The 57,671-nt window shown below is 46.1% G+C and carries 42 protein-coding genes and 5 pseudogenes (1 of these 47 running past the window's edge); 41 read left to right on the top strand and 6 right to left on the bottom strand.

Features of this window, described 5'->3' with window-relative positions; translation table 11 throughout:
• The 3 genes and pseudogenes from ET33_RS32905 to ET33_RS32895 form a co-directional block, all read left to right on the top strand.
• Positions 1 to 780, top strand: the 3' portion of a protein-coding gene (locus ET33_RS32905; protein ID WP_036692414.1) for a CBM35 domain-containing protein. It extends 246 nt beyond the left edge of the window; only the last 780 of its 1,026 coding nucleotides appear in the window; its start codon lies beyond the left edge, outside the window; the stop codon is at positions 778 to 780.
• Positions 781 to 1,057: 277 nt separating this feature from the next.
• Positions 1,058 to 1,531 (top strand): MarR family transcriptional regulator, encoded by a 474-nt coding sequence (locus ET33_RS32900; RefSeq protein ID WP_036692410.1) that lies wholly within the window; start codon positions 1,058 to 1,060, stop codon positions 1,529 to 1,531.
• Between the two features lie 156 nt (positions 1,532 to 1,687).
• Positions 1,688 to 2,919: pseudogene (locus ET33_RS32895) on the top strand (MFS transporter).
• Positions 2,920 to 3,415: 496 nt separating this feature from the next.
• Here ET33_RS32895 and ET33_RS32890 read toward each other — a convergent pair.
• Positions 3,416 to 3,883, bottom strand: a complete 468-nt coding sequence (locus ET33_RS32890) for a MarR family winged helix-turn-helix transcriptional regulator (protein ID WP_036692406.1) — start codon at positions 3,881 to 3,883, stop codon at positions 3,416 to 3,418.
• 817 nt (positions 3,884 to 4,700) lie between these two features.
• On the opposite strand from ET33_RS32890, the gene ET33_RS32885 reads away from it, so the two are divergent.
• The 18 genes and pseudogenes from ET33_RS32885 to ET33_RS36850 all read left to right on the top strand — a co-directional run bounded on the left by ET33_RS32885 (position 4,701) and on the right by ET33_RS36850 (position 29,521).
• Positions 4,701 to 5,084: a DoxX family membrane protein gene (locus tag ET33_RS32885; protein ID WP_036692404.1), complete on the top strand. Its 384-nt coding sequence runs from the start codon at positions 4,701 to 4,703 to the stop codon at positions 5,082 to 5,084.
• Between the two features lie 634 nt (positions 5,085 to 5,718).
• Positions 5,719 to 6,972, top strand: coding sequence for a glycosyl hydrolase family 18 protein (locus tag ET33_RS32880; protein ID WP_036692401.1), 1,254 nt, complete (start codon positions 5,719 to 5,721; stop codon positions 6,970 to 6,972).
• A gap of 510 nt (positions 6,973 to 7,482) precedes the next feature.
• The gene (locus ET33_RS32875) at positions 7,483 to 7,914 is read left to right on the top strand and encodes a hypothetical protein (RefSeq protein ID WP_051775962.1); all 432 of its coding nucleotides are present in this window, start codon (positions 7,483 to 7,485) and stop codon (positions 7,912 to 7,914) included.
• A 128-nt stretch (positions 7,915 to 8,042) separates the two neighbouring features.
• A complete protein-coding gene (locus ET33_RS32870) occupies positions 8,043 to 8,405 on the top strand; it encodes a stalk domain-containing protein (RefSeq protein ID WP_036692399.1) in 363 nt (120 codons plus the stop codon).
• Positions 8,406 to 8,716: 311 nt separating this feature from the next.
• On the top strand, positions 8,717 to 9,877 hold the full coding sequence (locus ET33_RS32865) for an ABC transporter substrate-binding protein (RefSeq protein WP_088833792.1): 1,161 nt from the start codon (positions 8,717 to 8,719) through the stop codon (positions 9,875 to 9,877).
• Positions 9,878 to 9,970: 93 nt separating this feature from the next.
• Positions 9,971 to 10,846 carry a branched-chain amino acid ABC transporter permease gene (locus tag ET33_RS32860; protein ID WP_036692394.1) on the top strand — a complete coding sequence of 292 codons (876 nt, stop codon included), beginning with the start codon at positions 9,971 to 9,973 and terminating at the stop codon, positions 10,844 to 10,846.
• Positions 10,847 to 10,859: 13 nt separating this feature from the next.
• Positions 10,860 to 11,810: a branched-chain amino acid ABC transporter permease gene (locus ET33_RS32855; protein ID WP_036692391.1), complete on the top strand. Its 951-nt coding sequence runs from the start codon at positions 10,860 to 10,862 to the stop codon at positions 11,808 to 11,810.
• Positions 11,800 to 12,603, top strand: a complete 804-nt coding sequence (locus ET33_RS32850) for an ABC transporter ATP-binding protein (RefSeq protein ID WP_036692388.1) — start codon at positions 11,800 to 11,802, stop codon at positions 12,601 to 12,603. Before ET33_RS32855 ends, ET33_RS32850 begins: the two co-directional genes overlap by 11 nt.
• Positions 12,581 to 13,285: an ABC transporter ATP-binding protein gene (locus tag ET33_RS32845; protein WP_036692384.1), complete on the top strand. Its 705-nt coding sequence runs from the start codon at positions 12,581 to 12,583 to the stop codon at positions 13,283 to 13,285. Before ET33_RS32850 ends, ET33_RS32845 begins: the two co-directional genes overlap by 23 nt.
• Positions 13,286 to 13,815: 530 nt before the next feature.
• Complete coding sequence (locus tag ET33_RS32835) at positions 13,816 to 14,163, top strand: hypothetical protein (protein WP_036692378.1); 348 nt, start codon at positions 13,816 to 13,818, stop codon at positions 14,161 to 14,163.
• 267 nt (positions 14,164 to 14,430) lie between these two features.
• Positions 14,431 to 14,574: pseudogene (locus ET33_RS40755) on the top strand (ATP-binding cassette domain-containing protein); the annotation flags it as partial.
• 48 nt (positions 14,575 to 14,622) lie between these two features.
• Positions 14,623 to 14,784, top strand: a pseudogene (locus ET33_RS40750) (ATP-binding cassette domain-containing protein); the annotation flags it as partial.
• On the top strand, positions 14,738 to 15,043 hold the full coding sequence (locus ET33_RS40525) for an ATP-binding cassette domain-containing protein (RefSeq protein ID WP_327204078.1): 306 nt from the start codon (positions 14,738 to 14,740) through the stop codon (positions 15,041 to 15,043). The pseudogene ET33_RS40750 and the gene ET33_RS40525, both read left to right, overlap by 47 nt.
• A 1,053-nt stretch (positions 15,044 to 16,096) precedes the next feature.
• Positions 16,097 to 19,771, top strand: coding sequence for a non-ribosomal peptide synthetase (locus tag ET33_RS32825; protein ID WP_051775961.1), 3,675 nt, complete (start codon positions 16,097 to 16,099; stop codon positions 19,769 to 19,771).
• 30 nt (positions 19,772 to 19,801) lie between these two features.
• Positions 19,802 to 22,567: a type I polyketide synthase gene (locus ET33_RS32820; RefSeq protein ID WP_152570737.1), complete on the top strand. Its 2,766-nt coding sequence runs from the start codon at positions 19,802 to 19,804 to the stop codon at positions 22,565 to 22,567.
• The gene (locus ET33_RS32815) at positions 22,536 to 27,299 is read left to right on the top strand and encodes a non-ribosomal peptide synthetase (protein ID WP_036692372.1); all 4,764 of its coding nucleotides are present in this window, start codon (positions 22,536 to 22,538) and stop codon (positions 27,297 to 27,299) included. The genes ET33_RS32820 and ET33_RS32815 overlap by 32 nt, the downstream gene beginning before the upstream one ends.
• Positions 27,300 to 27,818: 519 nt before the next feature.
• Positions 27,819 to 29,165, top strand: a pseudogene (locus ET33_RS32810) (AMP-binding protein); the annotation flags it as partial.
• On the top strand, positions 29,153 to 29,521 hold the full coding sequence (locus ET33_RS36850) for a hypothetical protein (protein ID WP_051775956.1): 369 nt from the start codon (positions 29,153 to 29,155) through the stop codon (positions 29,519 to 29,521). The pseudogene ET33_RS32810 and the gene ET33_RS36850, both read left to right, overlap by 13 nt.
• 47 nt (positions 29,522 to 29,568) lie before the next feature.
• On the opposite strand, the gene ET33_RS39415 is transcribed toward ET33_RS36850, so the two are convergent.
• Together ET33_RS39415 and ET33_RS32800 are read right to left on the bottom strand one after the other, a co-directional pair.
• Complete coding sequence (locus ET33_RS39415; RefSeq protein ID WP_036692369.1) at positions 29,569 to 29,853, bottom strand: hypothetical protein; 285 nt, start codon at positions 29,851 to 29,853, stop codon at positions 29,569 to 29,571.
• A gap of 186 nt (positions 29,854 to 30,039) precedes the next feature.
• Complete coding sequence (locus ET33_RS32800) at positions 30,040 to 30,657, bottom strand: TVP38/TMEM64 family protein (protein WP_036692366.1); 618 nt, start codon at positions 30,655 to 30,657, stop codon at positions 30,040 to 30,042.
• A gap of 574 nt (positions 30,658 to 31,231) precedes the next feature.
• On the opposite strand from ET33_RS32800, the gene ET33_RS32795 reads away from it, so the two are divergent.
• On the top strand, positions 31,232 to 31,936 hold the full coding sequence (locus ET33_RS32795) for a CPBP family intramembrane glutamic endopeptidase (protein WP_161783585.1): 705 nt from the start codon (positions 31,232 to 31,234) through the stop codon (positions 31,934 to 31,936).
• Between the two features lie 103 nt (positions 31,937 to 32,039).
• On the opposite strand, the pseudogene ET33_RS38120 reads toward ET33_RS32795, so the two are convergent.
• Positions 32,040 to 32,240, bottom strand: a pseudogene (locus ET33_RS38120) (transposase); the annotation flags it as partial.
• Between the two features lie 194 nt (positions 32,241 to 32,434).
• On the opposite strand from ET33_RS38120, the gene ET33_RS32790 reads away from it, so the two are divergent.
• Together ET33_RS32790 and ET33_RS32785 are read left to right on the top strand one after the other, a co-directional pair.
• Positions 32,435 to 32,881 (top strand): MarR family winged helix-turn-helix transcriptional regulator, encoded by a 447-nt coding sequence (locus ET33_RS32790; RefSeq protein ID WP_036692363.1) that lies wholly within the window; start codon positions 32,435 to 32,437, stop codon positions 32,879 to 32,881.
• 97 nt (positions 32,882 to 32,978) lie between these two features.
• Positions 32,979 to 34,205: an epoxide hydrolase family protein gene (locus ET33_RS32785; RefSeq protein ID WP_036692361.1), complete on the top strand. Its 1,227-nt coding sequence runs from the start codon at positions 32,979 to 32,981 to the stop codon at positions 34,203 to 34,205.
• 699 nt (positions 34,206 to 34,904) lie between these two features.
• On the opposite strand, the gene ET33_RS32780 is transcribed toward ET33_RS32785, so the two are convergent.
• The gene (locus ET33_RS32780) at positions 34,905 to 35,465 is read right to left on the bottom strand and encodes a hypothetical protein (RefSeq protein ID WP_051775952.1); all 561 of its coding nucleotides are present in this window, start codon (positions 35,463 to 35,465) and stop codon (positions 34,905 to 34,907) included.
• 233 nt (positions 35,466 to 35,698) lie between these two features.
• Between ET33_RS32780 and ET33_RS32775 the strand changes: the two genes are divergently transcribed.
• The 8 genes from ET33_RS32775 (at position 35,699) to ET33_RS32740 (ending at position 47,313) form a co-directional block, all read left to right on the top strand.
• A complete protein-coding gene (locus tag ET33_RS32775; RefSeq protein WP_036692358.1) occupies positions 35,699 to 36,781 on the top strand; it encodes a peptidylprolyl isomerase in 1,083 nt (360 codons plus the stop codon).
• 89 nt (positions 36,782 to 36,870) lie between these two features.
• Positions 36,871 to 38,991: a right-handed parallel beta-helix repeat-containing protein gene (locus ET33_RS32770; protein ID WP_200879267.1), complete on the top strand. Its 2,121-nt coding sequence runs from the start codon at positions 36,871 to 36,873 to the stop codon at positions 38,989 to 38,991.
• A 204-nt stretch (positions 38,992 to 39,195) separates the two neighbouring features.
• The gene (locus tag ET33_RS32765; protein WP_036692356.1) at positions 39,196 to 40,935 is read left to right on the top strand and encodes a histidine kinase; all 1,740 of its coding nucleotides are present in this window, start codon (positions 39,196 to 39,198) and stop codon (positions 40,933 to 40,935) included.
• Positions 40,936 to 40,947: 12 nt separating this feature from the next.
• Complete coding sequence (locus ET33_RS32760; RefSeq protein ID WP_036692353.1) at positions 40,948 to 42,288, top strand: response regulator transcription factor; 1,341 nt, start codon at positions 40,948 to 40,950, stop codon at positions 42,286 to 42,288.
• A 124-nt stretch (positions 42,289 to 42,412) separates the two neighbouring features.
• Entirely contained in the window at positions 42,413 to 44,146 is a 1,734-nt protein-coding gene (locus ET33_RS32755; protein WP_036692350.1) for an extracellular solute-binding protein, read from the top strand.
• Positions 44,147 to 44,228: 82 nt separating this feature from the next.
• The gene (locus ET33_RS32750; RefSeq protein WP_036692347.1) at positions 44,229 to 45,119 is read left to right on the top strand and encodes an ABC transporter permease; all 891 of its coding nucleotides are present in this window, start codon (positions 44,229 to 44,231) and stop codon (positions 45,117 to 45,119) included.
• A 12-nt stretch (positions 45,120 to 45,131) separates the two neighbouring features.
• On the top strand, positions 45,132 to 46,022 hold the full coding sequence (locus ET33_RS32745) for a carbohydrate ABC transporter permease (protein ID WP_036692344.1): 891 nt from the start codon (positions 45,132 to 45,134) through the stop codon (positions 46,020 to 46,022).
• A gap of 31 nt (positions 46,023 to 46,053) precedes the next feature.
• The gene (locus tag ET33_RS32740) at positions 46,054 to 47,313 is read left to right on the top strand and encodes a Gfo/Idh/MocA family protein (protein ID WP_036692431.1); all 1,260 of its coding nucleotides are present in this window, start codon (positions 46,054 to 46,056) and stop codon (positions 47,311 to 47,313) included.
• Positions 47,314 to 47,512: 199 nt separating this feature from the next.
• Here ET33_RS32740 and ET33_RS32735 read toward each other — a convergent pair whose 3' ends face one another.
• The gene (locus tag ET33_RS32735) at positions 47,513 to 47,737 is read right to left on the bottom strand and encodes a transcriptional regulator (protein ID WP_036692341.1); all 225 of its coding nucleotides are present in this window, start codon (positions 47,735 to 47,737) and stop codon (positions 47,513 to 47,515) included.
• 354 nt (positions 47,738 to 48,091) lie between these two features.
• Here ET33_RS32735 and ET33_RS32730 point away from each other — a divergent pair, with 354 nt between their 5' ends.
• The 9 genes from ET33_RS32730 to ET33_RS36845 all read left to right on the top strand — a co-directional run bounded on the left by ET33_RS32730 (position 48,092) and on the right by ET33_RS36845 (position 57,609).
• Complete coding sequence (locus ET33_RS32730) at positions 48,092 to 48,652, top strand: GNAT family N-acetyltransferase (protein WP_081890610.1); 561 nt, start codon at positions 48,092 to 48,094, stop codon at positions 48,650 to 48,652.
• 1,577 nt (positions 48,653 to 50,229) lie between these two features.
• A complete protein-coding gene (locus ET33_RS38740; protein ID WP_144028845.1) occupies positions 50,230 to 50,529 on the top strand; it encodes a hypothetical protein in 300 nt (99 codons plus the stop codon).
• Positions 50,530 to 50,759: 230 nt separating this feature from the next.
• Entirely contained in the window at positions 50,760 to 50,840 is an 81-nt protein-coding gene (locus tag ET33_RS40745) for an undecaprenyl diphosphate synthase family protein (RefSeq protein WP_374701688.1), read from the top strand.
• Between the two features lie 570 nt (positions 50,841 to 51,410).
• The gene (locus ET33_RS32720; protein WP_036692334.1) at positions 51,411 to 52,490 is read left to right on the top strand and encodes an efflux RND transporter periplasmic adaptor subunit; all 1,080 of its coding nucleotides are present in this window, start codon (positions 51,411 to 51,413) and stop codon (positions 52,488 to 52,490) included.
• Between the two features lie 2 nt (positions 52,491 to 52,492).
• On the top strand, positions 52,493 to 53,239 hold the full coding sequence (locus ET33_RS32715) for an ABC transporter ATP-binding protein (RefSeq protein WP_036692331.1): 747 nt from the start codon (positions 52,493 to 52,495) through the stop codon (positions 53,237 to 53,239).
• Positions 53,190 to 54,383, top strand: coding sequence for an ABC transporter permease (locus ET33_RS32710; RefSeq protein WP_051775949.1), 1,194 nt, complete (start codon positions 53,190 to 53,192; stop codon positions 54,381 to 54,383). The genes ET33_RS32715 and ET33_RS32710 overlap by 50 nt, the downstream gene beginning before the upstream one ends.
• 196 nt (positions 54,384 to 54,579) lie before the next feature.
• Positions 54,580 to 55,203 carry an RNA polymerase sigma factor gene (locus ET33_RS32705; protein ID WP_036692325.1) on the top strand — a complete coding sequence of 208 codons (624 nt, stop codon included), beginning with the start codon at positions 54,580 to 54,582 and terminating at the stop codon, positions 55,201 to 55,203.
• A 134-nt stretch (positions 55,204 to 55,337) separates the two neighbouring features.
• Positions 55,338 to 56,036, top strand: a complete 699-nt coding sequence (locus tag ET33_RS32700) for a response regulator transcription factor (RefSeq protein WP_036692321.1) — start codon at positions 55,338 to 55,340, stop codon at positions 56,034 to 56,036.
• Positions 56,017 to 57,609, top strand: coding sequence for a HAMP domain-containing sensor histidine kinase (locus ET33_RS36845; protein ID WP_051775944.1), 1,593 nt, complete (start codon positions 56,017 to 56,019; stop codon positions 57,607 to 57,609). Before ET33_RS32700 ends, ET33_RS36845 begins: the two co-directional genes overlap by 20 nt.
• The last annotated feature ends 62 nt before the right edge of the window (positions 57,610 to 57,671 follow it).

Below are 57,671 nucleotides of genomic sequence, written 5' to 3'. Positions count from 1 at the left end.
GGATCGTACAATATGGATATCTACTATCTAGTAAACGGTACGCGAGACTTTGACATCAGTGTCAATGGTGGAGCAGGAACGCAAAAAACGCTGAGCGGTTCAAGCTGGGGCACCCCTGTAAAAACTTCTGTGACGGTACAGTTGAATGCCGGAACCAATACGATTAAGTTTTACAATAATGCGGCGAATTCGCCGGATTTGGACCGCATTGTTATAACTGGCAGTACAGTTACGGCGGGCTGGACCGAGATACCTTGGGACACTAATTCTTATTATGTACAGAACAGGACAAAAGCGCCTATGTCCGAACGATTTTGGATCGAAAATGGTGTTTATACTACCCGGGTTTACGCAGGTGAGGAGCGGGCTGAGATGCGCTGGAATAATTGGACCGATCAAAACAAAGACAATATGTGGGAGGCCGACGTCATGTTCGAGCCTAGAACGGAAAAGACCGCCATTATGCAGATCAAGAGCAATACTGGCGGCGAACCGATCTATATTCAGGCAACGGCCGATGGCAGCATTCGTAACAATGGCGATTCTACTAACATCGCGACAAACATGGCAGGCTCTTGGTTTAATCTCAAATGTGCCTTTAATCCTGCAACTGGTGTAGGACGCATCTGGATCAACGATGTTTTAGTAAAAACTCGACAGTACAATACTACTGACCGTGAATGGTACTTCAAGAACGGAACGTACAACAACGGAATTTCGAAGGGCAATTATTCCGAGGCGCACTTCAAGAACTTGCGAATGTATCGAAAGGACAATTAGGAATAACACACAACTGCATGAGCGGATTCTTGATTCAGAGAATTCGCTCATTTTATATGCCATAAAATATAGATGGGGGTGATTTATTATGCTATGTTGCTTATAATAAATATACCATAGATAATTAACTTAATCCCTTTTTCCGTGCGGGGAATGTGTACCCCTTTTCACGCTTCCCGCCTGCAGGTTTTTATTCTTATGAATAGAATATACCGAGGAACAAGGTCAGTTCCATTATAAAATATTGTTATTGCACCAACGGGTGGGAGGACAGGCCATGAACAAAAAAGAACAGGTCATAATGGGTTTCAGGGACTTATTCAACAAGATGGTATGGCTTAATAAGTTTAAGATGGAAGACAGTCTTAAGGGTTATAAGCCTTCTGAAGTACATTGCATCGAATACATTGAAAGAAATGTAGATTCCAACGTGACAAAACTTGCGGAGTCCCTTTATATGACTACCGGTGCCATAAGTAAAATAACGAAGAAGCTCATAAAAAAAGGCCTTATCGAAAGCTACCAGAAGCCGGATAACAAGAAAGAAATTTATTTTAGGCTTACTGAGCAAGGGAAAGTAATTGATAAAATCCATGAGGAACTGCACAAAGAGTTTGAAGAGCGGGATAAAGCCGTATTTGAGCAGGTAACCGAGGAACAATTTGATAGTATGCTTAGCTTCATGGAAAAGTATAGCAGGCATTTGGATGCAGAAATAAAGAAGCAGGGTATAGATGTTATTTCGGAATAAATTTGAATAATGAAAATGAAAACACAGGCAGCCCAACTCTATTCAGAACGGGCTGCATTTTTATTGCAATTATTTTGTTGCCAAGGAAGCAAAACCATGATACGATGATTTTGTTTCCAAGGAAGCGAAATCATTACTTTTGAGGGGAGAATTTAAGTGTTCAAATTCAGATCACACAATGAACAGAACACAGAACAAGCCGTAGATAAAAAGGCGTTAATATTCGGTCTTATGTCTGTGTTTCTTTGCGGAATAGGCTTCAGTATCATAACACCTGTCGTCCCATTCTTAGTGCAGCCTTATATAAGCAATCCGGGAGATCAAGCTATAGTTGTTACACTGCTGACGTCTGTTTATGCAGTCTGCGTGTTCTTTGCGGCCCCCGGACTTGGAGCTTTGAGCGACAGATATGGCCGTCGTCCATTACTCTTAGTATGCCTTTTGGGTTCCGCAATCGGGTATTTCGTTTTTGGCATGGGAGGAGCTCTACGGGTACTATTTGCTGGGCGCATAATAGAAGGTATAGCAGGCGGGAGCATAAGCACTCTCTTCGCATATTTTGCAGACATCACTCCTAGAGAACAGCGCACCAAATACTTTGGGTGGGTGAGTGCGGTTGCAGGCGTAGGCTCGCCATTGGCCCAGCTCTAGGCGGGTTGATTGCCAAGTTTGGCTATTCTGCACCTATGTATTTTGGTGCAATAATAACTTTATTAAATGTTGTTTATGGATTCTTATTTATGTCTGAGAGCCTTGACAAGAATAATAGACTGAAAAAGATTTCCTTTGTAAGACTGAATCCATTCATACAGCTTGTAAACGTACTTTCCACGAAAAACTTAAAAAGGCTACTTGTCTCAGCATTCTTAATTTGGATACCCAACGGATCTTTACAGGCCGTTTTTTCACAATTTACAATAGATACTTTCAATTGGGCGCCTGTACTAATCGGATTTATGTTTTCAATTATGGGCGTCCAAGACATCATTTCCCAAGGTTTCATAATGCCAAAGCTTTTGAAAAAACTTAGTGATGCACAGATAGCAATTCTTGGAATGGTTTCGGAGATTATAGGCTACAGTCTTATTGCAGCATCGGCTTTGTTCTCATTCTATCTTCTTATTATCGCTGGAATGTTTATATTTGGTTTTGGCGATTCGATCTTCGGGCCTTCATTCAATGGGATGCTCTCCAAGTCTGTCGATTCTAGTGAACAAGGAAGGATTCAAGGAGGTAGCCAATCTATTCAGGCTTTAGCAAGAATAATTGGGCCTATCATTGGAGGTCAAATCTATGTATCACTTGGTCATGCCGCACCCGCTTTTATGGGCATGATCCTTATAGCAGCGGCAATACCAGTTTTGTATAAGGGTACGCAATGTAAATAAGTAAATACTTACTTACATGGAATGACAATGCAATAAAGCAAAGTGTAAAAACAACCTGCCCTTTGGTAAATAAAAAACCGCAGTTTTGGCGGATAGTTTTTTGAAAAAGAGGATTTATGAGGGTTTAATAAATGCGCTATTTTTTAAGGATACGGAGGCTATAGGAGGTTACCGCCATGTTAATTTTCTTCGAGATCATTTGATATTATTCTGCTTATCAAAAAAGCTTATTCCATTTATGAGACAATCCCGGATATGAACATGGCATATATCTTATAGTTAAACAGCCCGTGGCCCCCAAACTTATTTTTTACAGTGTAAAAAAAGGCGCATATTAATATATGACGCTAATGTCCAACGATACAAAAGTTCCTACATAACTGAAATTGATAAAGCTTGATTAAATCAGGCTTTTATTTTGTTATGTAGGAACTCTTGAGTTTGTTTTATGTAAATATGGAATCGAATCGTCACTTTCCTATCTAAGGTAGTAAAGTTAACAATCGAAATCAAATTCCTTGCCGTTAAATAATAAGGTGAGTAGTTCGTAAAACTGTATCCGCTGCTCATCGGAAAACTTTTGCAACAATATCTTTGAAACTTGCTCTGGAATGTCTTTTAATTGATCGATGTGGGTTAGTGCTTCCTTTGTAAGCTGAAGCAGCGTCGCACGGCGGTCATTCGGATCGGGAACTCGAGTAACGAGCCCATAGCGCTCAAGTGCGTCTATGTGTTCAGTTATCGTTCGCGCTTTTACACCTAATTTGATTGCGAGTTCGTTCATGCGGATCGCATTCGCGCGCCATATGGTAAGCAGCAGTCGAAGCCGAGTACCGGAAAGTTGGAATGGCAAATCTAGATTTGTAAGCTCGGCTTCAAATTCCTGCTGAATATAATGGGCAGCGTGACGAAGAAGATGAATGAGTTCCGCTGATTTCGGTACACTGGTATCATAAATGGTCATTTTGAAGACTCCTTGACAAAAAATAATGAAAGCTGTAATCTAAAAAAGCAAATAGTGAGGGCCCGGACTATTTCGCTCCTCAATATGTTCTGTTTCTTATAATTCTACACTTTTCTCTATAGGATGCAAATATAAACTTGGGGGTGGCGAGGTAATTCAAAAGAGCAACGAGTGTATATGTATTGAAAAATGCGCTTGATAGCGGAGAAGAGATGTGAAACGTAACTGGTGGTACTCATGTGCTACTGAGCACTTACGTGGGGTTCTTGGTGGGCTGAAAATGGTGGACGTTCGTACCAATCAAGCTTTGTCGCGTTTCTTCGATTTTCTCAAAGTACAACTTCATCCTGGTTGTGGATACCGGAGATTCTTATATTATGTCTTGGTCAGCAACAAATTATGATTTGAAGGAGTGCTGAAAATAAAAAAATGTGGAGCCCAGTAACCGTAGGAAAAATGAATCTGCCGCACCGTCTAGCCATGGTCCCGATGACTCGCAGCCGGGCATAAAAAGATGGAACGCCGGGTGAACCTAGTGCACTTTATTATGCCCAAAGAGCATCTATGGGATTGCTAATTAGTGAAGGTACACAACCTTCGGATGATGGTCAAGGATACATGAGGTCACCTGGTATTTATACGGATCATGGCGCAAATGGTTATTTAATTCATCAATTTATTACAGAAACATCAATGCTCGTGTCGATCGTTATGGTGGCTCTATCGAAAAACGTGCAAGATTTGCTATCGAGGTAGCAATTCCACGAGCTTTGCTTTCCTTACGCAATCAAAAAATATTTTAGGGCGGGGAAGATCAATGAATAGTAAAATTTATACGGTAATAAGAATTATTTTTGGTTTGATGATCGTGGGTTCTGGATTCGGAATGTTATTCGGACTTACGACAAATATGGAATATCCAAGTGCATCGGCAAACGCATTTATGGCCGCCATGAACGCTGCAGGGTATTTCTTCCCCTTCGTCGCAGTTGTTAAAATCGTATGCGGATTAGCTATCCTCTTTAACCGATATGCCAGAGCAGCTTTGGTTATCTTCATGCCGGTTTCCGTGAATATGACCATGTTCCATATCTCTTTGGATGTTACTTCCGGTATTCCAGCCTATTTGATTCTTGCGTTAAACACGTACTTGTTATTTAAAAATATTGAAGGCTACCGTTCGATGTTGATAATCAAATAATACAAGGAGCAACCGGCGGCAACACTGAGTCGGCCTGAACGTTTCGCACCGCTTATCAATCTTTACAAAGGATGCGAAGAAAACCGGGCATGATGTGAGTATGCTGCAGGTGGCAACACAATCTCATGGCATCGTTGCGGATACTTCCGAAAAGGCAGGGGATCTGCTTTTCCCCGGGGCACAAGCTATCAGGAACAAAATCGGCCGCGAACGCAGTTAGGGCGGGCAATATACCCGCGCGATGTTCGACGAGGAATGCAAACTTCGCGTTTACCTGTATGTCGGCGATCCAGAATATGTCGCGGAGAAGATCGTGTTACTGTGCCGTATTTTGGTTGCGCCTCTAATGCGAAAAGAACTGGCCCGGATTGAGGCTAAAGCGTAACAGCAACACTGATATTCCATTATCTTATCGGTTCCGATAAACCAAAATGGCCGTGCGACATTCATTTATGATGCGCACGGCCATTTAAAAATTTTCCACTTAATTACATCTACTTTGCGGGTGATGTCAGCTTTGCTGGTACTGCCCCAAGATTGCACCATTCTTTAATGGCCGCCTGCGCTGTTCTTTAAGCTAGCTGTCTCTGAATAAGATGGAAGGAAGACTCATTTTTAAGGGGGATAAATCCAAATGTTTGTTTATGATGTAAAGTATGGGGACTCTCTATTTTCCATTGCCAGAAAGTATCGCGTTACGCTCGATTCGCTTCGCATCGTAAACGGATTGACAAACGCTACACTAGTCCCCGGCCAAGCACTGATTGTGCCATCGAACGTTTATATTGTCCAACCCGGTGATTCGTTGTACCAGATTTCTAGGATGAGCTTCATTCCTGTGCCGACTTTGCGTTTGTGGAACGGGCTCCAAACTGATACTTTACTTATTGGAATGGAGCTTTATTTACCGCCGCGAGAGAAATACCCGGAAGAAGGCTTGAGCTATCTCATTCCGACCACTCCCGAAGAAACCGAATCTACAGCCCGCACCTTCTCCCCTTATAATACTTATTTTGGCATTTTCGGATATCGCGTAACTGAAGGGGGCGGCCTAAGCACGCTCGACGATGAGGTCGCGATAAGAGCTACACGGGAAAACCGGGTTGCCCCCTTGGCCACGATCACAAATTTGACACCAGCCGGGTTTAGTCCTGAATTGACGAAACAAGTGCTTAACTTTCCGGAAATCAGAAATCGCTTAATCAACAATATCTTTACGCTGGTCAAAGAAAAAAATTATGCGGGGGTTAATATTGATTTTGAACGTGTACCTGCAGATGAAAGAGATTTGTACACCGGTTTTTTACGCGCTTTGAATGAGCGTCTAAAGACAGAGGGGTACTATACATCGGTTGCCCTTCCGGTAAAAAGAAGTGATGACGAGTATCCGGGATATGACTATGGAGGAATCGGCTCGGTCGTCGATTTCGTTTTCATTATGGCCTACGATTTTCACGAAGCACATTCGGGTCCCGGACCAGTCGCCCCGATCGATCAAATCCGGCGAACACTGGATTATGCTATTCGGCAGATGAACCGGAATAAAATCATTCTGGGGGTACCGAGATATGGATACGATTGGACCATGGATAACGGAAACGTGATTAGCGCCAAAGCCGTCTCCGTCGCAGCTGCTACCAATACAGCGATGCAATATGAAGTACCTATCCAATATTCCACACTTCATGAACAACCGCATTTTTCCTATTGGGATGCGGAAGGCCATAGGCACTTTGTTTGGTTCGAAGATGCGCGGGCCCGCGCGGCAAAGTTTCAGGTCATCGTCAGTTATCGTCTGAGGGGTGTAGGGGCATGGCAGCTTGGATTAAATTTTCCGCAATCCGCTTACCTTGTAGCGGAGTTTTTTGCACAGAAAAGAGTCCTATAAAACTGTTGTTTGGAAGGGCTCGATGACGAAGGATAACCTGCAAGGCATGTACGAGGTCTCTACAACCCTGAACTCTAGTCCATAGGGTCCTGTTGAAAGCGAATGGCGATGGATCTTAGGGTTCCGAGCAAGTACGTAAATTCAGACGACCTTTGGAATTAGATTATTCCAATGTAACTCGGTGTTCGGAAATAAAAAAGATTAGAATGAAAAGAACCTGGATTTTTTGTATAATTGAGGAAGGATCAAACAGCATTTATATTGGGAAGTTTGAATCACGAGATTCTCATTACATTTGTTAATGGAAACTTGATTTTAGTTGAAGATCCTGATGAGGCTTTGGAAGGTATTATTGAGAATCATTGAAGTGCAATAAACGAGATAAAACCAGAAAAGGATGCAAAAAGGGCGGAAGCGCAAAGCAAACTCCGTTAAGCAAGAATGGCGTTTTGAAATAAGGAAATAAACACTTAGTTGATAAAATGCATGTTTCATTGGGAGGGCGTAGAGATGTTGGACAAGGAAAAACTCGATACGATAACAAAATTGTTCTATGATTCCTTTACAAATAAAGAAGGACTCAAACCAAATGTGAATGGTTTATACAAATTGTTTATTCCAGAAGGCATAGTAATAAAAAATACTGGCAGCACCCCTGAGATTTATAATCTCGAACAATTTATTGCGCCGCGTGAGAAGCTTTTGAATGAAGGTACGCTGACTGATTTTGAGGAAGAAGAGGTTTCCGATAGAACTGAAATATTCGGCAATATTGCCCATCGGTTTAGTCATTATAGAAAATCCGGAGTGCTTTCAGGGATATCATTTGAGACGCATGGTATGAAAACTATCCAATTTATTAAAACATATGATAGTTGGAAAATTAGCTCTATTGCTTGGGACGATGAAAGAGAGGGACTCCATATTCCAAAGGGTTTTTAATAAAAGAAATGATGATGAAATGCAAGTTTTATTCTCATTAGAAAACTCCTCACTTGCAATAAATAACATAGATCCTGAAGTATCATCCGCAATTCGATATTGAAGAGAGCATCGTACATGCTACAGCTATGAATTTTCTATCTGAAGAAAATATTACAGCTTTTATATCCTTTAAACATGGTGCATATTCCAATATCCCAACGAAAGGTAATAAGAAATATATTTTAACCGAAGTTGCTTATCCCATTGTTGTAAATGGAAAAGAGTTTAAGGATGCCGCAGCTCCGATCCTGAATTATGAGGGCAGCACATACGTTCCGCTGGTGAAGCTCGGAGACCTGACAGGAGTAATTTATAAGTGGAATGACGCGGCAAAACGTGTGGAGATCGATACCGGCACGAAGGGGACGCCGAGCGGCAATAATTCCTTGTTGCTGGATACGAAAACGGTGTCGGATAACAAGAATATAGTCCGATTAAATACCGCGTAAATCGCGGATTTTTTATTTTATCGGAACCTATTCTTGTTTCGATAACCGTTTGAGGTCAAGACGATGTACCGATTGCCGATATTTCAATTTTGGTTCCGTCTACATAGCTAATAATGATAATCTTCAAATCCCTCATGAAATAAACCATTGGATGTAGTACTAGTTGTTCGCGCTGAATAATAGTATTAAGAACAACTGCATGTTTTTACACATGCGCTTGCACCAATGGGGAATGGAACGCCAAGAGGAGGGTATTTATGAAACAGCAACGTGTGGGAAAAGGAACTAGGAAAAAAGCGCTGCATCTGCTAATGGGGTTCGCGCTAGCGGGACTCGTAGCGGGATGCGGGGGAACGCAAGGAGAGACGGGAAAGTCGGGCGATGCGGTAGTAGGGGACGTTATTAAAATCGGAGCTAACTTAGAGCTTTCCGGCCCGGTAGCTTCATACGGTCAGTCGATTGCCGAGGGTATCGATCTGGCTGTTGAAAACTTGAACAAAAGCGGCGGCATTAACGGTAAGAAATTGGAAGTCATCAAAGTGGACAATAAGTCGGATGCGGCTGAAGCAACCAATGCGGCGATCAAATTGACCAGCCAAGATAAGGTGGCAGCTATTATCGGCGCAGCCACTAGCGGCAATACGGTTGCGCAGACGCAAGTCACAACCAATAACAAAACCGTGCTTCTGACGCCAACAGGCACCAGTATGAATATCACACTGAAAGCGGACGGAAGCGTCAACGATTATATGTTCCGGACCTGCTTTATCGATCCGTTTCAAGGTCGCGTTGCCGCCAACTTTGCGGCCGGCGAACTGAAGGTGAAGTCGGCGGCTATCTTTGCAGACAGCGCCAGTGAGTATGCGAAAGGGCTGGCGGCTTCTTTCAAAGAAACGTTCACGAAGGCCGGAGGGACGATCGTTGCCCAAGAAGCGTATGTCGCGAAGGACACCGATTTCCGCGCGACATTGACTCGCATTAAATCGCTGAACCCGGATTCGATCTTTATCCCCGGCTATTATGAAGAAGTGGGCTTGATCGTGAAGCAGGCACGCGAATTGGGAATTACCATACCGCTTATCGGAGCTGACGGATGGGATTCTCCCAAATTAGTGGATTTGGCTGGCGCCGCTGCTTTGAATAATACGTATATCGCCAATCATTATTCGTCCGAAGACCCGGATAAGATGATTCAGGATTTTGTCCAAGCGTTCAAAGGCAAGTACAGCGGCAAAGCTCCGGATGGGTTTAGCGCCTTGGGCTACGATTCGGTCTATTTGTTGGCGGACAGCATCAAGCGCGCGGGCTCGACCGACGGAAGCAAAATTAAGGACGCTTTAGCGCAAACGAAAGATTTGCTGTTGGTTACCGGCAAAATTACGCTCGATAAGCAGCACAATCCGATCAAGACGGCAACTGTGCTGGAATATAAAGATGGGAAGCAAACGTTTAGAACTAAAGTGAATCCATAAAGCATTCGACAGGGCCGTGGGAGGGGCCTCCTCCCGTTGCGCTTTTTGAAGATCAATCAAATTCGAGTCTGAGCGGTTCGGAGGTTGAGTGTGATGGACTGGGCACAGCAAATTGTCAACGGCATTTCGCTCGGGAGCATTTATGCGTTAATTGCGCTGGGATACACGATGGTTTATGGCATTATCAAACTGATTAATTTCGCGCATGGCGATGTCTTCATGATTGGTGCGTTTGTTGGCTTCTATGCAATTAAGGGATGGGGCGTGGGCATCGTCCCCGCTTTGCTGCTCTCGATGGTGGTGTGCGCAATTCTTGGCGTGCTGATTGAAAAGGTCGCCTACAAGCGGCTGCGGAACGCGACGAGAATCGCTTCGTTGATTACGGCAATCGGCGTATCGCTTCTTATTGAATATGGCACGATTTATCTTCGTGGCGCCCAACCTGAAGCTTACCCGAGCGCATTCCCAAATCAGTTTTTTACTATTTTTGGCGCCACGATCAGCAGCCAATCGCTGTATATTTTGCTGATTTCTATCGTCTTAATGATCATTTTGCAATGGGTGGTGTATCGGACCCGAATTGGCAAGGCGATGCGCGCCGTATCTCATGACGCGGAAGCAGCACGTTTGATGGGCGTTCATGTAGACCGGACGATATCGGCTACTTTCGCCATCGGTTCTGCACTGGCAGGAGCAGCAGGCGTTATCTTCGGGGTGTACTATACGAAAATAGAACCGTTGATGGGCGTCGTCCCCGGGCTCAAAGCTTTCGTTGCCGCTGTTCTGGGCGGCATCGGCATTATTCCCGGTGCCGTCATCGGCGGCCTCGTGCTGGGAACGGTAGAAACGTTTGTAAGCGCTTTGGGCTATTCTCCGTGGAGAGATGCCGCAGCCTTTATTATTCTTATTTTGATCCTGATTTTCAGACCGTCTGGCGTGCTGGGGAAAAATATGCGAGAGAAAGTTTAGGTGGCGCATAGTGATGAAAAATAAGGCATCATTTTGGTTATTTCTCATTCTATCTGCAGTCATTTATGGCATCGTTCAATTGCTGATCAGCGTGGAATGGTTAACCCCTTTTTATACGAATGCCTTGATTTTTATCGCGATCAATATGATCTTAGCCGTCAGCTTGCATCTGGTCATTGGGATAACGGGGCAGTTTTCTATCGGCCATGCCGGTTTTTTAGCTGTTGGCGCCTATGTCGCTGCTATTGTGACCATGAAATTTCATCTTCCATTTCCTGCCGCATTGCTAGCCGGAGGAGCCGTGGCTGCATGTTCAGGCTTGCTGATCGGCATACCGAGCTTGCGCCTGAAGGGCGATTATTTGGCGATTGCCACGCTGGGTTTCGGCGAGATTATTCGGGTCGTATTCATTAACATGGAATATGTCGGGGGCGCGGCCGGCATGCAGGTCGCGCATTTGACAACCTGGACAACGACGGTTTTATGTCTCTTTATGACCATGCTGGTTATTATGAACTTTACGAATTCAACACATGGCCGGGCATGCATATCGATCCGTGAAAATGAAATTGCCGCCGATGCGATGGGGATCAACACCACGTACTACAAAGTGGTCGCCTTTACGATCGGTTCGTTTTTCGCGGGAATTGCCGGCGGGCTGTATGCCCATAACTTTTATATGATTCAACCGACAAATTTCGGGTTTTTGAAGTCGTTTGACATCTTAATCTTTGTCGTTCTGGGGGGGCTGGGCAGTTTGTCGGGTGCCGTCTTGGCGGCGATATTGCTGACCATTGTGTCCACCTTCCTGCAAGGCTATCCGGAAACGCGAATGATTATTTACAGCGTCATCCTGATCGTTGTCATGCTGTATCGGCCGCAGGGATTGATGGGGACCACGGAAATGACCTCATACTTGCGCAAGTGGACGGCGATGAAACGGAGGGATGCGTATGGAAAATAACCCATTGCTCCACGTTCGCGGTGTCGGCATGCAATTTGGAGGGTTGAAAGCCGTTTCCGGTCTTCATATGGAAATCCGCAAAGGCGAGCTGGTAGGGCTTATCGGACCGAATGGGGCCGGAAAAACGACCAGTTTTAATTTGTTGACCGGAGTGTACGTACCGACAGAAGGAGAAATCTTACTTGAAGGAAAGCGACTGAACGGTCTTGCTCCTTATCAAATTACCCGCATGGGCATTAGCCGGACTTTCCAAAATATTCGCCTTTTTAATGAGATTTCCGTATTGGACAACGTGAAAATCGCCTACCATTCCTTGGCCAAGCATTCGATGGTGAGCTCTATTTTGCGGCTTCCGTCCCATTTTGCCGGGGAGAAAGAAATGGAAGAGAAGGCGATTCAATTTCTACGGATGTTCCAATTGGAAACTTGCATGCATGAAACGGCTAAGAACTTGCCTTACGGACAACAGCGCCGTCTGGAAATCGTCAGGGCGTTGGCCGCCGGGCCCAAGTTGCTCTTGCTGGACGAACCTGCGGCAGGCATGAATCAACAAGAGACGCGCCAGCTCATGGAATTGATCGCGTTTATCCGCCATGAACTGGATTTGACGATTTTGTTGATTGAGCACGATATGAAGCTGGTCATGGGCATCTGCGAGCGGATTTACGTACTGGATCACGGACAGCTTATTGCGCAAGGAACGCCGGAGGACATCCGCAACCATGTCAAGGTGATCGAGGCCTACTTGGGCGAGGAGGTAGCAAGTAACCATGTTGAACGTGGAGGAAATTGATGTGTACTACGGGCATATTCAAGCTCTGAAAGGGGTCACGCTGGATGTTCGTCATGGAGAAATTGTTACCTTGATCGGAGCCAACGGGGCAGGCAAAAGCACGCTTCTGAAAACGATTTCCGGTCTGCTAAAGCCTAACCGAGGTTCCATCCATTATACCGGCGTTTCGATGAACGGGAAGACGGCGCAAGATATTGTCAAAGCAGGAATTTCTCATGTACCGGAAGGCCGCCGTGTGTTTGCGAATATGTCCGTGTTGGAAAATTTGGAATTGGGTGCCTTCGTCAGAAGAGATACAATGGGTATTCGGCATGATTTGCAAAAAGTATTCGAACTCTTCCCGCGTCTGCATGAGCGTCGCAAGCAGTTATCCGGGACGCTGTCCGGCGGTGAACAGCAAATGTTAGCTATGGGACGGGCGCTGATGGCGCGCCCCAAGCTCCTGCTGCTTGACGAGCCTTCCATGGGGCTTGCGCCGCTGCTTGTGAAAACGATTTTTGCCATTATCGAAGAAATCAATCGCAACGGCACGACTGTTCTGCTGGTGGAACAAAACGCCAATCTGGCGTTATCCATCGCCACCCGCGTTTATGTTATTGAAACAGGCAGCGTGGTCCTTTCCGGCACGCCGGAGGAGTTAGCCTCCAGTGAGCAGGTCAAGATGGCTTATCTTGGCAGTTAGCTGTTGCTGTCGTTGGATGATTTGTGTCAGCAAAAAATGCACAAATCTCCCTACATTGTAGTATTGTGACACAAAATTACCTACTTTCTAGAAAATTGGAGTAAAACGAGGAGTAAGTACCACATAGATCAAACCGACCATTTGTCGTTGGGAAGGGGCTTTAGATGGGGAGTAAAAAGTTTTGACACTCCCGGGCAGCTTCGGAGAAGGCCAGTCACAAACTGTGGTTCCGGCAGCACCGAAACTCTACATTTACACTCAGCTCATTATGAATCCGAGGGTCAACCTGGACCGGGCGCTGGGCCGCCTCAGGAGCATCTTGAGGAACACAAGATCAGGCTTCTTCATTATGACAATATTATTGACTGTAGTTAGGAAGAAGAACTACTGATGATGATCAATTAAAAAGGCAGTTTAGGACTCGTCCATCGAGTTTTACACTGTCTTTTATTATAATATTGTATCTTGTGGGATATTTTTACATATGATATACTTAACTTGCTTGTAAATAAGTATAAGGAGTTGACACAATGAAAAAATTTGTTACTTTTTCTCTCGTTGCAGCTCTTTCTTTAACCTTGGTAAGCAGTGCCCTTGCTTCTGAAAGCAAACACGAAACGACTTCTGGAATAAGCTCGTCAAATGCATTTGTAATTAAAACCTTCAATTGGCAGAAGACACTTGGATGGAAAGAAGATTTAAAAAAGTACGACAGCAAAGCTGTTAGATTTTCTTGGGGTAGTGGTAGCAATGCAGTATCTGTTACTGAAGACGGTTATGCTACTTCCATCTCTATTGGTGAAACAGAAATTTATTCTTATGATTCCAGAGGCAAACTGACAAGCAGATTTGAAATTAAAATTCTTCCCCCAATCTAAGGCATATACAAGTTATCTGGGGCAGACAATGTTCTGTCCCAGTCTTCACCTATTATCTGCATCTTCGTTTTTTAGTTTCCACCTGCAAGATGAATAATAATCGCTAGAAACGTTATATGCTTTTTCACGCATACAGCGAATGTTTGTTGAGCGAGATGCTTCTGTTTATGGACAGAAGCATCTTTTTTTGTTGCAAAAAAACGGGGTGATGCACATGAGCAACTCTAAAATACAGTGAAACACATAAAAACGAAATGGGGAATCCGAATGATTGAACTGCATAACCTTACAATCAGAGCGACGCAGGATCACCGGACATTGATTCAGGATTTTCAGCTCAGTCTTCAGAGCGGAGATAAGATTGCAATCATTGGTGAGGAAGGAAATGGAAAAAGTACCTTATTGAAATTCATTTATGATGAGCATTTGATTGCCGATTATTGCACCTACGAAGGAAATTTGGGGATTGATTCGCTGGTTTCGGAGAAAAAACTGGGCGTTCTTTCAGGTGGCGAACGGTTTAAATACCGTTTTTTGCGCTTGCTGGCTCTCGATCCCGATATCCTGCTGCTGGATGAACCGACCAATGATTTGGATATTCGAACAATGGAGTGGCTGGAAGTCTTTATTCGAGAGGCGGCGAGTTCTGCTGGATGCGGCGAAAACACCGATTGAATTTCTCGAACCATCCGGCGATAAGGAGGCGGTCACGAAAGCTTTTAACCATTTAGGCAGTATGAAATTTACGAACGACGAAATGCATCATACGATAGGATGCCTGAGCGGAGGGCAAAAGGCAAAACTGCTCCTGTTGAAGATGATACTGGAGCGCTGCGAAATATTGATATTGGACGAACCGACAAGAAATTTCAGCCCTTGACCACACCGATCTTGTGCCATGCATTAGCAGCTTTTGAGGGTGTGATAATCAGCATTTCACATGATCGCCGTTATTTAAACGAAGTGGCAACGACTGTATATGAATTAACTGGAGCAGGCTTGACAAGATTACAATAGGGCCGCGAAGGAACCGTGAAGATGAAATGGCGGCTAAATGGGGTAGTACCAGCGTCGCTGTCACCAATGTGCGAGCGTGTTTATCGGGTTACGATATGATTTCAGAATTCCCTGAAAGGAGCGAAGCATCTGGAAGCCACTGGAGGCCAAGCAATCGTTTCTTTCACAAAAAACCGAGTCACCTATATTATCAATTGGATACAGTTTCCGTACAAGATCGATTTGTAATACATAATATATTACGAGAATGGGAAGGAGAAGGAGAAGGAAGTAGCTTTCAAGCACTACGTTTGGTATTGAGCCATCATTAATTATTAAAAAGGGTTTTTTTGAAATAAAAAAAATTAATAATATGGAATTTTGTCATAATTAGTAATATATTAGGTTTAGATGTCTATTTATAGTAATATTTATAGAGGCAACCGGTTATGACGCTAATTAACTGATCGCACCTTATTATTATTTATTTATTTTTTGACGCTACCATCAATTCCTAGTTATTCATCTCCATGTGTACTGCTTGGTTCTCTGCATAAAATGTAATATCCGAATTTTTCATTTATCAACCTGCTGCGCAACAAAATGTATATACTTCAAAGCAGCAAGTAATCCAAAACGGCTTTAGCTTCAATGAAAACGAACAAGGAAGAGCCATGGCAAACATCAGATCGTTATTATAAAAATAATGATGAAGAACACTCGTTCAGCTTGAAAATAATCACATGACTTTTGATAGCGTTTCCATGTATCTCCTAAAGGATAATATCGTGCTTAACTATGTGGAGATGAAAAGCGGCATCCTTTCACTGTATACTAAGAAATGCATTTTATGTAAATTTTGTCTGTGTTGAATTAGGATACGAACAGTCGGGCGTTACCAAAAAGATAAATTGCGCCAATAGAGGAGCTGTCGTTAGTGGGCGAAGAAGTGAAAGTCAAAATATTACCGGAGTTCAATCCGCAAAGTTCGGCATGTTCTCCTGAGCACGAAATACTGCCCAAATCAACACCCGTTTTTATGGTCCCGTCGTATTTTATTCGGCTTGCGAAGATGCCGCTAACATCAAGCGGGAAAGTGGATCGTAAAGCGCTGCCTGCGCCGGAGGGAAGTGTGCAGCGTGGAGTAGAGTTCGTAGCGCCGCGGACGGCTGTGGAAGTACAGTTGGCACGAATTTGGGAAGAAGTGCTCGGGTTGTCCGGCACAAGCGTCGGCGTGAAAGACAACTTCTTCGATCTGGGGGGCCACTCCTTACGCGCGAACATCTTGGTGAGCAAACTGCACAAGGAGATGGGTGTTCAACTGCCACTGCAAGATGTATTTCTATACCCGATGATCGAGCAGATGGCGGAAGTCATCAAGAACCGGAAGCGGACCGAATATGTAACGATTCCAGCGATGGAGGAGAGAGCCTATTATCCCGTTTCTTCTGCGCAAGAGCGGTTGTTTGTTCTCCACAAATTGGAAGGTGGAGAGCTGAGTTATAACATGCCTATGGTGCTGGAAGCGAGAGGCTTGCTTGACAGTGAACGGCTGGAAGCGGCGCTGCAAGCCCTCATCGCTCGGCATGAACCGCTGCGCACCTCATTTTGCATCGTAGACGGTAAGCCTGTCCAGCGAGTACATGCCAGCGGGGAGTTTACCGTTACGTACTTGGAAAAGAGCGATGAGAGCGCAGAGGAAGCGATCCGTTCCTTCATACGGCCTTTTGATTTAGGACAGGCCCCGCTGCTGCGGGGCGCCCTTGTAAGGCTGGAGGCAGAACGTCATCTGCTGCTTCTGGACATGCACCATATTATCTCCGACGGTACGACGATCGGCTTGATTATCGAGGAACTGGCCTTATTGTACGCAGGTAAAAAGCTAAACGCACTGCAACTGCAATATAAAGAATACGCAGTATGGCAGCAGACTTTTTTGCAAACGGAGGCGTATAGGCAGTTGGAAGCCTATTGGCTGCAACAGTTCAGCAAACCATTGCCTGTTCTGAACCTGCCTGCAGATTTCCCGCGTCCGGCACTTCGCAGCTTTACTGGCGGGCACGTAGACTTCGCATTGGATGATGAACTGACTCAGAGCCTGAAACGGCTGGCAAGACAGACGAATTCAACGCTCTATATAGTGCTTTTATCGGCATACGGATTGCTTTTGACAAAATTAAGCACTCAGGATGAGGTCATTATTGGAACGCCGGTGGCGGGACGGAGCCAAGCGGATACGGCACGGATGCTCGGCATGTTTGTGAACACGCTGGCACTTCAGTTGTCACCGCTGCCGGATCAATCGTTTGCAAGTTACTTGCAGGTCGTTCGGCAGTCCGTGCTCGGTGCGTTAGAAAATCAAGACTATCCATTTGAGGAGCTTGTACAGCAGATCGCTCCGCCTCGGGATTTGAGCCGTAATCCGATATTCGACGCCATGTTTATTTTGCAAAACATGGAGATGGCCGAGCCCGCTCTGGATGAAACCCGTCTCAAGCTGTATCCTTTCGACTATCCTGTGGCTAAGTTTGATCTGACCCTTTCAATAAGCGAAGAAGGGGCAGGCCTGCAATGTAGCCTGGAATATGCTTCGGCACTGTTTTCTCGGGAAACTGCCCAGCGGTGGGCAAATTGTTATATCGAATTGCTGCGGCAGGCCGCTCGTAATCCGGATATCGAAGTAAGAAGCATGAGCTTGACCGGGGACGCGGAGAGGAAACAGCTTAACGATTCGTTCTCCGGTTATCGGGTGGAAATTCCACAAGAACAGACGATGCACGGGCTTTTCGAGCAGCAGGCGGTAAAAACACCCGCACATACGGCGCTCGTATGCGGTGGAGAGCGGATAACTTATGAGGAACTAAACAGAAAGGCTGAGCAGTTGGCAAATGTGCTCCGAATAAAAGGCGTTGTGCGCGAAGATGTCGTTGTTTTGCTTGCCGACCGCTCGATCCCGCTCATTACAGGGCTGCTGGCTATAAACAAGGCCGGAGCCGCTTATCTTCCGATCGATCCTGACCTTCCGGAAGAACGAATAAGGAGCATAATGAATGATAGCGGGTGTAAATTAGTGGTAACACAATCCGTCTATTTGGGTAAGATTGCTTCAGAAAAAACAACCGTGCTGCTGGACCGGGAAGATGCGCTGCATGCACCTTGCCAGCCAATGCCATCTTCATCACCCGTTTCCCCGGCGGATCTCGCCTATGTGATTTATACTTCGGGTTCCACGGGCAAACCGAAAGGAGTCATGATCGAGCATCGGTCCGTGCACAATTTGCTTCTGGGTATCGTGCAGGAAATCCCGATTGACAAGCTAAGTAACGTACTATCTTTAACGACAGTATCTTTCGATATATTTGTTCTCGAAACGCTACTGCCGCTCATGCTGGGTTGTACGGTAGTGATGGCCACGCGCGAGGAGCAAATCGAACCTGAGCGACTGGCTGAGCTATGCCGCGAGCATCGGATCGAGCTGCTGCAAACGACGCCGTCAAGGCTGCGAATGCTGCTCGGCAACCTTCGAATGGCAGAAGCAATGGCTTCGCTTCGCTGCGTGCTGATAGGCGGAGAAATGCTGAGCGAGCCGCTCCTCCAGCAAGTGCGAAAAGTAACGACCGCCCGCCTGTTCAACATGTATGGGCCGACGGAAACAACCGTTTGGTCGACTATTAAGGATGTGACTAAGGAGGCGCGTGTTACCATCGGCAGACCCATTAGCAACACAAGAATATACATTGTGGATGCCCATGGACTGATCCAGCCTGTTGGAGTGCCGGGGGAGTTGTGTATTGCAGGCATGGGTGTGGCCCGCGGTTACTTGAACAGTCAGAAGCTGACGGATGAACGGTTCGTACCGGAGTTTTCTGCGGAAAAAGCCGACGAATCCGGTAGGATGTATCGTACCGGAGACCGGGCCCGCTACTTGAATGATGGAACCATTGAATATATGGGACGTTTGGATGATCAAGTTAAGATCCGAGGATACAGAGTCGAGCCCGGCGAAATCGTTTCGGTATTATCCAGTCATCCCTCGATCCATGTGGCGGTGGTTGTCGATCGAGAAGACGAGAAAAACGGCACGTACCTGACTGCATATTATGAGTCAACCGAGCCGGTGAATGTTTCTGTTCTCAGGGAGCATGTGGGAAGCCATCTTCCTGCTTATATGATTCCTTCCCACTTTATACGGCTGGATCACATTCCAGTGACTTCAAACGGCAAAATCAACAAGCAGGCGCTGCCTAAGCCGGAAGCAAGGCTTTCTCCCGCTTCCAGGGATACCGTACCGCGAAGTGAAGGAGAACGAATGCTATCCATCATGTGGAAAGAAGTGCTGGGCTTGCAGGAAGTCGGACGCAACGATAACTTTTTTGAACTGGGCGCCCACTCACTGCATGCTGCGCATTTGGTGGAGAAGATTCGAAGCGAGCAAAACGTCGAGATGAAGCTGACCGATTTTTTCATGTATCCGACAATTGCTTCTTTGGCAAGCCGCTTGTTCGATCAACTTCTTATCAAGGAGCGGGCTTCTTCGGCCCAAGAACGGGCGGAAACACGAAAAACGTTAATGAGAAGACAAAGAGAGTCCAGAGGGACTACGAGAACATAATAAAAAGAAATGGTACGGAGGTGGAAAGCCTTGAAACAAGATGAAACGCTATGGGAGCAAGGGATTGCGGTTATTGGCATGTCCGGGCGGTTCCCGGGGGCTAACGATCTGGAAGCATTTTGGAACCTTCTGAGCCGGGGCGTTCATGCAGTCCGGTTCTTCTCGGATGAGGAATTGCTGCAAGCAGGGGTTCCGGAAGAGACAATTCGCCATCCTCAATATATCAAGGCAAAAGGCGTCCTTGATGACCCGTTGATGTTCGATGCCGATTTCTTCGGAATGAATCCCCGGGAATCGGAATGGACTGATCCGCAGCAGCGGATTTTTCTCGAGTGTGCGTACGAAGCGCTGGAGAATGCAGCTTGGGTCCCTGATACATACCCAGGCCGGATTGGAGTTTATGGCGGATGCTCGTTAAGTTCGTACATGTTGAACCAAATTCTCACTTATGGGCGTCACTATGCTTCGGAAGATATTACATCACTTCATTTCGGCAATGATAAGGATTTCTTGACAAGTCGGGTATCGTACAAGCTAAATCTGAAAGGACCGGGAGTAACGGTTCAGACCGCCTGCTCCACTTCGCTGGTTGCTGTTCATATGGCCTGCCAATCGCTTATGAGCGGGGAATGCGACATTGCGCTGGCCGGGGGAAGCACTGTCACTTTTCCCAATCACTCCGGGTACCAGTTTCAGGAGGGGATGATCAATTCGCCGGACGGCTTTTGCCGTGCTTTCGACCGCGAGGCGCAGGGGACAGTACCCAGTAATGGCGTTGGGGTCGTTGTCTTGAAACGGCTGGAGAAGGCTGCAGCAGATGGAGACTTCATTTATGCTGTCATCCGCGGTTCCGCAATCAATAATGATGGTGGCCTCAAGGCGGGATTCGCTGCCCCGAGTCCGGAAGGACAGGCTGAGGTTATTGCCGAAGCTCTGGCAGTGGCCGATGTCCATCCCGATACGGTCTCCTACGTTGAAGCTCACGGTACGGGTACCGTCGTGGGAGATCCGATCGAAATCGCCGGATTAACGATGGCTTATCGGCAGTGGACCGACCAAAGCGGATTTTGCGCGATCGGTTCCGTCAAAACGAATCTAGGCCATCTCGACTGTGCCGCCGGGGTCGCCGGATTGATCAAAACAGTGCTGGCACTCCATCACCGTCAAATTCCGCCTTCCCTTCATTACCGAGAGCCGAATCCGCAGATCGATTTCTCGAACAGCCCGTTTTATGTGAATACGGAGCTAACGGAATGGAAGAGCGGAAGCCATCCGAGGCGGGCAGGGGTCAGTTCCTTCGGCATCGGGGCGACGAACGCCCATGTCGTGTTGGAGGAGACTCCCGAAACGGAAAGCGAAGCATGCATTCGGCCTTGGCATGCGCTGCTCTTGTCCGCAAAAACAGAGACGGCTTTGGAAGCGGCTTGTGAACGAATGGTTAAATACTTATCTACCCGACCGGCTATACCGTTAGAAGAGATCGCCTATACGACACAGATTGGACGCAAGGCATATCCGTTTCGCAGAGCTGTAGTCTGTCGCGATGATGCCGAGGCACAGCTTCTGCTAACTCGTCAATCAGAAGTGGGAAGAGGCTGCAATCCGGATGAAGTTCCGGCTACAGCATGGATATTTTTGCCATGGAGGGAAGAGAGGATCACCGGGCTGCTTGAATTGTGCAGAACGGAACCGGCCTTCTACCACGAATTGCAGAAAACATTAGAAAAGGCAGAAAACGTGAGCGGACTACGATTTAAAGATCGCTTGCCAGACTTGATTGCTGACATACCATTTCAAGCCCAACTAAATTTAACACCCTGCATGAGGGTCGTACTATCTTTAGCCGCCTCCTACAGCCTTGCAGCCGTCTTCGGCCAAATGGGACTTGTACCCGATCTTGTTGGCGGCGAAGAAGAAGGCGAATATGCGGCCGCATGTATAGCCGGGTGCTGCTCTTTGGAAGAAGCTTTCCGGCTTGCGATTGCCCGCGCGGACCATGAAGAAGGGGGAACTGCGGAAGAATACGCCAAGACAGTCAAAAGCATTCCTCTTGCCGATCCCCGGATTCCATTTCTGAACAAGGAGCAGGGCTGCTTGTCGCGTGAATCAGTATTAGCGGCAAGAAGCAGGGAATTGCTGTATGCAGCGCTTGAAGAAGCGCAGAAGGATCAACGCATGCGGGTGGTAGGATTAGGCGCACTGCTGCACGAGTATTGTAGCAAGGATCAGGCGACTTTGAGCTGCTTTGACCCTTATTCTTGGATAGAGACTTTATCAACTTTATGGGTGGACGGCACAGATGTGGATTGGCAAGCACGGTATGTATTGGAGAAACGGAGAAGGATACCGCTGCCAACTTATCCATTTGAACGTCGTCGCTTTGAGATCGTACATTCGGGAGACGTCGCCGCTTCATACCCTGCCGGCCCGAAGGTTGCAAGCAATGAGGAGTTGGCCGGGCAAGCGGACTTGGGTCATTCTGAAACTGAAGATCCGCGGAGATATGTTGAGCAGAAGCTGATTCAATTTTATGAAGAGGTGCTCGGTGTGCAACAACTGGACATCCATACTCCTTTTTATGAACTTGGAGGCGATTCGGTGAACAAGATGCAGGTCATTTCCCGCATTCAGGAAATGTACCCGATCCCGCTGAACATGAAGGCCATGTATGAGGCGCAAACCGTTGCCGAGCTGACAGACATCATCGAACTCGCCTATATTGAACTGCTGGAACAAGACGAAGAGGAAAGAGGAGAGGGAAACCATGACGAGTCAAGATTCATTGGAAAAACGTAGATCTCTTTTATCAGATAAAAAACGGGCGCTGCTGGGCCAAATGCTACAAGGCACAACTAGCGCAGCTTCCGCCAACTCCTCTGGTCAACATCATATTCATGTCCGGCAAAATAAAGACAAAAGCCGACTCTCTTACGCCCAGCAGCGGCTGTGGTTTTTCTCATCCCTGGAGCCCGAATCGGCGGCATATCACTTGATCTATGGCATGAAACTGAATGGCCCGTTGCAGGCAGAAGTTCTTGAGCGAAGCCTGCAAGCTCTTACGGATCGCCATGAGGTACTGCGTACCGTATTCCGCGACGATGCCGGGAGTGCTTATCAACTTGTGCTGGATACAATGAATCTGCCGCTGGAGCAGGAGGATCTGCGAGGATTACCGCTCAGCGAGCAGGAAGCAGCGATACAGAAGAAAATCTCCCTGTTTAACAGGCCATTTGACCTTCGGCATGGCCCGCTGCTTCGGGTGACGCTCCTCTGCCTTTCGGAGAATGAGCATGTGTTGCTTCTTGCCTTTCACCACATCATTACCGACGGATGGTCTCATCATGTGTTTGGGAAGGAACTGCTGGATTTCTATCATTCATTTATCCGCAGAGAAACAACGCGGCTGCCTGCCCTTCGCGTACAATATGCAGACTTTGCAGAATGGCAGCGGGAACGCTTTTCCGAAAGGACGCTTCAAGAGCAGTTATCATACTGGAAACAAAGACTGGCAGGAGCTCCGGCGCTGCTATCGCTTCCTACGGATCACCCGCGGCCTGCTCAGCAGCAGTACTCGGGCAGGAAGGTTCGCTTCGATGTGCCCGAAAAGCTTACGGCAAGTCTCCGCAATCTGGCGGCCGAGGAGCAGGCTACGTCTTTTATGCTGCTGATGGCGGCGTTTCAGACCCTGCTGCACCGCTACACTGGGGAGGAAGATGTTTGTGTCGGAACGGCGATATCCGGCAGAAATCACAAGGATGTGGAGTCCCTGATCGGTTTTTTTGTCAACACATTGGTCATTCGTTCCGAAGTAACATCGAATTTACCGTTTCGGCAACTGCTTCGTCAAGTCCGCAAAAATGCGCTGGAAGCCTACGCCCATCAGGACGTTCCGTTTGAGATCATCGTCGAAGAAACGGCAGGTACACGAAGCCTTGGTTATTCACCATTGTTCCAAGTCATGTTTACGCTTCAAAATACGCCTTCCATTTCTGCTGAAATGCCTGATTTTGCCATCGAGCCTCTTGAAGTGGATACAGAGACGACCCTATTCGATCTCACGCTTGAAGTGTTCGAGACGAATAAGGATTGGAAAGGAATCTTAACATACAATCAGAGTCTTTTTGGGGAAGCGACAGTGAGGGGAATGACAGAGCATTTGCTTATGCTACTCTCCAGCATTGCCGATAATCCGGATACGCCAATCGAATCTTTGCCGATATTGCTTGAATCCGAGCGAAATCTGCTGCTCCATGTTTGGAACCGTACCAAGCATGAATATCCGACAGACACAACGCTTCATCAGATGGTGAAAGTGCAAGCTGCAAATCGGCCGGAGCAGATTGCTGTCAGGTGCGAAAATGACATCCTTACCTACGACACGCTTGTTACCCGTTCCGAAAAATTAGCCGATCAGTTGCGAAAGCTGGGTATTGGTCCTGGGAGCGTTACGGCGATATGCCTGGAGCGCTCGCCTGAATTGGTCATCGCCCAGTTGGCGGTTCTTATAGCAGGCGGTGCGTACTTACCGATCGATCCGGAAACGCCCAGGGAACGATTCGCATATATCCTTAAAGATTCCTTGGCCCCTGTACTGTTGACTAGCCAATCGCTGCATACGCTTGTTGCTGAAGTTGACGTAACCACCCTATATATGGATAAAGAAGAGGGGACACTTACGCTTCATCGTACGTTCACAGAATCTTCCCGGCCCATGATCAAGGAATTGGAAGGAGAAACAGCTTATGTTATTTACACTTCCGGTTCAACGGGCAATCCTAAAGGAACGATGATCCCACATGCCTCAATTGCTAATTTCATGCACTGGTTCAAAGACGTTTCGGCGCTTTCGCCATCTGACCGAGTGTGCTTTGCTGTAGGTGTCAGTTTCGACATGTCCGTTGCGGAGATCTGGGGAGCGCTGTGCTGCGGCGCGTCCTTATGGATTCCTCCCCAAGAGATAAGGCTGCAGCCTGAGCTGCTTCGGGACTGGATGGTGGAAAATGAGATTACCTTCGCCTTTCTTTCAACCCCGTTGGTTGAACTGTTAGTCGCAATTCCTTGGCCAGCGCATGCTTCGCTCAGCCGCTTGTTCACTGGAGGAGACAAATGGAATGCGAAGCTGCCCTATGGACTCCCGTTTGAAGTTTACGAAGTGTACGGCCCCACTGAATGTACCATTGTCAGCACATACCGCATCATTGAACCGGAGGAACGTGCTCATCGGCCCGCTCATATTGGCAGACCGGTCGCTAATACAACAGTATACATTTTGGATAAAAAGCTGCAGCTTGCACCGATCGGAGTACCCGGAGAGCTCTGCATCGGCGGAAGAGCGGTTGGCGGCGGTTATTTACACAGGGAAGCACTGACAAATGAGAAATTTATCCCTGATCCGTATGCGTTACAGGCGGGCGCGCAATTGTACCGCAGCGGAGACTTGGCCCGGTACTTGCCGGATGGACGCATCCAGTTTTTAGGCAGATTGGATGATCAGGTCAAAATTCGAGGATTCCGGATTGAACTTGGCGAGATACAAGCAGCTTTAGCTGCTCATCCTTCTGTAAAAGAAGCGGTAGTTCTCGTAAGAGAGGACACTCCAGGAGATAAACGAATTACGGCTTATGTGACCGGAAGGGCGAACAAGGCTCCGGATATTGAAGAGCTGCGCCGCACACTTAGAGAACTTCTGCCGGATTATATGGTTCCCTCGGCGTTTGTTGCACTTGACCGGCTTCCACTGAATACTAATGGGAAAATCAACCGTCAAGCGCTGCCAAAGCCGGACGCAGAAACAATCTCCAAAAATTTGTCGGAAGAACCCCGCAATGATGTCGAAAAGCTGCTGTGCGGCATCTTGGCTGAGCTGCTTAGCCTTGACAAAGTGGGTATTCATCAGAACTATTTTGAAATTGGCGGCGACTCGATCAAAACCATGATGTTGATATCCCGGGTCAAACAAGCCGGTCTATCGCTAACCCACAAACAAGTGTTCCAGTATCAAACGGTTGCAGAGTTAAGCCGGATTGTTGCTGAAAGTGGAAGCGGGGTGGAGGAAGCGCAAAAAGAAAACAAGACTCCACGATGGAACGAACCTGACTTTGATTTTACACTCCTGACTCGAAATTACGGTGATTTTGCCAAGGTTTGCTCCCTGGACCCTGACGAGATCGAAGACGTATATCCGCTTACTCCGTTACAAGATTACATGCTTGCCACTTTGCGTCAGAATCCTGAGCCTGCACAATTTTTTGTAAACATGGTGATGCGTTTTACCGATAAGCTGGAGCCTGGACTTATGACACAAGCCTGGCAAAAAGTAGCCAATCATTTTGCGCTGACGAAAACATCCATTTTCTATGAAGGGCTCGAGGTGCCGGTGCAGGTCATGAGACGGAATATCCGGGTAGCCATTCATTATCCGGATTGGCGCGAATGGGATAAAGCTCGTCAACATGAAGAATTGATGCGTTATCAAGAGCTTCAACTGAATGCAAGCGATCTTAGCTACATTAAACGACCTACAACCTATGAAATTATGTTTGCAAGAATAGGGGAAAGTGAGTACCAGCTTGTCATGAGCTGCTCGTATCTTTTGATGGATGGCTGGAGCCATTTTATCGTACTTGCCTATGTGCTCAAGTACTATTACAGCTTGCTGGATAGGAAGCCTTATGAGCTCCCGCCTGCACGGCAGTATCGGGAATACGTAGCTTGGCTTCATGCTCAAGATTTGGAACAACCGATGCGCTATTGGCGCGCAGAGCTGGCAGGCTTTCACTTTGCGACGCCACTTATCGAGCATGCGCCCCTCAATCGAAGTTCTGGTGAGAGCGGGTTCGCAAAGCAATTCGTTGAGTTTGAAGTCCCGGAGCCGCACCTCGTAAAAGAACTCGTTCGCCGAAGCGGTGTAACGATGAGTGTGTTGTCTCAATTGGCGTGGGCGCTTCTGTTGGGTCGATATACCGGTCAGCGCGATGTATTGTTCGGTCTAATGTCAACCGGCAGACATCCGGAATTTGAAGGAATGGAAGAGATTGTCGGTCCAACGATCAACACCCTTCCCATGCGAATCAGACTGTCCGAAAACGAGAATGTCTTGCAACTCCTCCAGCGGGTTCAGGAAAAACAGCTACTATTGACACAGTATGATTATACTCCGTTGAGAAGGATTCGGGAGTGGATTGGACTCGCGGAAGATCGCACCATGTTTGAATCGTATTTGATTTTTCAGAATCTTGGCTCCTACTTCGACATCGCCAATTGGCTAGGTGATGCCGATAAAATTCCACTGGTGAACGAATACGAAAAAGCGCTCGCGATCTTCAACTCCGGCACACCGCTGCGCGTGGATATCAGTGCAGATTCGGAAGGTCACTTTACCATATATATGACCTACCTTAAAGCACATTTTCGCGACGAGTCTGTGGGGCAGATGATCGCCGATCTAAAAGATACGTTAATCGGTATTTGTCAAGCTCCTGAACAAACCATTGATAGATGGCTGAAACCGGCAGATTTGTTTTTGTGATGGAGCAGAAAACAAACATGACAGCACACTCATTCAGAACAGGCTGCTAGACGTCTGGATCTACAACAAATGAAAGGCCCAAAAAAATTTTTGCATATTCATAATGGAAATCATGCTATTAGATGAAAAAGAATAAAGGGCCGGAGCCGGTCACATCGGATGAGATAGAATTCTTATTATCTACCATTTGGCAAAAGAGCAAGCAAGGAGAGGAACCTCCTCGTTTCAGATTGAAGACAAACTCCCTATGCTGCGAAAGCAGCGAGGGAGTTTGTTGATTTCTGATCCAGATTTGATAACACCTCTTATGTTCCCCCCTAAAGTGAGTACACTCTCACACATGCGTCCGATCGCATCAAACTTGGGTTCAACCGAACCAAACCCGGGATGTCGAGACTTTCTCGACAGTTTTTTCTTTATTGTCAAAAAAGGAAAGAAGTATGTAGTAATTTTTAAATATTTATGAACTATGACTTTCATATATACATTATTTTGAGATAAAAGGTTTATGCCGCTTATTTAAATCCGAATCGCATGCCTAGCCTGCAGAAACTGATAACGGGAGGCTCAGCCGTTTCCGTCGAGTTCGTTCAACAGTGGAAAGACAAGGTGATGTACTTTAACGCGTATGGACCGACAGAAGCATCAATTGTTACATCGGTGTGGGCAGCTTCAAAGCATGATATCGAACATAAATCGGTTCCGATCGGCCGCCCGATTCAAAATCATCGGATTTACATTATGGATGCTCAGAATCACTTGCAGCCTATAGGTGTGGCAGGAGAAATATGCATTGCGGGTGTTGGCTTGGCAAGAGGCTATTTAAACCGTCCGGAGCTGGCGGCGGAGAAGTTCGTGGGCAATCCGTTTGTGGCAGGAGAGCGGATGTACCGGACGGGAGACTTGGCAAGGTGGCTACCGGACGGGAACATCGAATACTTGGGTCGGATCGACGATCAGGTGAAAATTCGCGGTTACCGGATCGAGCTTGGGGAGGTGGAAGCGCAGCTGCTGAAAGCTGCATCGGTCCAAGAAGCGGTCGTTATTACTCCTGAAGACGGAGCCGGACAGAAGCAGCTGTGCGCTTACTTTGTAGCGGACGCCGAGCTGACGGCGAGCGAGCTGCGAAGCAAGCTGTCGCAGGAGCTGCCGGGATATATGATCCCGTCGTACTTTGTGCAGCTGGAGCGGATGCCGCTTACCTCCAACGGAAAGGTCGACCGCAAAGCGCTGCCGACGCCGGAAGAAAGTATGCAAACGGGAGCCGAATACGTGGCTCCGCGCACAGCGGCGGAAGTGCAGCTCGCCCAAATCTGGCAAGAAGTGCTTGGCCTTCCGCGCATCGGCGTGAAGGACAACTTTTTCGAAATCGGTGGCCACTCCTTAAGAGCGCTTCAGTTGATTCAGAGAATTTATGCGACGATGGGAATCGAAATATCTCTACAGAGCGTGTTCGAACATCCTTTCATAGAAGAAATGGCTCAGGAGCTTTTCAAAAACAGCCTTGAAGGGGAACATCACAGCAACATGACGAAGCTGAATGAGAACGGGCGCATCCATGTTTTCTGCTTTCCTCCTGTATTGGGATACGGTATGGTTTATAAAGAAATGGCCAGACAGCTTGAAGGCCACTGCATGCTCTACGGCATCGATTTTATAGAGGATCAGGATCGACGCGGAGATGAGCTGAATGACTATGTAGATGCCATTATAAGCGTTCAGGAGCACGGGCCTTTTGTATTAGCCGGCTATTCTTTGGGAGGGAACCTGGCGAAGTTGCCAAAACAATGGAAAAGAGAGGGTACGAGGTATCCGATCTCCTCATCATTGATGCACTTAAAATGGATGGCACCATGCAGCAGATAGAGGATATATCTGGTTATATCGATAGTGTACTGGAAAAATCATCCGATTCGTATAAACTAGTACTTACCGAATCACGACTGAGGGAAAAAGTGAGAAATAAAATGTACGCGTACTTGATGTACAGGAACCAGCTTATAAACACAGGAAACATTCAGGCAAGCATTCATAGTTTAACTGCCGGCCCTAAAGAAGATGACTTGTTATGGAAGCAATCAACGCTCAAAAATTATGCCCAATATCCATTGATCGGGGATCACAGTGAGTTGCTTGAACCCGGATTTATCGAGGAAAATGCCAAAGTCATCAAGCAAATCGTAAAAAAAATATCTGAACAAACGACGCTGCAGCATATTTAATGACTCAAGGCAGGCTGACAATTTAATTATTTGACATCGCCAAACTTCTAAGGCGATGTTTTTTTATTTTTTAAGGATATGGTCAGCGGCGGTAGTCGGCACGAGGGGAGGAGCTCGGGGGAATCCGGGATATTTTCATGAGTTGCCGCTGTTCCGTCGGTGACGATCCGGAGCTCCATAACAACCTCTTTTGCAAGCAAATTCCAATCCAAGGCCGCGTTCACGCCCTGTCTGATGGAGTTGCTAGGATACTTGCCAATAAGAGACTCAATATCGATAGCCTTCCCCCATACAATTTGCTTATCTTTCAAAGTAAGTTGATATTCCTGCATACCTTCGTACCTCACATATGACCAGGAAGTAGACCGCCGCGGCAACGATGAAGAAATGATTAGCTTCCTGGTGGATAAAGGCAAACACTTCAAAAAACCTCTTATCGGGAATGCTACTGAGTTATTCTTGGATCAACTTCCGGCGGCCGTGAATTTTTTATCAGTAAATGCCCAAAGCACAGCTGCTTAAAGCCATCGCTTCTTGAGCCAGACGCAGTAGACGAAGTAGACGGACGCCAAAAAAAGGATATACACGCCGACGGACAAAACGAGCTTGTTTGTGCCAGCAAACAGGTTGCTGCCGATGAACGCAAACAGGAGCATAGCAGGAATTTTGCCCAATGCGGACGCAACGGCGAATGTAACGACCGGAATGGAAGTAATCGCAGGAATGACATTAACGACAGCCTGAGGGATAACCGGGATCAGTCGAGCCAATAAAATAGTCAGGAACGGATTTTTTTCTATCGCGGCTTGGAGCTTTTCCAGCTTCTCGTACTTGGACAAGTAAGCACGGCCCTGCTTTTGAAACAAGTAGCGTGCCAGGCAAAAAACAATGACAGACGCGACGGAAGCAGCTATCCAACTGATCAAAGCGCCCAGCAAAGGACCGTACATAAACCCTAGCATGCCGATAACTATTTTGTAGGGGATGACCGGTACGATAATAAAACCGAGCGCAGCCGCAAAAATAAGCAGAACGGGCGCATCCCCATACTGCATCCAATGCAAAATTTCATCCTTGAATACATAGACAATGAGTATGAGCACGAGATACATGCCGATGGTGAACCATTTCTTCATTTGATAGGGTATCTCCCTTTGTCTGAGTCTTTACTTCTGGCCGTGTTGATCATACTTAGTGTAACACATAAACATTCTTCATTGGTGTTCATTGTCCGCTTGACGAGCTCGAGTGAAGAGATAGACCTATATGGTTAATCAAAGCAACAAGTGGCAGTCTAGGACTTTTTTCTAGTCCAAGACTGCAGTGGAGGTGTATTTTATCGTTAAGGCTGAGAAGACTCCCTCTTCGATAAGGGGGAGATGAATCAGCAGCTCTTGTGTATATATACGAACGTATGTGCTATAATTGTCATAAAATCACCAAAGGAGGGAGGTAGATCTCTATGCTGGAAGGTCTTTCGTTCAGAGGAGAAGTGTGGATTTAAGCTAAATCAAGGAAGGGCATTTTTCTTGTTAATATTGCATAATGGCCTTCGTTAGCGTATCCTTTCCTTATCAATGATCAGTGGGAAAGGATGGTAACACCTTGAATGCCCTTCAAAAACGCAAGCCAAGCTTAGGGCTTGTCCTTCTTGTCTTCTACACCATTACCTCAATTGGAGCAATGTTGCTCGGGATGGTCCAACCCACGTTGGGTGTACCTGAGGTCGTTATTCAATTGACGCAATTTGGCCCTACGCTCGGTTTAATTACGATTCTGCTGCTCTGGAAAAGGGAGAAGCGCCAGGCTCTTACGATCGACCTTCGACTTTGGCCGGTTAAGCCGAGCACGTTCATTGTCGCGGTTATGCTAATCGCAGGCTCATTCGCCGTTGCTTGGCTCTGGTATGTCATTACCGGCCATTCGGTGACGTACACGTCGCCGTCCTCGCTATCTCATCCGTTCTGGCTCATTGTCATCGCGCAATTCATTGGAGCCGCTGGCGAAGAAATCGGCTGGCGCTGTTTCTTGCAGCCGACACTTCAGAAACGAATGGGTGTTTTTCCGGCTTCTGTCACGGTCGGTTTCTTGTGGGGCATCTGGCATGTCGGCATTTTCGCTGAAGGCTGGGTGTACGCTTCGTTTTTCGTCCTCTTCTCCATTTCTCTCTCGGTGATTCTTGGTGAACTGCTCCGCGAATCCGGGGGCGCAAAACTTGTGCTGGCCACCACGTACCACACATTGACTAACCTCGGCCTGCTCCTCTGGTTCGACGAGGAAGATGGCAGTCGCTTGGCAATGGGGACGCTGGCGGTGTCATGCGCGATTGCCGCAGTCATCGTGATGGCAATCGGGCGAAGGAACCGGGCTTCGAGACGTGCAACCCGCGGGACGGTATCTTTCTCAAATGTGTAAGTGGAAGGTACTATAAAGAAAAAACGTATGAACAAAAAAAGGCGACTATGACCCCACTTATTGGATGAATAGTCGTCTTTTCATCTTGTTTTAAGCTTATAATTTACTCTGTCAGCTTCAATATTCGCTTCAGATTAACTGCGAATATTGCCATCGCCCCACGCATTTGAATGCTTAACAGACCCGAGGACGATGCTACATCGTACCCGTGTCGGTGTTTTAGTTCACTGTTCTTCGCTTCGATTTTGTAACGTTCCTTCGCCTTTGCTTTAAAGTACTCGCTTTCCTGACTTGCTTCGCTTTTCGAATCGCCATATGGCCGGCCTTACATACGTACATAAAGATGCTTACGAAGAAGAATGCGATGACGATTGGATAGAGAGAGATAAGCAAGACTATATGAAAGAACTCTTTTCAATCCAACGTCTTTAAGCTGGTGTGGCTTGGATGACCATTTTATATTAGACATTTATATAAATTTGTAATATAATTTTATCCATGGAACCTAAAAATAACCCTAATGAGTTGAACGTTAGCGACTTTGCTCTGGTATTCGAAGATTTAACGAGGATTTTCATTCGGTTGCCGTCAATTGAAAAACTAAGCTTCACTACACTTTCCGTCCTGCACACATTGTCTCGCAAGAGCCCCATGAGGCTGACTGAGTTGACGGCTAATGAACAAATTACGCAGTCGGCAATCACACAGTTGGTGACCAGACTTGAACGAGACGGACTCGTCGAGCGGCGACCAGATCCGAATGATGGCCGGGTGGTTCAGGTGCATATTACCGCACTGGGCGCAAATGTTATTGATTCACGTCGTTTGGATCGCATGGTGCAGCTCACGAAATTCATTGAAGGACTCACTCTGGAGGAGAAAAGGGCAATTGCATCTGCAATACCCGCATTGAGACGTCTGGTCGAACTAGGAAACAATTCGTAGTCTCAGTCCGGTTGCATTTCCGTTGATCTTTCCTGGGTGACGGAGGAAACAAACAACTACAAGGAAGTGCATTCCATTCGTACAAGGAGGACCACTTATGACCACCTCTCATTTCGTACTTGAACCCAGTCCGATCCACGTATCGGATGAGTTACTTGCTGATCTTCAAAATCGTCTAAAGTCCACTAGATGGCCTCTAGATGCCGGTAATGATGACTGGTTTTACGGCGTTAGTCGGAACTATCTTGAGGGACTCGTCGATTACTGGATTAACGAATTTGACTGGCGCAAATCCGAGAAGGCGATCAACGCCTACGAACACTATAAAGTAGATGTTGACGGAGTTCCTGTGCAATTTATGCGTAAACCTGGCGTGGGGCCCAACCCTGTACCATTGATCCTGTCCCATGGCTGGCCCTGGACGTTCTGGCATTGGTCCAAGGTCATTGATCCACTAGCGGACCCTGGCGCATTCGGGGGCGATCCGGCTGAAGCATTCGACGTAATCGTGCCCTCACTTCCTGGTTTTGGATTCTCGACGCCACTGCCAAACAATCCGGACATGAACTTTTGGAAAATCGCCGATCTCTGGCATACGCTAATGACCGATACTCTCGGCTATGCGAAATACGCGGCAGGGGGGTGCGATGTAGGTGCTCTCGTGACCGGTCAACTGGGGCACAAATATAGTGACGAGCTCTACGCAATACATATCGGGTCTGCGCTAAAACTGAGCTTTTTTAATGGAGATCGCGCTTGGGATTTCTCCCAAGGCCGTCCCATTCCCGACAACATCCCTGAGAAAATCCGATCGCAGATTTTGGAGTTTGATCGCCGTTTCGCATCGCATCTCGCCGTTCACGTTCTTGATCCCAGCACACTCGCCTACGGACTGAGCGACTCGCCAGTTGGAATGCTCGCATGGATCTTGGAACGATGGGTAAGATGGAGCGATAATCACGGTAACATCGAGAATGTTTTCTCGAAGGACGACATCCTTACTCATGCAACGATCTACTGGGTCACGAAATCCATCGAAACCTCCATTCGCGTCTACGCGAACAATAACCGTTATCCATGGACACCCTCTCATAATCGCTGGCCTGTCATTGAGGCGCCAACCGGTATCACTTTTGTAGGTTACGAGAATCCGCCGGGTGTCACGACCGAAAATCGAGTACAGAATTTTCTCGACAGTGATCGCGCACAATGGTACAACCACGTCAATATTACGGCTCATGACCATGGCGGACACTTCATCCCCTGGGAAATTCCGGACAAATGGGTGAAGGACTTGCACCGTACGTTCCGAGGACACCGATAAGAGGTTCAGGATCAAGCCTTCAGGAAAGGATCACGATTCTTTGGTCGTTTAGTATTGAATTAACGGAGTATGATAGCATTCCAATTAAGCTGCGATTGCGAAAACCGGATTCCCTTTCGAGTAAAGGGGCCGGTTTTTTCATGCAATGAATTGCTTGGCGTACGATTATTTCCGTTTCGTGAAGTGATCCCTTATTGGAGAGGAGACGGAAGACGGAACCGTTCAGTTTTACTTTGTGCCAGACGGCTTGCAAGGGGAAATCGAGGCAAACGTGATGACAGAGACAGAGGACCCGCTATTTGTCAGGCCGCGGTTTGCGCCGCTTTTGGCTGGGGGAAAACATGTTCTATTCCCGCTCACTTCGCACGGGTAGATGTTGATAGCATCTCGTTAAGGGAAGATAGAAGAGTGAGGTCGTGCCGGTGTTATACCGCGGCGTCTGGACAGAGGATGTTACACGAAGCAATCTCGCTTTAGCGGGGAGCAGGAAGGGTATGTTGTGGGGTGCACTGCGGCGTTTCCCTATGAAGAGTTCCACCGCAGCGTAGCGAAATTTGTGCGTCAACATCATGTGAAATCTGATGAGCATTGGTTGAATCAACCGATTATGCGGTAACGATTGTTGCAAAGGTAAGTAGAATTAATGATGTAGAAAGGGCGTGTTGACGATGTAATCCAATCCGGTTTTATCGAATCGTGTTAATGTAATCGGGCCATTTGTTGGTACGTTTTATCCGGTGGTTTCTTTGTAAACGGACGAAGCGACTTCGGTTGGTCTCCGAGATGGATCAAATTAATGATGTCAAGGTTGTAGTACCATTCCCCTGTATCATAATCCGTATATCTCCCATTGTAACAAATTCGACCGCACTCACCGGGTTGTAAAATCATCGCCCGCTCGTTGAGCGGAATATTCGTGTTCGTATGCACGTCATATCTCGTTCTTGCCGGATTTGCACCGCGATGCCCATCATAACGATATCTGATTTCGTAATAATCTTCCTCTTGTGTAATGGCTTCTATGGCCCCGACTCGAAGCGGGTTGTACTTCTTCAAGGTTTGGATGTCGTTTCTTCGCTCGCGAAGTCCATCTTGCTGCTGTTCTAAGTATACGAGGTGAATAGGGTAACCTCGCGGGTGTTCGTCAAAAAAGTTAGCGGGCAACGGATAAGCTTGGGGCATCCGCGCTCGGTCGGTTGCATAAGGCGTGCCGCGATGACTTTTATTCCAATAGATTTTAATGTGTTGAATCAGCAGCATGAGCGTTCCTCCTATCCTGCGCGTTGTATGGACTACTTCTAAAGTATACACGCAAAACAGGCGAAGCGATTATCTTTTTGAAATGGAGTGGTGTGAATATGGGGGCTTAAGGAATCGCAAAAGTAAAAAAATTAGAAGTCAGTGTAAAGGAATCGAAATTGTTAAGTGCACAGGATCAGCTTACAATTTGTATTAAAGGGATGAAAGCGTTTTAACGAGGAGGCCGGGTCTTGATGTTCAAAGAACGCATTTTGCATTCGAATCATAGACGAATCCTTATCATTTTTAGTTTGTTGACCGTCATGGTAACAGCGGCGTTTTCGGGCGGAGCTTGGTGGAAAGGGAACGAGGAGGATGTGATCGCTACGGTCAATGGCAGTCCGATTCACGTGGAAGAATTCCAACGAGCGATTCGTTTGAACAAATCGGCGATCATGAACTATTTTCGCGATCAGCATCATGCGGATCAGTCCGAGACGTTCTGGACAACTTCATTCGATGGCGAGATTCCTATTGAGATGCTGAAGAAGAAGGCATTGGATGATTGTGTGCGTTTGAAGGCTCGACTGCTGCAGGCAAAGGATCTAGGGATCCTGCAAGACATTAGTTACCCGGGGTTTCTCCGGCAATTGCAGCAAGAGAATCACCGAAGAGCGCAAGCGATCAAGAACCGTCAGGTCGTATACGGACCTGAACGATATGACGAGGATACGTATCTGGAGTATCTGCTGACGAATTCAACCCTTGCTGTGAAGCAGCACTTGCAGCAAAATGCTTTGAAGCAGGGCGAGTCATCGCTGAGATTGTTCTATGAAGAGCATAAAGATCAGCGATACAGGACGCGGGGCTATGTCACGGTGCAACGAATTTCAAGCACGATCCTGGACTCTAATCATCAAATCGATCCCGCACTCGAACAGAAAGTAAAAAGGCTATTTGAAGAGGCGCATGCCAGGCTGTTATCTGGTGCGTCATTTGAAGACGTTGCCGCAGCCTATGCTGCGCCAGGTACGGAACTGGAATTGACCATTGATCTGGGCGACGAACGACGGAATGCCAGAAGCCCGGTAGCCCAGGCTGCAGCCAAGCTCTCTGTTCAAGAGATGAGTCAGATTATTGAAGATAACGGCAGTCTCCATCTCTTAAAATGCATCGAGAGGGTAGAACCTGACTCAGCTTATCTGGCCTATGAGCAGGTGAAGGATCAAGTGCTTCAGGATTATGTCAACGGTGAATACGAGACAAGGATTCGTGAGATGACAGCCTCAGCGCAAGTTGTGAGGCACGACAAGCTATATCAGTCCTTTCAAATGTAATTTTGAAGCGCTTCAATTTGTTGTAATCGCTTTAATGGCTTGCTGTTGAGGCGTTGCATACATAATGAAAGGCGAAGGGATGATCATTTATGTACAGAAGAACTGTACAACGCGCCATTTGTTTGGCGATTGCGGCCGCTATGCTTCTCAGTCTGGCAATAACCGTTCCTCGGGACGCTAAGGCTGCGGGGGGAGCAACCTATTACGTGGATAACGTAAATGGGAATGACGCTTCGAATGGAACAAGCGCCGGGACAGCTTGGAAGACATTAACGAAAGTGAACGCGAAGACGTTTGCCCCGGGTGACAAGATTTTATTCAAGGCAGGAGGAGCTTGGCAAGGACAATTATGGCCAAAAGGTTCGGGGGTGAACGGGAGTCCCATTGTTATCGACCAATACGGGACGGGGAATAAACCGCTCATTGCGGGAGTTACGAGCGAGCTGCAGACGGTCTTTTTGAAAAATCAGGAGTACTGGGAAATCAACAACTTGGAGGTTACTAATCCTTCTACACTGCCTTTCTCCAGGGACTGGAAAGGGGCCCGGGGTGAGCGGCGTGGCGTCTATATTTTGAATGAAGAGAGCGGCATCTTAAATCATATTTACATTAAAAATTTGAATATTCATGATGTTGATGGGGTGTATACGACCCGGGCCGGCGGGATCATTTTCGATTCTGTGGGCTCCTATGTGCCAAGTGCGTTTAATGATGTACTGATCGATGGCAATACATTAACGGATGTGGATGCGTATGGGATTTATATCGGTTCGAACTGTACGATTCGGTATGGCATGGGCGATCTTTGGGAGTGGGTTCCTAAGCCTTACGGGTCTTGGACGCCAACGACGAATTTGAAAATCTCGAATAATACGATTGTTCGGCCTGCGACGGGCGGGATTGCATGGAATGTGACGGATGGCGCGATTGTCGAGCGAAATACGGTTCAAGAAGCCACGTTCTTGGCAACAAATGCTTCGATCTGGTGGGCCTATGCGGATAATAACGTGGTTCAATACAATGAATCTTTTGGAAGCCACAACGGGGAAATGGATGGCGAGGGGTTTGATGTGGATGCGGGCAACATAGGCTCCTTGGTTCAGTATAATTACAGTCATGACAATGCAGGCGGCTTTATGTTATTCGTCAATGATACGTATTATACGACGAATACGATCGTTCGCTACAATATCAGTCAGAACGACAAGAATCACTTGTTCCGGTACAGCGGTTCAATTGATACGGTCTATAATTATAACAACACGGTGTACGTCGGAGCGGCATCGGGTAATCCCGTGATGAGCGATTATTTCACGAAATCTTCAGGCGCACCGAAAAATATTAAGAATTACAACAACGTCTACTATAGCGTGGGAGACCGGGGATGGAATCTGACTGGGCAAACTTTTGACTCGAATGCGTATTACGGCGGCAAAACGTTAGTGAACTCGGATGCGCATCGCGTAACTGCGGAACCGAAATTCATGAATCCGGGCAGTGGCGGCGTCGGTATGAATACGTTGGACGGCTACAAACTCCAGCCCAACTCACCGCTTATTGGGGCAGGCGTTCCTCTGGCGGACAACGGCGGAAGGGACTATTTCGGTAATGCCTTATATAACGGAGACCCGGATATCGGCGCCTACGAGTATCAAGGTGCGGTACCGCCGGCTACGGGCAAAACGCCAATTGTATTCACACCCGCGCCCATTACCCCAATGCCGGAACAACCGAAGCCGGCACCGGGAAATTTGGCGCCGCTTGCAACTGCGAGTGCATCCATCGCCACGTTGTCCACCAGCTCGATTAAAAGCCTGACGGATAGCTCCTATGACAAAGCTTGGTCGAGTGTGGATAAAGGCGTGACCTTCCCGAATTATATTACGCTTGATTTTGGTTCCAGATCGGTAACAGCGAACAAGCTGAAAGTGGTAACCAGGTTTGGAACGGGGCAAGGCGTTACGAAGCTCGATCTTGAAGCTTATAACGGGACGGCTTGGGTGCCGGTGAAGACAGGTATTCAATGGACATGGGCGTATAGCGATACGACGAATGAGACACAGACCCTTAATTTTGACTCTACAACGGCGAAGCAGTTCCGTTTGAAGATTAATGGGGCAAATTTGAAATGGGGCAATTTCGCGATTAACGAGTTGGAACTGTACAATAATGCGGCTCCTAATCTGGCTGTAGCGAAATCTGTAGAATAGAGATGCAGAGCCAGGTATCGTCAAAGGAATGGTAAAGAAAAAAGCCGATCATCCTGTGGATGGCCGGCTTTTTCAACCTCTTCCTATTTCTTCCATGAACCGCTTCGCAGTGCGGATAAGACCAATTGAACAAAAGATTCGGGGATGATAAATTGTTGTAAACGATGAATGCTATTATGGATAAGAAAGCGGGCCGAAACCATCATGAAACTTCAGGCAACAGGAACGAAGGGTTGGTTTGTACATCAGAAGGTTGTCGTTGTCTTCATTGCATTCATGATTCCACTCGTTGCGATGAACATTTGGGTGAATTACAAAGAGATGTCCTTCACGAAGAAGACGATCACGGATTCGGCTGTAGCCGGAGCTTCTTTTTATGCCAATCAGCTCGATAAGGAATTATATTTTATTCGGAGCCAGCAACTGCAATTTGTCAATGATAAGGATCTTCAGAAGCTTAGCTTTCAAGGGAGCACACTCGATGAGTATGCCTTGTTTGAATTAATTAATCAAACGAAAGACCGGTTGTCCGCGATTCAATACTCGAGTGAACTCATCGTCGATGCCGGCGTTTATGTCAAAGAAATTGGCAAGACCATCTCAAGTATAGGCGGTATCTCGGACACACCGAATTATGAATCAGAATTCATTGTCCACTTAGCCGGGCTGACGCCGAAACCGTCTTTCTATCAAAAAGATGGCCGACTCTTCTTTATTGAGAGCGAGAATAACTCGGGGATCATCTCTTATATCGAGATTTCTACGTCTCGCTTGCGAGAGGCCCTTCGCCAGATTACCACGCTCTATCAAGAATCGGAAGTATTTCTGGGGAGCAAAACACTCGGCCATGTATTATCGACGGCGAAGGATCAGAACGTCATCATTCCCTTGCTTGCACAACTAGAGGAAGGAAATAAGGGGAATGCAAATCCTTCCAGGGTTATCGATATCGCTGGAGCAAGTTATTTTGTAATGACGTGTCCAGTCGGTTCTTTGAATCTGTCGCTGGTCATGTATGTGGATCATAACGAAATTACGCGCCCGCTTAGGCAGTACAGCTTTTGGTTCTACGCATTATTCGTGATTGCAATCGTGGTGCTGCTGCTCTATTCTTACTCGCTTAATATTATGATCCACAGACCTTTGTCCAAGCTCACCAAGGCGTTCCAGATGATGGAGACCGATAATCTGAATCTCGTCATCGAGTCGAAGACGAGGGATGAGTTTCATTATTTATTTCACAGCTTTAATCGCATGGCGTTCCGTTTGAAGCGTTCGATTGAGGAGAATTATGAGCACAAGATTGCGATTCAGCAATCGGAATTGAAACAACTGCAATCGCAGATCAATCCTCATTTTCTATATAACAGCTTTTTTAACATTTATATGATGTGCAAGGTGGGAGATTCAGACGGAGCTGCGGAGCTATCGCAAAAGCTTGGCAGTTATTATCAATATATAACGAGGAATGGGTCCGACGAGGTGCCCTTGTACAAAGAGTATCAGCATGCCTTGGATTATTGTGAAATTCAGTGCATCCGCTTCTCGAATCGAATTCGATACGAACATGAGGAGATACCGGATTATGCGAAGACGGTTACGGTGCCGCGATTGATCATACAGCCGATTGTTGAAAATGTTTTCGAACATGCCTTCGAAGACGGCATGATGAACGGCATTCTGTCTATGACGGCCGATTATCAGGAAGGGGTCGTACGGATTAAGGTCGAAGATAACGGCCGCCTCCTGACAGACGAGACGCTGCAAAGTTTGCAAGAGCAGTTGCGTGATGAATCTGGACAACAAGAGAAGACGGGGCTCATGAATGTGAATAATCGATTGCAGTTGAAGTATGGGGCAGGCAGCGGGCTTTTCGTCTCTCGCAGCCAACATGGTGGATTGCGTGCCGAACTGATGATCCGAACCCAAAATGAACGAAAGTGAGGGCCTGTTGCCATGTATCGAAGATTGTTAATTGTAGATGACGAGCCGGTGATCGCGAACGGACTGGTTCAGCTTTTACAGGACCGCCAAGAATTTGAATTGGATATCTGCAAGGCGTATTCTGCGGATGAGGCGCTCGAGATTGCGCAGCGAACGAAGTTGGATATTCTCGTGAGCGATATTCGGATGCCGAAGAAGAATGGATTGCAGTTAGTCGATGAGATCGCCTATTACTGGCCTTCGTGCCGGATGATTTTCTTAACCGGATATAGTGAGTTTAACTACGTGTATGAAGCCATTCGCAAGAATGTCGATAGTTATATCTTGAAGAGCGAAGGGGTCGAACCGATCTTCGAAGCGGTAAGAGGGGCCATTGTCAAACTGGAGGAAGAGCACCGGAATCGGCTTCAACAGGAAAAGGCGCAATTGCACCTGCGGATCGTTGAATCCTTGTTGAAGAAAGAACTGCTGGAATCGGTGCTGCGAGGTGAAGAATTACCTGCTTTACTGAGAGAAGAGCGCTATGCGGATTTGGATTTCGCCATTGCTTTGGACCGTCCCTCCTTTATTCTCATTGGACATGCCGATCAGCAGGAAGGGATCACGATGAAGCTGCTGGAGGCGGCAGGCTCGATATTTGGCAAGCTGCTGCCCCCTTCGATCGGATGCGAATACACCTTATATGACGGACACCTTATCGTATGGTTCCTGCAACCGAATGCCGAATTAGTAGACCGGCTAAGGGATGAAGCGGATGCTGCAGAGAACGGGCACCGTGTTGTAGCCTATTTGCGAGGGGTGCTGGAACGGGTTCAGAATGAGTGCGAAGAGATACTGGACGTATCAATGTCATTTGGCATTTCGGGGAATATGATGAACCGCTGGGACCAGACCCGCGAGCAAGTAGAAATGATCCGCTCTCTGATCCGTCGAAGAGTTCAGCTTGGTCAGAGAATGGTCATTGTTGATTACGAGCGTACAACGGATAAATCGAGTATACAGATTAAGCTGGCAGGGATTCAGCAGGATGCTTTCAAAAAGGGACTCCTGGATCAGATTCATCGTTATATTGAAGAGCATCTCGCGGGAGACTTGTCGCTGACGGCGATCGCAGAGGAAGTGCATCTTAACCCTTCCTACTTGTCTCGTTACTATAAGCAAATTTCAGGGCATAACCTGATTGAATATATAAAATCCTTTAAGCTCGAATCCGCGATTGCGATGATGTCAGATCCCCACTTGAAGCTAAATGAAATTGCGCTTCGCGTAGGGTTCGACTCTCCGTCTTACTTCGCTACCTTCTTTAAAAAGATGACCGGAAAATCTCCGCAGGAATACCGTAACCTGCAATAGGTCAATAAAGTGAAGGCAATGTAAAGGATTCGAAATTGTAAACGGTTTCTGACCGGGCTTACAATATAAATAGGCAAAGCGACCTGCATGGCCAGCACTTTTTACTAGGGGGAAAGTTTCCAATATGAAGCATTATCAATTTAGAAAAACGAGAATGATTTTGCTGCTTGCTGCTAGCGTATCGATGGTGTCGGCGTGCTCTAGCCAAGGGGGAGACAAGTCAGTGAGTTCTGCGACTCCTGTGGCATCCGGAGGTTCCGCCGGTACTGCGGCGCCAGAACCGCTAGGCAAGTATGCGGAGCCTGTCGTTGTTACGGAAGTGCTTGGATTCAGCACGCCCGAAGACCCTAGAACCACGAAGGGGATTACGCCTGATCAGAACACTTATCTCAAAGAGCTCAAGGATATGTTGAATATCGATGTGAAATATAAATGGACGGTGCCGAAAGATCAATATGAGCAAAAGTTCTCGCTTGCGTTGGCCTCGGGAGATTTGCCGGACATTATGGAGCTTAGTCCGAAGGATTATGAGAAGCTTCGGAAGCAAGATATGCTGGCGGATTTAACCGCAGCCTATGATAAATACGCCTCGCCGGATTTGAAGAAATATATGGAGTCCGATGGCGGGTTTGCGATGAAAACGGTAACCAGAGACGGCAAGCTGATGGCCATTCCAGATTTTACGGATCCGGCGCTTGGCACACAGTTGCTGTGGATTCGGAAAGATTGGCTCGATAACTTGAACCTTCAAGTGCCGAAGACGATCGATGAACTGGAAAAGGTTGCGACCGCTTTTGTGAATGACGATCCGGATCGGAACGGGAAGAAGGATACCTACGGCATCGCGCTGGAGAAGAAGCCTTTCTTCTGGGGATTTGATTTGCGCGGGTTCTTCAATGCCTATGGCGCTTATCCTTCGGTAGGAGACAATATTAACGCATGGATTAAAGACAGCAGCGGCAAGCTTGTTCCCGGGTTGATTCAGCCTGAGATGAAGCCTGCGCTGGCGAAGCTCCAATCCTGGTATAAGAACGGTATTCTGGACAAAGAGTTTGCGCTCAAAGACGAGAATAAAGTGGTAGAGGACATCACGGCCGGTAAAGTAGGGATCTCCTATGGGGAATGGTGGTATCCAAACTGGCCGCTCAATCTCAGTGTGGATAAAGACCCGAAAGCGAATTGGATCGCCGTTCAAATTCCTACGCTGGATGGACAGCCAGGGAAATCCATTGTTCCAAAACTGCGCAGCGAGAGAGTCTACGCCGTCAATAAAAAATTGAAGAACCCCGAAGCGATCGTGAAAATGTTGAATTTCTATTTGGAAATGGGCAAGCCTCAATATATGGATAAGAATAAACCGGAGAATGGGTACGTCTACAATTGGTTCATGCCAAGAATATCAAATCCGGCTCAAATTGAAACCATTTACTCGGAAGTAAACAAAGCGCTGGCGGCCAAACAAACAAAAATTACGGTGAATAGTCCGGATTATAAAACGATACAGGATGTACTGAAAGCAACATTGGATTTGCAGGCGAATGATACCCAAACGGCGTCGCGGGGCGTGAACTGGGGACTGTACTTTAGTCGTGCGGCGGAAGATGGCGGCTGGGGCCTGACGCGCAAGATTCGTGAGAAGGGCCAGTTTGTGGTGAATGAATTCTACGGAACACCGACCCCTACCATGGTTGAGAAAGGCGGTCAGCTTGATAAGCTGATGCTGGAGTCTTTTAACAAAATCATTCTTGGCGCACCTGTTGACGATTTCGATAAATTCGTAGCGAGCTGGAAAACGCTTGGCGGCGATAAAATGACTGAAGAAGTGAATGCATGGTACAACGAGCAAGCTGTGAAATAAATGAACGTATAGTGACGAGGGGAGCGGGAGCCAGCGGCTCCTCTCGTTTTGTCTACTAATGTGTAAGGAGGTTCGTCCCACCATGAGAACTTTTCGCAAGGAGTATCCGCTGCATATCATGCTGATTCCAGGAGTGATTCTGACACTTATTTATTCGTATGGTCCAATGGCCGGACTCGTCATGGCTTTTCAAAATTTTGAGCCGCTGTCAGGCTTTTTTAAATCGGAGTGGGTGGGTTGGGACAATTTTACGTATGTGTTTCATTTGCCGGATTTCAAACAAGTCTTCTGGAACACGATCCTGATCTCTATCTTCAAAATCGCGCTGTTCCTGCTTGTTCCGCTTATTCTCGCTTTATTGCTCAATGAGGTGACGAAGCGATGGTTCTCGCGGCTTGTGCAATCGACCATTTTCCTGCCATTCTTCTTGTCGTGGACGGTTCTTGGAGGGATTGTGATTGAAATCTTCTCATTGAATGGACCGGTAAATAGCTTATTATCCTTTTTGGGACTTAAGGAAATCATGTTTATGCTGGATAACGGCTGGTTCCGTGGCATCATCATCGGTTCGGATGTCTGGAAAAGCATGGGCTACAATATGATCGTTATGTTGGCCGCAATCACGGGAATTAACGGCACTTTGTATGAAGCTGCGGAAGTGGACGGCGCGGGCCGATGGAAGCAGATGCTGCATATCACTTTGCCCGGTATGCTGCCGATGCTGATTTTGCTGGGCGTTCTGAGTCTGGGGAATATTCTCAACGCAGGCTTTGAGCAAATCCTGATCATGTACAATCCGACGGTGTATGAAGGCGCGGACATTATCGACACGTTCGTCTACCGGCTCGGCTTGTTCAGTCAGCAATTCGGCCCCGCTGCGGCAGTCGGTCTATTTAAGTCCGTCATTTCCCTGGGTCTGGTCTCTATCGCCTACTATGCTGCGTACAAATATAACAATTATCGAATCTTCTAAGGAGGGAGTGACGTGATCCATAAATCATCGGCAAGCAGACAGATGTTTGTGTTGTTTAACACGATCTTTTTGACCTTAATTACAGTACTGGCCATTATTCCATTTGTTCATTTGCTCGCCATCTCGCTTAGCTCCAATACAGCCGCAATGGCCGGCGAAGTGAAGCTGTGGCCTGTTGGCTTCTCCCTGGATGCTTATATTTATCTGGGGGAAAAGGTAGAGTTCCTGCGCTCCTTGCGGGTTTCCCTGGAGCGGGTCGTTCTCGGCACGGCCGTCAATATGTTTCTTGTCTTTATTACAGCATTCCCTTTAGCCAAGTCTAATGACAAGTTCAAGTACAGAACGGTCTATGTTTGGTTTTTTGCGGTTACCATGTTCTTCAGCGGCGGCTTGATTCCAACCTACATGATTGTGAAAAATACCGGATTAATCGATACGATCTGGGCGTTGATCTTGCCTGGCGCATTGAATGTGTGGAACATGGTGCTCATGCTCAACTTTTTCCGGGCCATCCCCAAAGAGTTGGACGAAGCGGCCACCATCGATGGGGCGGGTCATTGGCGGGTCCTTTGGCAAGTCTATTTACCCGTATCGCTTCCGTCGATCGCGACAATCGGTTTGTTCACGATCATCGGTCACTGGAATGTCTGGTTCGACGGCATCTTGTATATGAATTCACCCGAACATTATCCGCTGCAGACGTACTTGTCTACGCTCATAACGGCTATCAACTCACAGATGAGTTCAATGTCGCTTGACCAGTTGAAGGCTTTGGAGAATTTAAGCGAGAAAACGCTTCGGACCGCGCAGATATTCATGGGGGCGCTGCCGATTATGCTCGTCTATCCGTTCCTGCAGAAATATTTCGTCAAAGGGATGACCGTAGGCAGCGTGAAGGAATGAACGATCAGCATACAGGGAGATGGAAATCATGATGAAGCAAGTAACTGTGGCCTTGGTTGGGGCGGGACTTCGGGGCGTGAATTATTTGGAATATGCGAAGCAGTATCCGGATGAGATGCAAATCGTTGCCGTAGCAGAGCCGAACAGGGAGCGGAGAGAGCATTGCCAAGCGAGACATGGGCTTCCTGACGACAAGTGCTTTACCCATTGGGATGAACTCTTTGCACAGCCGAAGATGGCGGATGCGGTCTTCATCTGCACCCAGGATCAGCAGCATTTTGAACCGACGATGAAAGCGCTGGATGCGGGGTATCATGTGCTGCTGGAGAAGCCGATGTCCCCCGATGCGAAGGAATGCGTGGCGATGGGAGCGCGAGCTGCGCAGCTTGACCGTGTGTTCTCGATATGCCATGTTCTGAGGTTTACGAATTTCTTCGCTACGATCAAGGAATTGCTGGAAGGAGGGGCCATTGGCCAATTGATGTCGATCACGCACAATGAGAACGTCGGATACTGGCATCAAGCCCACAGCTTCGTTCGGGGCAACTGGCGCAGGAAGGACGAATCGAGCCCGATGATCTTGGCGAAGTCCTGCCATGACCTTGATATCCTGCTCTGGCTGGCCGGATCGGATTGCGTAAGCATTTCGTCATTCGGCTCCTTGTCCCACTTTACTTCTGCACAAGCGCCGAAGGGAGCGCCCCTTCGCTGCCTGGACGGCTGCCCCGTCGCAGAAGAATGCCTTTACTACGCGCCGAAACAGTATTTGACCGAAAATACGGACTGGCCAACTTCGGCGATCAGCGATGATTGGAGCTATGAAGGTCGAATCAAGGCGCTGCAGGAAGGACCGTATGGCCGATGCGTCTACCATTGCGACAACGATGTCGTCGACCATCAAGTGGTGAATATGGCATTCGCGAACGGCGTTATTGGAGCTTTCCATATGAGTGCCTTTACGAAGGAAATTAGCCGGACGATCAAGCTGATGGGAACGACGGGCGAGATTCGCGGCGCGATGGAGAAGAACGAGATCGAAATTCTCCGTTTCGGCAGCGACAAGGCGGAGCGAATCGATTTGGCCGATGCGGGCGGACATATCGGACACGGCGGCGGAGATTATGGCTTGGTCCGGGATTTCCTCCGGCTCTTGCGCGAAGGCGACGGCCGCAAAGGGCTGACATCAGCGCATCGCTCCGTGCAAAGCCATATGATGGCGTTCGCGGCGGAACAAGCCCGAGTGGAACAGAGTGTGGTTCGTATGCAGGATTTTGTTGAGCGCTTGTTATAATCGATTTCTATTTGAACGGGAACCACCCTGCGAAGGTAGGGTGGTTTTCTTTTTTTCTGCCGCTGTTTTTATTATCCTTGATTGTTGGTTATTGGCCAAAAGAAAAACCGCCAATAATTAGGCGGTGATGCATTACTTATAGTCACTACCTTCAGGCCTTATTTTGTGGAAAGTTCACTTTCTGTTACCCATCCGCTGACTAACGGTGTTCATCGGAAGGCGTTAATTCGTACAGGCTGCGCACCTCGCACTGAAGCATATCGGCGATCGAAATCGCGATCTTAAGAGACATCACTCTTTTATTGTCGATAAAGTCATCCAGCCGCTCCCGTCTCACCCGCAGTTCAAGCGCCAGCCGTTCCAGCGGTATTCCTGCTTCCTGAAGCCTTTCTTCTAGCAGGCAACGGCCAAGTTCGTACTTCAATATGCATATGCCCCTCTCAGAAAAAATCGCCCAACGAATCTTATGATTTCCTTTCTGCTTTAGCTTCATCCCCGGCTTGGATCTCGGGAATCGTGAGCGTAAACAGCGTGCCCGCCCCAGGCACTCTTGATGGATACCTCTCCGTCCAGTGCCCGGATCACCTCGTAGGAAAGGCCCATCCGAGCCTAGTGCGTTCGTTTTCGAACGAAATAAATTCTTGTTAAAATTAAAAATATTTGAAATAATTGTTATTAAGTTAAAGGAGAGCGATTGCAGAAAAAGGTGATACGACTTTCCCTTACTTAAGAATTGTGGAATAGTTAAAAAATCCGATTAATTATATTCCGAAAGGGTGTGTGTAATATATTATCAACTAATGTTTTTACTTATAAATCTAAGGATGGAAAAACAGTAACAATTAGAGAAGCTATAGAACAGGATGCAGAAAGAATGCTAAATTCTGCTTCAAAAGCTTTAATAAACGCTCCATACATGCTAAGTACGGTTGAGGATGTAAAAAAGATGAGTGTTGATGCTATTCAAAAAACGTTAAAAGCTTATCATGAAAATCCAAATTATGTACAGCTTATTGCTGAAGTTGATGGTAAGTTAGTCGGTGCAATAGATTTTAAGAACGGAAACAAAGAAAAAATTAGTCATCAAGGGGCTTTTGCGATGACCATACTACCTGAATATCGAAATTATGGTATTGGAAGAGCTCTTCTAGAAACGTTAATCAATTGGGCTAAAAATAACAGTAAGATTGAAAAAGTTTGTCTTGAGGTAATGGAAGATAATTTAGGTGCAATCCAGTTATATAAGAATCTAGGCTTTTTTGAAGAGGGTAGAAAAGTAAAGGGTGTAAAATTGGATGACGGCTATCAAGATTTAATATTAATGGCTTTATTCGTTTGAAATTGAACATTATTCAACAATAGGGCGCTTATAAGTAGTATGATTTTTGACCGTATTCATCGTAAATAACGAAACAAAAACAGCCTATTTTCTAACTTTGTTTACTTATTATATTGAGTAAGTAATTATAGTTTTCAACGTAAACAACGATAGGACTTTACTTGGAGGGGGGGAGGTATGATAGGCTTGCATGCCAGATGAAACAACGGCTTCAGCCTTTCAAGACCAATCATGCCCACAGAGGCTCCAAGTCAAGTCCTTAAACGCTTTTCTATGGTTACATGTAAACAATGATAAAAGGTGCACCATATCAATGATTTGAAACGGATACTATATAATGGCCCGATTGTTGAATAAAACTTTATTTTACCCCCATCCAAACAGGACGGGGGTATGCGTTTTGGAAGTATTTAACTTTTAACAACTTATTATAACCTTGACATTTCCTTATTGCAGGTGGTGTCAGCTTCGCTGGTACTCCGGGAACGATAGCTCGAGGAAGACAAGAAGGCAGCCGGCAGATACTGAACTGCGCCTCCAATTGTTAGATGGTGTCTAACAATTGGGGTGCAGTTCATAAATAATCGGCTGCCTTCATTCAACAAACGAAAGTTATTAACTGTTAGAGGACACATCTTGTAACAACACACACGGCTCTAGCGGCCTCACAAGCAGGTGCACACACGCTATCCAAAAAGCAGTCCGAATTACATTTTCGCGCAATTCTATTGCATTCCTCTAGACATGCAGGGTCAGAGTTTCCGATCTTTTTGATTGCTGCAGCAATTTCTAAATTAAACTTCGCAAAAAGCCGTTTTAAAGCGCACTCTAGCTTCTTATTTATCGTGAAATTGAGTTTCGTACCATTTTGTAACTGTATGGATTCTGAACCGCAGCTGCATCGTTTACATTTACATCCTGGAGTAAAAGCCTTGATCCGCTCTCCATTTATGAGTCCTCTAATAACCGTTTTTTTATTTCTTCTGGTTTGTTTTAGCATTAGATTCCTAATACCCGGCAACAATCCCTTGCCAAAAGATGCCTTTTGTCTAACGACATTCCCGTTGATTAGTTTTGTCCTTATCGTTGCTAGGTTTTTATTACCCATCCTCAGACTTGTAAAAGCCTCGCTCTCATTCCCCGCAAGCTTTGAAACAAGAACGACACTTAAATGGAGTGTTCCGAAATTCTTACTCAGAATACTAGTGTTCCCAAAGAATGTGGTGATACCTTTTATTGTTTTAATGAAAGTGGCTATTGTACTACCTCCTTTTAGCATATACTTTCATTTGTACTGTATGAACTTGAAGGGGGCAGGGTTTGGGCATATGCATGCCATCCGAGCACAAATGTTAACTTGATGCTAGACCAGTAATAAATAAAGGCATATGTCTCACAATGGAGTGATCATTTGAGTAGCGCGAAAGACAAGGGCGGAAAGGGCAGAGGAACGGATAAGTAGGGTTGGGCGGAGCAGTGACTGCAGCTCAAAAACCAATGACAAGAACATATATCGGTTGTTCCACTAACGGGCAGAAGAACTCAATAATCCATTACTTAAAGAGAACGTTAGGAGCTTGAATAAGTATTATTCAATAAAGGAAATAAACGGTATAGTCGTCGTAGGTGGTGTTGAGATTTACATTTATTTTTACACATTCACAAGGACGGTGGTTTTCCTGCTAAATACAGTCAGATTAACTGATGTACAATACGATTATATTGATGGAGTTCCTTTATTGTTGGATATCGTAAGACCTGATCCGATACCTCAAAATCCAATGCCTGTAATTATATTCATTCATGGTGGTGGCTGGAGGTCAGGTGATAAAGCTGGAGTTGGCGGGGCGGACGGCAGCTGCTCTTTGTTTTACTAAGCTGATGGGCAAGAGAATGCAATGAACCGGACAACGGTTCGGTGGTTAACCTTCAGAAGTAGATTATCACAGAGCGAACGAGTATGGAAATATAATGGAGGTTAATAAAATGAAGTGGTTTGGTTTAAATCGAACTAAAACTGATCTCAAACGAAATATTGATTGGAAAAATCACAGAGGTCTGCCGGCCACTATGCTGGAATGCAAACGATGCGTCAAACTATAAGCATGTGTCACAAATCCTGCTGATTCGAACAAGTGGTGAGAAACGGTTGAGCAATTTTTTACTTTGGCAGTCGGGCGTCCAATGACACAAAAGTACCTACATTAACTTTTCAAAAAAGCTTGAGAAATCAGGCTTTTTATTTTTTATGTAGGAACACTTGTGTCATTAAAAAATGCACAAATCCACCTACATTGTCGTAGAAGGACACAAATTAACCAACATTGCAGTTAATTTACATCATTGACCATTTAAAGTCATGTTATAGAACCAGTTGATACGACAACGATAATAGCCTCCCTCCGCTCCTGAAAAACAAGTCAAACGGGTCGCCCTTTTTTTATGAGCTAGGTATAAACGCAACATAAGCGGTTCGAATCGGACCGTTTATGTTGCAATATGGGAAGAAGAAATCTAGGATTATTTCAACCTTAACCGAACTGTTTCATGGTGATGATTTTAAACTTACGTAAATCTTCGAGTGTGACATCGGGTGTAAAAGATGATGCTTGCACAAGAACGATATTCGCTCTAATACCTGAAGCCATTATTCAGAGATTTACTACCTTACGAAATCTTAAGGTTACACGAAGAGAAAGTTAAGAGCACTCCTATACAATTGAGCAAACTAATCAAATATGGAGGATTAACAAGCTCAATGAAGACACCTAAAACAAAGAAGAAAAAATGGATTTTCCTATCAATAAGCAGTGTAGTAGTCGCAGGCACCATAGGCATTTTTTATATATTGTCAACAAGTAAGCAAACGATGCCCAGTATGCCAAATACTGTTCAAGCTAAGCAGGGTAACATTCGAGTCACTGCATCAGGCTCTGGAGCTACTGCGCCTACCGAACGAGAAACTATCAAGCCTAGAGACAATTCCCCCAATTACAAGCTACTTGTAAAGAAGGGTGACCTGGTTAAGAAAGGACAGGAAATAATCACATATGAGGGAAAGGACAACACGGACCTCATTTATCAAGAGAAGCTAGCTATTGAAAAGAAGGAATTGGATCTAAATGAAGCTATGAACAAGTTTAAGAAAAATTTTCAGGATGAGTCTATGATTGTTGAACTCAAAAATAATATACGGAAGCTACAGATTGATATCGAATTATCAAATAGAAAAATTAAAACCTATAAAGAAGAGCAGCTTCCGCCACCCCCTCTTCTTGCAACGATAGATGGCGAAATCATTGAGCTTAATCATACTGTCGGGGACCAAGTTAATAGTAATGCCATGATCACTGAAATAGTAAATTACAATAATCTCAAGTTGAATATTCAAGTAGATGAAATGGATGTGTTGAAAATAAAAGCTGGGCAGCCCGCAGTTATCACAGTAGATGCCTTGCCTAATACGAAATTTAATGGAACCGTCTCTGAAGTTGCAAGAGAAGGGAAGTCCAAAAATGGTATATCCTTCTATAATGTCGCCGTTCAATTTATCAATCCTGGTCAGATTAAAGCAGGAATGTCGGCACGAGCTGAGATCTTTATTGAAGGCAAAGACAATATAATGGTTGTGCCAATCGAAGCTGTTCAACAAAGACAAGGTAAGAGCTTTGTACTTGTTCAAGATACGGTTCAGAATAACCCCGTAAATGACAAACCGTCTCCAGCTATAATACGTGAAGTCACTGTTGGCATTCAGAATGAAAGCTACATCGAAATCATTAGTGGCTTGAATGTCGGCGAGAATATTGTAATCGGTACTAGCGGAGAAGGGAGGTAGTGATGATCTTAAACAAACCACTTATTGAAATAAACAATTTAACCAAGTCGTACATAATGGCTGAGGAATCGGTTCCTATACTAAAAGGTATCTCGTTTACAATCTATCATGGTGAATTTGTTGCTATTATTGGTCCTTCCGGGTCTGGTAAGTCTACTTTAATGAATATACTTGGATGCTTAGACACACCAACCGGGGGGAACTATTTACTTGATGGGCAAGAGGTAAGCCGAATGTCCGATGATCAGCAGGCTTATATTCGCAATCAGAAGATTGGATTTATATTTCAAAATTTTAATCTATTGACGAAACTGTCTGCCCTTGAAAACGTGGAGCTCCCTCTCATTTATCGGAATATGTCGATGAGGAACAGGCGCATGCAAGCAACAGAAGCTCTCCATAATGTTGGATTAGGCGGACGGTTGCATCATAAACCGAATCAACTGTCTGGAGGGCAACAACAGCGTGTTGCCATCGCGAGGGCATTAGCTGGAAACCCTCCAATCTTGTTTGCTGATGAACCGACTGGAGCACTGGATACACAGACAGGCAAAGAAATTCTTCAAATGCTCCATAAGCTCAGTGACAAAGGGCATACGATTATTATGATTACACACGATTTGGAAATTGCCAATCAAGCGAAACGATATATTCGAATCCAGGATGGTCTAGTCACGGAAGACAAGGAGGTGCAACCTCGTGATTCTAACCCAATCTGTCAAAATGGCATGGAAGAGCATAGTCAGTAATAAATTACGATCATTTTTAACCATGCTAGGTATCATCATTGGTGTTTTTTCTGTTACAACACTCATTTCATTAGGACAAGGACTACAGAATAATATTACCGATGAAATCAACAAGCTTGGAACGAATTCTTTAATCTTTTCGATTACAGGAGGAAGAGGCGACAAAACCTCTCTAACGCTCGATCAAATCACAGCCTATCAAACAAGTATTCCTCATATTACAACGATATCACCTGTCATTAGTGGAGCAGTCAAGGTGAAGAACGGTACAAAGATTCAAGATGTCCCTTTGGAAGGCATTGTGCCTGATTATGAATTCGTTCAGAATTCTCATGTTCGAGATGGGAGATTTATCGTTCAGGCTGATTTGGAGCGCAAGCAGAAGATTGCCGTACTAGGTACTCATACTGCCAAAGAGCTTTTCGGCTTATTAAATCCTGTTGGAGAGAATGTTATTATAAATGGCGTGCAATATAAGGTGGTTGGTCTTCTGGAATCAAAAAACAAAGGCGGCTTAATGGGGACAGATAAAGACGCTGATAAAAAAATACTGATTCCAATTACAACGGCAGAGAGATTATTAATGGAATCAGGCATAAAAACCTTCAATGTGCAGGTAGATAACAATGAGAATGTACCGATGGTCAGTGCCAGGCTCTCTGAGGATTTAAAGAAGCGATTCGCTTCAGATAAAAATAACGGTTTTACGGTTTTAAATCAGCAGGATATGCTTGAATCCAGTGGTACGATCATGACGATGCTTTCAGCAGGGTTAGGAGGCATCGCAGGCATTTCACTGCTCGTTGGGGGAATCGGTATTATGAACATCATGATTGTATCTGTGACTGAAAGAACTAGAGAAATTGGAATTCGTAAAGCTGTTGGTGCTCGCAAGCGTAACATTCTGATGCAGTTCTTAGTTGAATCGGTTTTACTAAGTGCCTCTGGAGGCATCATTGGAGTTTTAGTTGGAATAGGCGCCTCCTTCTTGTTATCAAGTCTTATTGGATTTAGTGCCTCGGTATCATGGAGTGTCATTGTGATCTCGTTCTCCTTTTCCTTATTTGTAGGGGTTTTCTTTGGCTTGCTCCCAGCGAATAAAGCAGCAAAGCTTAAGCCTATAGATGCACTTCGTGTCAATTAAGAATAGGGAACTCGAGCCCTAATTCCAAGAAATGATTTGAGTGAAGCAGTAAAACCATATCCAAAAAATCTCGCTGGCGTTCTTAAACCGACGAGATTTTTTTATAAAGTTTTTGCAAGTATAAGGAGCCATTCCTGTAATGAGAATGAGTGAGAAAACAGGAGGAAATATTACTTTATAGCGGGAGGTACTGAATATGTCAGAACTAGCGGCGAAGGTTATCACTTATTCCGAGAATGATATAAATGAGGCTTTTTTGGAGGAGATTAGTCCTCATCTCGAGAAATTGCGGACGTATTGTAAGTATTTGTCTACTTGGGATGGTGAGGATTTATATCAAGAAACATTATTAAAAGCGTTCATTTATCGTATGAAATTTCATCACGGCTCCTCTCCATTTACGAAGGCCTTATTATTTCGTATAGCGAAAAACATGTGGATAGATATGTATCGAAAGCACCGAGGGCGTGTGGTTCTATGTGAAGAAGTGGAGCAGAGGGGGACGGATTCGATTCGTTATGATGAAGTACGCGAACTTATTGAACATGTCGCAGATCATCTTTCTGAGCGTCATGTAAATATGTTGCTCATGTTTCATGCTTTCCACTATTCCATAAAGGAAATCGCATTAATTAGCAACACGTCAGTACCGTCTGTGAAAACGGCCTTGCATCGAACCCGCACAAAGTTGAGGAAGGCGAGACAAGGTAGAAGACTGCAATTCATAATGGTGTCTAATCATTTACAAGTAGAGCGATGGGTTTATGCCGTAATGAGTGGAGATCCAAGTGATATACTAGCGGATGTATCACAGAATTGAAATCATTCTTTGGTTGAATAAACAATGAATGAAATTGTGGGATTGGTGGGGTTGGCAATATTCTTTTACCATTGTACTATTTTATATGTATTAGCCAATTCCTTCGCAAAAAATTTTAGAATAGGATGATGACAATGACTGCGAATATAATGGTCGCGGAAGACGACTACGATATTTCCGACTTGCTGAAGATGTATTTGGAGTGTGAGGGCTATACGGTCTTTTGCGCAGAAAATGGTCTGAAAGCGCTGGAAATCGCAGATCAGAACGACCTGCAGCTTGCCCTATTAGATATTATGATGCCGGAAATGGATGGTCTAGCACTAACGCAAAAAATCCGAAGTAAAAGCAATATACCAATCATTATTTTGTCTGCCAGAAATATGCTTAATGATAAAATACTCGGCTTGAATCTGGGCGCAGATGATTATTTGACAAAGCCCTTTAACCCTCTGGAAGTTGTAGCCAAGGTTAAAGCGATACTGCGGCGTACCTATCAGTTATCACATGTATCCGAAGATAGCAGCTTACTTGTTGTGGGAGAACTTATATTAGACCTGAATTCATTCATTTTAAAAAAAGATGGTATGGAAATCACGCTGACACCTACGGAATTTAAAATTCTATCCCTAATCATGCGCTCACCAGGCAGAGTTTTTACTAAAGAGCAGATCTACGAAGCGGTCAGCGGTGAGTTTTTCGAGAACGATGCTAACACACTGATGGTTCACATCTCCAAGCTACGCAGCAAGATTGAGGACAACCCGCAAAGTCCGGCCTACATCAAAACAATCAGGGGGCTTGGATATAAAATTGAAAAACAAAAAAAGTAATGGTAGCTTCTCTACGCTGCTTATCAAAAACTACATTATATTTACGGTGGTACTTGTCCTGTTAGTCATTATCATTCTATTCGCCGGTCAGCTCACCATGATTTTTCAATTAAAGAACTCTATGTTAGACAAGGAAAGTTTGAACAAATTATTGGCTCGTAGCGACTATATTGCCGTTGATCATATATTCTCTTGGCTAGATTGTAATATTATCGTTTTGGATGAAAGTGTGGAAACCATATTCGTAAGTGATAACATCGCTGAGCTGAAGTTATCATCATCGGATTTACGCTTCATCCCTGCTTACGACCAGTCAACGTCCATAATGACAAGAACGGCATATGTGGATGAAAACGGTGAATATCGTATCTTTCTATCAGGAAATCAAGGGGAGGGCGATATTTCCTCGCCATTGTACCGACTATTGGACCAAGAATATCGGCTACTTTCATGGCGAGGCGGTATCAAGGAAGCCGATCAATATACCGTAAAGCAAATCGATCTGCTCACCGGCACCTATCCCGATGACGCAACCGTGTATAAACACCCCTTTACTGACCTGCAAGGTCATTCAAATACCTTGATTATCCTAGTGCCCAAGGATGGTACCATGTTACAGAAACAGCAGCAGCGGTATTATATTGTGATGGTAATAGTCTTTATTATCGCCTGCGTTGTGATGATCTGGTTATTTTCTCTGTTCCTGAACCGCAAGGTGAAACGTCCTCTTTCCACGCTAAATAAGGGTCTGCTGGCGGTTGCAGCACGTGATTCCGTTGAGCCGATCACTTTCGAGGGAAGCAGGGAGTTTGTGCAGATATGTGACAGCTTCAATATCATGAACGAAAAATTAAGGCAAAGTAACGAGAAAAACCGGAAGCTCACCGAGGATAAGCAAAAGATGCTGGCTGATATATCACATGACCTGAAGACACCGATAACTACGATACAGGGTTACGCAAGAGCCTTGAGCGATAATATGGTGCCGGAACAGGAACGAGCGCGTTATCTGCAGCTTATCTATCAAAAATCGCAAAATCTCGGTGAGCTGATTAACTTTTTCCATGAGTACAGTCTGTTAGAGCGAAGCGACTTTTCCCTGAATGCAGTTCCAATCAACGTCAGTGAGTATGTGCGCTCCTATCTGGCTGAGAAATATGAGCATATAGATGAGTCAGGCTTTGCCCTTCAAGCAGAGATTCCCGAAGGTGAAGCCCTCTGTAACATTGACAGATTTCATATGAATCGAGCTTTGGATAATATCGTTGGGAACTGTATGAAGTACAATAAAGTAAGAACGACCGTTTACGTGCAGGTAATAGAAAAGCAATCGGTCTGCTCGATTCAGATCGCAGATGATGGTACTGGTATACCTGAGGAGATAAGAGAGAATATATTTGAAGTATTTACAACGGGAGACACCTCCCGAGGTGGAAAGCATGGGTCCGGCTTGGGTCTCGCCATTTCTCGAAGCATTGTTGAAAAGCATGGTGGCTCCATTTTATTGATTCCTTCTAGTGAAACAGAATATGCCACGGAGTTTGAGATAATCTTGCCTATCTACCATAACTGAACTACCATAACTGAATAAAGACCAGGCTGCTGTGGGCGAATGAACTGCACCCCGTCAAGTAG

Source organism: Paenibacillus tyrphae (genome assembly GCF_000722545.1).
In the GTDB taxonomy this organism is placed as follows: domain Bacteria; phylum Bacillota; class Bacilli; order Paenibacillales; family NBRC-103111; genus Paenibacillus_G; species Paenibacillus_G tyrfis.
This window is presented reverse-complemented; position numbering and strand designations above follow the sequence as displayed.

Coding starts and splice junctions, on each gene's coding strand:
- ET33_RS32715 (WP_036692331.1), top strand. CDS start 52,493: ATGATCTTAAACAAACCACTTATTGAAATAAACAATTTAACCAAGTCG.
- ET33_RS32870 (WP_036692399.1), top strand. CDS start 8,043: ATGAATTTTCTATCTGAAGAAAATATTACAGCTTTTATATCCTTTAAA.
- ET33_RS32770 (WP_200879267.1), top strand. CDS start 36,871: ATGTACAGAAGAACTGTACAACGCGCCATTTGTTTGGCGATTGCGGCC.
- ET33_RS32765 (WP_036692356.1), top strand. CDS start 39,196: ATGAAACTTCAGGCAACAGGAACGAAGGGTTGGTTTGTACATCAGAAG.
- ET33_RS32900 (WP_036692410.1), top strand. CDS start 1,058: ATGAACAAAAAAGAACAGGTCATAATGGGTTTCAGGGACTTATTCAAC.
- ET33_RS32890 (WP_036692406.1), bottom strand. CDS start 3,883: ATGACCATTTATGATACCAGTGTACCGAAATCAGCGGAACTCATTCAT.
- ET33_RS32720 (WP_036692334.1), top strand. CDS start 51,411: ATGAAGACACCTAAAACAAAGAAGAAAAAATGGATTTTCCTATCAATA.
- ET33_RS32785 (WP_036692361.1), top strand. CDS start 32,979: ATGACCACCTCTCATTTCGTACTTGAACCCAGTCCGATCCACGTATCG.
- ET33_RS32775 (WP_036692358.1), top strand. CDS start 35,699: ATGTTCAAAGAACGCATTTTGCATTCGAATCATAGACGAATCCTTATC.
- ET33_RS32705 (WP_036692325.1), top strand. CDS start 54,580: ATGTCAGAACTAGCGGCGAAGGTTATCACTTATTCCGAGAATGATATA.
- ET33_RS32850 (WP_036692388.1), top strand. CDS start 11,800: ATGGAAAATAACCCATTGCTCCACGTTCGCGGTGTCGGCATGCAATTT.
- ET33_RS40525 (WP_327204078.1), top strand. CDS start 14,738: ATGAACCGACCAATGATTTGGATATTCGAACAATGGAGTGGCTGGAAG.
- ET33_RS32880 (WP_036692401.1), top strand. CDS start 5,719: ATGTTTGTTTATGATGTAAAGTATGGGGACTCTCTATTTTCCATTGCC.
- ET33_RS32700 (WP_036692321.1), top strand. CDS start 55,338: ATGACTGCGAATATAATGGTCGCGGAAGACGACTACGATATTTCCGAC.
- ET33_RS32885 (WP_036692404.1), top strand. CDS start 4,701: ATGAATAGTAAAATTTATACGGTAATAAGAATTATTTTTGGTTTGATG.
- ET33_RS32845 (WP_036692384.1), top strand. CDS start 12,581: ATGTTGAACGTGGAGGAAATTGATGTGTACTACGGGCATATTCAAGCT.
- ET33_RS32750 (WP_036692347.1), top strand. CDS start 44,229: ATGAGAACTTTTCGCAAGGAGTATCCGCTGCATATCATGCTGATTCCA.
- ET33_RS32860 (WP_036692394.1), top strand. CDS start 9,971: ATGGACTGGGCACAGCAAATTGTCAACGGCATTTCGCTCGGGAGCATT.
- ET33_RS32790 (WP_036692363.1), top strand. CDS start 32,435: ATGGAACCTAAAAATAACCCTAATGAGTTGAACGTTAGCGACTTTGCT.
- ET33_RS32780 (WP_051775952.1), bottom strand. CDS start 35,465: ATGCTGCTGATTCAACACATTAAAATCTATTGGAATAAAAGTCATCGC.
- ET33_RS32835 (WP_036692378.1), top strand. CDS start 13,816: ATGAAAAAATTTGTTACTTTTTCTCTCGTTGCAGCTCTTTCTTTAACC.
- ET33_RS32875 (WP_051775962.1), top strand. CDS start 7,483: ATGTTGGACAAGGAAAAACTCGATACGATAACAAAATTGTTCTATGAT.
- ET33_RS32855 (WP_036692391.1), top strand. CDS start 10,860: ATGAAAAATAAGGCATCATTTTGGTTATTTCTCATTCTATCTGCAGTC.
- ET33_RS32740 (WP_036692431.1), top strand. CDS start 46,054: ATGAAGCAAGTAACTGTGGCCTTGGTTGGGGCGGGACTTCGGGGCGTG.
- ET33_RS32760 (WP_036692353.1), top strand. CDS start 40,948: ATGTATCGAAGATTGTTAATTGTAGATGACGAGCCGGTGATCGCGAAC.
- ET33_RS32755 (WP_036692350.1), top strand. CDS start 42,413: ATGAAGCATTATCAATTTAGAAAAACGAGAATGATTTTGCTGCTTGCT.
- ET33_RS32815 (WP_036692372.1), top strand. CDS start 22,536: ATGACGAGTCAAGATTCATTGGAAAAACGTAGATCTCTTTTATCAGAT.
- ET33_RS36850 (WP_051775956.1), top strand. CDS start 29,153: ATGCAGCAGATAGAGGATATATCTGGTTATATCGATAGTGTACTGGAA.
- ET33_RS32800 (WP_036692366.1), bottom strand. CDS start 30,657: ATGAAGAAATGGTTCACCATCGGCATGTATCTCGTGCTCATACTCATT.
- ET33_RS39415 (WP_036692369.1), bottom strand. CDS start 29,853: ATGCAGGAATATCAACTTACTTTGAAAGATAAGCAAATTGTATGGGGG.
- ET33_RS32865 (WP_088833792.1), top strand. CDS start 8,717: ATGGGGTTCGCGCTAGCGGGACTCGTAGCGGGATGCGGGGGAACGCAA.